58 protein-coding genes and 2 riboswitches (1 of these 60 running past the window's edge) are annotated in these 54593 nt (G+C 67.6%); of the genes, 25 read left to right on the forward strand and 33 right to left on the reverse strand.

Going from position 1 to position 54593, the window contains the following annotated elements:
- Positions 1-45 precede the first annotated feature (45 nt).
- Positions 46-1347 carry a type VI secretion protein ImpB gene (locus tag ACP7BH_RS10485; protein ID WP_425984943.1) on the forward strand — a complete coding sequence of 434 codons (1302 nt, stop codon included), beginning with the start codon at positions 46-48 and terminating at the stop codon, positions 1345-1347.
- A 6-nt stretch (positions 1348-1353) separates the two neighbouring features.
- Here the strand turns inward: ACP7BH_RS10485 and pncA are convergent, their stop codons facing one another.
- Together pncA and ACP7BH_RS10495 are read right to left on the reverse strand one after the other, a co-directional pair.
- Entirely contained in the window at positions 1354-1986 is a 633-nt protein-coding gene (gene pncA / locus ACP7BH_RS10490) for a bifunctional nicotinamidase/pyrazinamidase (protein WP_425984945.1), read from the reverse strand.
- Positions 1986-2957, reverse strand: a complete 972-nt coding sequence (locus ACP7BH_RS10495; protein WP_425984947.1) for a class 1 fructose-bisphosphatase — start codon at positions 2955-2957, stop codon at positions 1986-1988. Before ACP7BH_RS10495 ends, pncA begins: the two co-directional genes overlap by 1 nt.
- A 170-nt stretch (positions 2958-3127) precedes the next feature.
- Positions 3128-3225: riboswitch (glycine riboswitch) on the forward strand.
- 4 nt (positions 3226-3229) lie between these two features.
- Positions 3230-3315: riboswitch (glycine riboswitch) on the forward strand.
- A 55-nt stretch (positions 3316-3370) separates the two neighbouring features.
- Here ACP7BH_RS10495 and gcvT point away from each other — a divergent pair.
- The 4 genes from gcvT to gcvPB all read left to right on the forward strand — a co-directional run bounded on the left by gcvT (position 3371) and on the right by gcvPB (position 7855).
- Entirely contained in the window at positions 3371-4486 is a 1116-nt protein-coding gene (gcvT, locus tag ACP7BH_RS10500; RefSeq protein WP_425984950.1) for a glycine cleavage system aminomethyltransferase GcvT, read from the forward strand.
- Positions 4487-4496: 10 nt separating this feature from the next.
- A complete protein-coding gene (gene gcvH, locus ACP7BH_RS10505) occupies positions 4497-4862 on the forward strand; it encodes a glycine cleavage system protein GcvH (RefSeq protein ID WP_425984952.1) in 366 nt (121 codons plus the stop codon).
- A gap of 65 nt (positions 4863-4927) precedes the next feature.
- Positions 4928-6274, forward strand: a complete 1347-nt coding sequence (gene gcvPA, locus ACP7BH_RS10510; protein WP_425984955.1) for an aminomethyl-transferring glycine dehydrogenase subunit GcvPA — start codon at positions 4928-4930, stop codon at positions 6272-6274.
- A gap of 12 nt (positions 6275-6286) precedes the next feature.
- Entirely contained in the window at positions 6287-7855 is a 1569-nt protein-coding gene (gcvPB, locus tag ACP7BH_RS10515; protein ID WP_425984957.1) for an aminomethyl-transferring glycine dehydrogenase subunit GcvPB, read from the forward strand.
- A 91-nt stretch (positions 7856-7946) separates the two neighbouring features.
- Here gcvPB and ACP7BH_RS10520 read toward each other — a convergent pair whose 3' ends face one another.
- Positions 7947-8552 carry a TetR family transcriptional regulator gene (locus ACP7BH_RS10520; protein WP_425984959.1) on the reverse strand — a complete coding sequence of 202 codons (606 nt, stop codon included), beginning with the start codon at positions 8550-8552 and terminating at the stop codon, positions 7947-7949.
- A 70-nt stretch (positions 8553-8622) separates the two neighbouring features.
- On the opposite strand from ACP7BH_RS10520, the gene ACP7BH_RS10525 reads away from it, so the two are divergent.
- The 3 genes from ACP7BH_RS10525 to ACP7BH_RS10535 all read left to right on the forward strand — a co-directional run bounded on the left by ACP7BH_RS10525 (position 8623) and on the right by ACP7BH_RS10535 (position 10778).
- Positions 8623-9567, forward strand: coding sequence for an oxidoreductase (locus ACP7BH_RS10525; RefSeq protein ID WP_425984961.1), 945 nt, complete (start codon positions 8623-8625; stop codon positions 9565-9567).
- A 254-nt stretch (positions 9568-9821) separates the two neighbouring features.
- The gene (locus ACP7BH_RS10530) at positions 9822-10175 is read left to right on the forward strand and encodes a hypothetical protein (RefSeq protein WP_425984962.1); all 354 of its coding nucleotides are present in this window, start codon (positions 9822-9824) and stop codon (positions 10173-10175) included.
- Between the two features lie 132 nt (positions 10176-10307).
- Positions 10308-10778 (forward strand): DUF6789 family protein, encoded by a 471-nt coding sequence (locus ACP7BH_RS10535; RefSeq protein ID WP_425984964.1) that lies wholly within the window; start codon positions 10308-10310, stop codon positions 10776-10778.
- Positions 10779-10853: 75 nt separating this feature from the next.
- On the opposite strand, the gene ACP7BH_RS10540 is transcribed toward ACP7BH_RS10535, so the two are convergent.
- The 5 genes from ACP7BH_RS10540 to ACP7BH_RS10560 all read right to left on the reverse strand — a co-directional run bounded on the left by ACP7BH_RS10540 (position 10854) and on the right by ACP7BH_RS10560 (position 13444).
- Positions 10854-11369: a F0F1 ATP synthase subunit B gene (locus ACP7BH_RS10540; protein WP_425984967.1), complete on the reverse strand. Its 516-nt coding sequence runs from the start codon at positions 11367-11369 to the stop codon at positions 10854-10856.
- Positions 11369-11941, reverse strand: coding sequence for a hypothetical protein (locus ACP7BH_RS10545; RefSeq protein ID WP_425984969.1), 573 nt, complete (start codon positions 11939-11941; stop codon positions 11369-11371). Before ACP7BH_RS10545 ends, ACP7BH_RS10540 begins: the two co-directional genes overlap by 1 nt.
- A gap of 68 nt (positions 11942-12009) precedes the next feature.
- Positions 12010-12234, reverse strand: a complete 225-nt coding sequence (locus ACP7BH_RS10550) for a F0F1 ATP synthase subunit C (protein WP_008261286.1) — start codon at positions 12232-12234, stop codon at positions 12010-12012.
- A gap of 58 nt (positions 12235-12292) precedes the next feature.
- Positions 12293-13078: a F0F1 ATP synthase subunit A gene (locus tag ACP7BH_RS10555; RefSeq protein ID WP_425984971.1), complete on the reverse strand. Its 786-nt coding sequence runs from the start codon at positions 13076-13078 to the stop codon at positions 12293-12295.
- 6 nt (positions 13079-13084) lie between these two features.
- On the reverse strand, positions 13085-13444 hold the full coding sequence (locus tag ACP7BH_RS10560) for an AtpZ/AtpI family protein (RefSeq protein WP_425984973.1): 360 nt from the start codon (positions 13442-13444) through the stop codon (positions 13085-13087).
- A 250-nt stretch (positions 13445-13694) separates the two neighbouring features.
- On the opposite strand from ACP7BH_RS10560, the gene ispH reads away from it, so the two are divergent.
- Complete coding sequence (ispH, locus tag ACP7BH_RS10565) at positions 13695-14666, forward strand: 4-hydroxy-3-methylbut-2-enyl diphosphate reductase (RefSeq protein ID WP_425984975.1); 972 nt, start codon at positions 13695-13697, stop codon at positions 14664-14666.
- A 201-nt stretch (positions 14667-14867) separates the two neighbouring features.
- Here ispH and ACP7BH_RS10570 read toward each other — a convergent pair whose 3' ends face one another.
- From ACP7BH_RS10570 to ACP7BH_RS10595, 6 genes are all read right to left on the reverse strand, one after another.
- Positions 14868-16406, reverse strand: coding sequence for an ATP-binding protein (locus ACP7BH_RS10570; protein WP_425984977.1), 1539 nt, complete (start codon positions 16404-16406; stop codon positions 14868-14870).
- A gap of 117 nt (positions 16407-16523) precedes the next feature.
- Entirely contained in the window at positions 16524-17195 is a 672-nt protein-coding gene (gene scpB, locus ACP7BH_RS10575; protein ID WP_346496263.1) for an SMC-Scp complex subunit ScpB, read from the reverse strand.
- Positions 17192-18013: a segregation and condensation protein A gene (locus ACP7BH_RS10580; protein ID WP_425984979.1), complete on the reverse strand. Its 822-nt coding sequence runs from the start codon at positions 18011-18013 to the stop codon at positions 17192-17194. Before ACP7BH_RS10580 ends, scpB begins: the two co-directional genes overlap by 4 nt.
- Before the next feature lie 55 nt (positions 18014-18068).
- Positions 18069-19118: a beta-N-acetylhexosaminidase gene (gene nagZ / locus ACP7BH_RS10585; RefSeq protein WP_425984981.1), complete on the reverse strand. Its 1050-nt coding sequence runs from the start codon at positions 19116-19118 to the stop codon at positions 18069-18071.
- Positions 19119-19278: 160 nt separating this feature from the next.
- Positions 19279-20058 carry an SPOR domain-containing protein gene (locus ACP7BH_RS10590; protein WP_425984983.1) on the reverse strand — a complete coding sequence of 260 codons (780 nt, stop codon included), beginning with the start codon at positions 20056-20058 and terminating at the stop codon, positions 19279-19281.
- A 77-nt stretch (positions 20059-20135) separates the two neighbouring features.
- Positions 20136-21341, reverse strand: a complete 1206-nt coding sequence (locus ACP7BH_RS10595) for a deoxyguanosinetriphosphate triphosphohydrolase (protein WP_425984985.1) — start codon at positions 21339-21341, stop codon at positions 20136-20138.
- Positions 21342-21482: 141 nt separating this feature from the next.
- On the opposite strand from ACP7BH_RS10595, the gene erpA reads away from it, so the two are divergent.
- Positions 21483-21800, forward strand: a complete 318-nt coding sequence (gene erpA, locus ACP7BH_RS10600) for an iron-sulfur cluster insertion protein ErpA (RefSeq protein WP_425987061.1) — start codon at positions 21483-21485, stop codon at positions 21798-21800.
- A 6-nt stretch (positions 21801-21806) separates the two neighbouring features.
- Here erpA and ACP7BH_RS10605 read toward each other — a convergent pair whose 3' ends face one another.
- The 3 genes from ACP7BH_RS10605 to ACP7BH_RS10615 are packed head-to-tail and all read right to left on the reverse strand — an operon-like array spanning position 21807 to position 25269.
- Complete coding sequence (locus ACP7BH_RS10605; protein WP_425984987.1) at positions 21807-21989, reverse strand: hypothetical protein; 183 nt, start codon at positions 21987-21989, stop codon at positions 21807-21809.
- Positions 21986-23074 (reverse strand): PepSY-associated TM helix domain-containing protein, encoded by a 1089-nt coding sequence (locus ACP7BH_RS10610; protein WP_425984989.1) that lies wholly within the window; start codon positions 23072-23074, stop codon positions 21986-21988. The genes ACP7BH_RS10605 and ACP7BH_RS10610 overlap by 4 nt, the downstream gene beginning before the upstream one ends.
- A 5-nt stretch (positions 23075-23079) precedes the next feature.
- Positions 23080-25269, reverse strand: coding sequence for a TonB-dependent receptor (locus ACP7BH_RS10615; protein WP_425984991.1), 2190 nt, complete (start codon positions 25267-25269; stop codon positions 23080-23082).
- Between the two features lie 137 nt (positions 25270-25406).
- On the opposite strand from ACP7BH_RS10615, the gene ACP7BH_RS10620 reads away from it, so the two are divergent.
- Positions 25407-26384, forward strand: a complete 978-nt coding sequence (locus ACP7BH_RS10620; protein WP_425984993.1) for an alpha/beta hydrolase — start codon at positions 25407-25409, stop codon at positions 26382-26384.
- 42 nt (positions 26385-26426) lie between these two features.
- Here the strand turns inward: ACP7BH_RS10620 and ACP7BH_RS10625 are convergent, their stop codons facing one another.
- The 4 genes from ACP7BH_RS10625 to ACP7BH_RS10640 all read right to left on the reverse strand — a co-directional run bounded on the left by ACP7BH_RS10625 (position 26427) and on the right by ACP7BH_RS10640 (position 30501).
- Positions 26427-26996 carry a hypothetical protein gene (locus ACP7BH_RS10625; protein ID WP_425984995.1) on the reverse strand — a complete coding sequence of 190 codons (570 nt, stop codon included), beginning with the start codon at positions 26994-26996 and terminating at the stop codon, positions 26427-26429.
- A gap of 105 nt (positions 26997-27101) precedes the next feature.
- Entirely contained in the window at positions 27102-27836 is a 735-nt protein-coding gene (locus ACP7BH_RS10630; RefSeq protein WP_425984997.1) for a prephenate dehydrogenase/arogenate dehydrogenase family protein, read from the reverse strand.
- 145 nt (positions 27837-27981) lie between these two features.
- Complete coding sequence (locus tag ACP7BH_RS10635; RefSeq protein WP_425984999.1) at positions 27982-29313, reverse strand: dihydroorotase; 1332 nt, start codon at positions 29311-29313, stop codon at positions 27982-27984.
- A gap of 222 nt (positions 29314-29535) precedes the next feature.
- Positions 29536-30501, reverse strand: a complete 966-nt coding sequence (locus ACP7BH_RS10640) for a glycosyltransferase family 9 protein (RefSeq protein WP_425985002.1) — start codon at positions 30499-30501, stop codon at positions 29536-29538.
- Between the two features lie 87 nt (positions 30502-30588).
- On the opposite strand from ACP7BH_RS10640, the gene ACP7BH_RS10645 reads away from it, so the two are divergent.
- From ACP7BH_RS10645 to ACP7BH_RS10675, 7 genes are all read left to right on the forward strand, one after another.
- Complete coding sequence (locus tag ACP7BH_RS10645) at positions 30589-30807, forward strand: hypothetical protein (RefSeq protein ID WP_346496237.1); 219 nt, start codon at positions 30589-30591, stop codon at positions 30805-30807.
- Entirely contained in the window at positions 30804-31370 is a 567-nt protein-coding gene (locus tag ACP7BH_RS10650; RefSeq protein WP_425985004.1) for a hypothetical protein, read from the forward strand. Before ACP7BH_RS10645 ends, ACP7BH_RS10650 begins: the two co-directional genes overlap by 4 nt.
- 66 nt (positions 31371-31436) lie before the next feature.
- A complete protein-coding gene (locus tag ACP7BH_RS10655) occupies positions 31437-32816 on the forward strand; it encodes a response regulator (RefSeq protein WP_425985006.1) in 1380 nt (459 codons plus the stop codon).
- Positions 32817-32866: 50 nt separating this feature from the next.
- On the forward strand, positions 32867-33670 hold the full coding sequence (locus ACP7BH_RS10660; RefSeq protein ID WP_425985008.1) for a YgfZ/GcvT domain-containing protein: 804 nt from the start codon (positions 32867-32869) through the stop codon (positions 33668-33670).
- A 7-nt stretch (positions 33671-33677) separates the two neighbouring features.
- The gene (locus ACP7BH_RS10665) at positions 33678-34436 is read left to right on the forward strand and encodes a 3-oxoacyl-ACP reductase (protein ID WP_425985010.1); all 759 of its coding nucleotides are present in this window, start codon (positions 33678-33680) and stop codon (positions 34434-34436) included.
- A 198-nt stretch (positions 34437-34634) separates the two neighbouring features.
- Positions 34635-35234: a DNA-3-methyladenine glycosylase I gene (locus ACP7BH_RS10670; RefSeq protein WP_425985012.1), complete on the forward strand. Its 600-nt coding sequence runs from the start codon at positions 34635-34637 to the stop codon at positions 35232-35234.
- Entirely contained in the window at positions 35227-35868 is a 642-nt protein-coding gene (locus tag ACP7BH_RS10675) for a ribonuclease HII (protein ID WP_425985014.1), read from the forward strand. The genes ACP7BH_RS10670 and ACP7BH_RS10675 overlap by 8 nt, the downstream gene beginning before the upstream one ends.
- A 7-nt stretch (positions 35869-35875) precedes the next feature.
- Here the strand turns inward: ACP7BH_RS10675 and ACP7BH_RS10680 are convergent, their stop codons facing one another.
- The 9 genes from ACP7BH_RS10680 to ACP7BH_RS10720 form a co-directional block, all read right to left on the reverse strand.
- Positions 35876-36193, reverse strand: coding sequence for a hypothetical protein (locus tag ACP7BH_RS10680; RefSeq protein ID WP_425985016.1), 318 nt, complete (start codon positions 36191-36193; stop codon positions 35876-35878).
- A 62-nt stretch (positions 36194-36255) separates the two neighbouring features.
- On the reverse strand, positions 36256-37296 hold the full coding sequence (locus ACP7BH_RS10685; protein WP_425985019.1) for a DNA adenine methylase: 1041 nt from the start codon (positions 37294-37296) through the stop codon (positions 36256-36258).
- A gap of 132 nt (positions 37297-37428) precedes the next feature.
- Positions 37429-39636: a glycine--tRNA ligase subunit beta gene (glyS, locus tag ACP7BH_RS10690; protein WP_425985021.1), complete on the reverse strand. Its 2208-nt coding sequence runs from the start codon at positions 39634-39636 to the stop codon at positions 37429-37431.
- The gene (locus ACP7BH_RS10695) at positions 39636-40016 is read right to left on the reverse strand and encodes a hypothetical protein (RefSeq protein WP_425985023.1); all 381 of its coding nucleotides are present in this window, start codon (positions 40014-40016) and stop codon (positions 39636-39638) included. The genes glyS and ACP7BH_RS10695 overlap by 1 nt, the downstream gene beginning before the upstream one ends.
- Positions 40013-40906, reverse strand: a complete 894-nt coding sequence (locus ACP7BH_RS10700; RefSeq protein ID WP_346494041.1) for a glycine--tRNA ligase subunit alpha — start codon at positions 40904-40906, stop codon at positions 40013-40015. The genes ACP7BH_RS10695 and ACP7BH_RS10700 overlap by 4 nt, the downstream gene beginning before the upstream one ends.
- A 99-nt stretch (positions 40907-41005) precedes the next feature.
- The gene (locus tag ACP7BH_RS10705; protein ID WP_425985025.1) at positions 41006-41926 is read right to left on the reverse strand and encodes a fasciclin domain-containing protein; all 921 of its coding nucleotides are present in this window, start codon (positions 41924-41926) and stop codon (positions 41006-41008) included.
- Between the two features lie 208 nt (positions 41927-42134).
- Positions 42135-43007, reverse strand: coding sequence for a 4-(cytidine 5'-diphospho)-2-C-methyl-D-erythritol kinase (locus ACP7BH_RS10710; protein ID WP_425985027.1), 873 nt, complete (start codon positions 43005-43007; stop codon positions 42135-42137).
- 5 nt (positions 43008-43012) lie between these two features.
- The gene (locus ACP7BH_RS10715; RefSeq protein WP_425985029.1) at positions 43013-44896 is read right to left on the reverse strand and encodes a tetratricopeptide repeat protein; all 1884 of its coding nucleotides are present in this window, start codon (positions 44894-44896) and stop codon (positions 43013-43015) included.
- A gap of 207 nt (positions 44897-45103) precedes the next feature.
- The gene (locus tag ACP7BH_RS10720; RefSeq protein WP_425987062.1) at positions 45104-46759 is read right to left on the reverse strand and encodes an electron transfer flavoprotein-ubiquinone oxidoreductase; all 1656 of its coding nucleotides are present in this window, start codon (positions 46757-46759) and stop codon (positions 45104-45106) included.
- A 195-nt stretch (positions 46760-46954) separates the two neighbouring features.
- On the opposite strand from ACP7BH_RS10720, the gene ACP7BH_RS10725 reads away from it, so the two are divergent.
- Positions 46955-47767: a uracil-DNA glycosylase gene (locus ACP7BH_RS10725; protein ID WP_425985031.1), complete on the forward strand. Its 813-nt coding sequence runs from the start codon at positions 46955-46957 to the stop codon at positions 47765-47767.
- An 84-nt stretch (positions 47768-47851) separates the two neighbouring features.
- Positions 47852-49537, forward strand: a complete 1686-nt coding sequence (locus ACP7BH_RS10730) for a lytic transglycosylase domain-containing protein (protein ID WP_425985033.1) — start codon at positions 47852-47854, stop codon at positions 49535-49537.
- Here the strand turns inward: ACP7BH_RS10730 and ACP7BH_RS10735 are convergent.
- Genes ACP7BH_RS10735 through ACP7BH_RS10745 form a run of 3 tightly spaced genes read right to left on the reverse strand, consistent with a single transcriptional unit; the run spans position 49534 to position 50731 of the window.
- Positions 49534-49665, reverse strand: coding sequence for a hypothetical protein (locus ACP7BH_RS10735; RefSeq protein WP_425985036.1), 132 nt, complete (start codon positions 49663-49665; stop codon positions 49534-49536). The two genes, ACP7BH_RS10730 and ACP7BH_RS10735, sit on opposite strands and share 4 nt — an antisense overlap.
- 34 nt (positions 49666-49699) lie before the next feature.
- Complete coding sequence (locus ACP7BH_RS10740; protein ID WP_425985038.1) at positions 49700-50380, reverse strand: glutathione S-transferase family protein; 681 nt, start codon at positions 50378-50380, stop codon at positions 49700-49702.
- Between the two features lie 30 nt (positions 50381-50410).
- Complete coding sequence (locus ACP7BH_RS10745; RefSeq protein ID WP_425985041.1) at positions 50411-50731, reverse strand: DMT family transporter; 321 nt, start codon at positions 50729-50731, stop codon at positions 50411-50413.
- Positions 50732-50884: 153 nt separating this feature from the next.
- Between ACP7BH_RS10745 and purB the strand changes: the two genes are divergently transcribed.
- The 5 genes in view from purB to purU are tightly spaced (at most 12 nt apart) and all read left to right on the forward strand, a layout consistent with a single transcriptional unit that may run on beyond the window.
- Positions 50885-52186 (forward strand): adenylosuccinate lyase, encoded by a 1302-nt coding sequence (gene purB / locus ACP7BH_RS10750; protein ID WP_425985043.1) that lies wholly within the window; start codon positions 50885-50887, stop codon positions 52184-52186.
- Complete coding sequence (locus tag ACP7BH_RS10755; protein WP_425985045.1) at positions 52183-52518, forward strand: hypothetical protein; 336 nt, start codon at positions 52183-52185, stop codon at positions 52516-52518. The genes purB and ACP7BH_RS10755 overlap by 4 nt, the downstream gene beginning before the upstream one ends.
- Positions 52515-53243, forward strand: coding sequence for a 2OG-Fe(II) oxygenase (locus ACP7BH_RS10760; RefSeq protein ID WP_425985047.1), 729 nt, complete (start codon positions 52515-52517; stop codon positions 53241-53243). The genes ACP7BH_RS10755 and ACP7BH_RS10760 overlap by 4 nt, the downstream gene beginning before the upstream one ends.
- Positions 53240-53752 carry a DNA-deoxyinosine glycosylase gene (locus ACP7BH_RS10765; protein WP_425985049.1) on the forward strand — a complete coding sequence of 171 codons (513 nt, stop codon included), beginning with the start codon at positions 53240-53242 and terminating at the stop codon, positions 53750-53752. Before ACP7BH_RS10760 ends, ACP7BH_RS10765 begins: the two co-directional genes overlap by 4 nt.
- 12 nt (positions 53753-53764) lie before the next feature.
- Positions 53765-54593: the 5' portion of a formyltetrahydrofolate deformylase gene (gene purU, locus ACP7BH_RS10770; RefSeq protein WP_425985051.1), read on the forward strand. Its footprint extends 14 nt past the window's final position; 829 of the gene's 843 nt are visible here — the first part of the coding sequence; it begins with the start codon at positions 53765-53767; its stop codon lies off the right edge, out of view.

A 54593-nucleotide genomic window follows, 5' to 3' on the forward strand; every position in this document is an offset into this window, starting at 1 on the left:
TAACCTTGCCTTTCGCCGCCAGAATGTTCCTGTTATGTTCCGACAATGGAACAGGACGGCGAAGATGATGCAAACCTACGCTGGCTGTTCGTCGATCTGAACGCCTTCTTCGCCAGCGTTGAGCAGCAGATGAACCCGGCCTGGCGGGGCAAACCCGTCATCGTCCGGCCGGCGATGAGCGAATACACCGGCGCCATCGCCGCCAGCTATGAAAGCAAGGCCTGGGGCGTCCACACCGGGATGCGGGTGTCGGAGGCGCGCAAACTGTGCCCCGGCCTGATCGTCGCCGAGGCTCGGCCGGACCTCTATGTCGCGGTCCACAAGAAGATCATGGCGGAGATCGACCGCCATGTGCCGGTGTGGAAGGTCGGCTCCATCGACGAATGTTCGTGCGAACTGCTCGGCCCGGAGCGTCTGGAAGCGAACGCCGTGGCCCTGGCCCGGCGGATTCAGGCGGGCATTCTGGAGAATGTCGGCGATTGTCTGCGTTCGTCCGTCGGGCTGGCGCCGTCCCGGTTCCTGGCCAAGACCGCTTGCGGCATGAAGAAGCCGGCCGGGCTGACGATCCTGAGGGCGAACGAACTACCCGGCCCGCTGCTGGACCTGCCGCTGTCGAAATATCCGGGCATAGGGTCGCGGATGCGACTGCGGCTGGAGGCGGCGGGCGTCACGGACACCGCCGGCCTGTGGGCCATGAGCGGCAAACAGGCGCGGGCGGTCTGGAACAGTATCGAGGGCGAACGGATCTGGCGCGGCCTGCACGGACTGGACAGCGAGCCGACGCCGGAAAAACCGCCCGCCTCCATCAGCCACAGCCACGTCCTGGCCCAGGCCATGCGGACCCCGGACAAGGCGCGCGCCGTGGCGAGGCGGCTGGTGGTCAAATGCGGAGCGCGGCTGCGGCGGATGGGTCTGACCGGGGCCAGCCTGACCCTGCATCTGGACATGGGGCCGAAGACGGCGCCAAGAAGCGCCCGGCGGGGCTGGGAGACGGCGGCCATGAGTTGCGCCGTCGCGCCGACGCAGGACACCTTCGCCCTTCTGACCGCGCTGGACAGCCTGTGGCGCAAGGTGGAGCCTGAGCTGGAGGCTGGACGGCTGAGCTATGTCGGGGTCGGGGTTCACGGGCTGAAACCCCGCGACGCCTTCGAGACGGATCTGTTCGATTCCGGCCCGGATCAGGGCGGCGAGGCCCCGTCCCTGCGCCTGTCCCAGGCGCTGGATGCGCTGAACCGTCGCTATGGCAAGGACACCGTCAGCATCGGCCCCAAGGCGGGCCTGCCCGAATTCATCGGCGCCAAGATCGCCTTCACCCGCATCCCGGAGGCGGAGGATTTCTGGGAGTGAGCCGCTCTATCCCAGCAGGGTTTCGGCCTCGATCTCCGTCACCCCCAGCGTCCAGAAACTGTCCCGCGCCGCCGCCGCAGTTTCGGGCGCGATCGCGCGGCTGGCGTCAGTGATGACCACGGCCTCGAACCCTTGCCGCACCGCGTCCTCGGCGGTGAAGCGCACACAGTAGTCAAAGGCCAAGCCCGCCAGGAAGACGCGGGTCACGCCCAGGTCGCGCAGAAGGCCGGCCAGGCCCGTCGGGGTGCGATGGTCGTTCTCGAAGAAGCCGGAATAGGAATCGACTGCGGGATTATAGCCCTTGCGGATCACGGCCAGGGCCTTTTCCACCGTTGACGCGACGTCGGGATGGAAGTCGGCGCCCGGCGAACCCTGGAGGCAGTGGTCCGGCCACAGCATCTGGGGGCCGTAGGCGACCTTGATCTCGGTGAAGGGGGCTGCGCCGGGGTGGTTGGAGGCGAACGAAATCTGGTCCGGCGTGTGCCAGTCCTGGGTCAGGATCACCTTGTCGAACCGATCCGCCAGCCGGTTGATCAGCGGCATGATCCCCGCCCCGCCTGCGACAGCCAGATTGCCGCCCTCGCAGAAGTCGTTCTGCGGGTCGATGACCAGAAGTGCGTCGGTCCCGGAAACCTTCATCAGACGCCCGCGTAGGCGTCGATCTCGTTCGCCGACCCCAGGGCGACGGGGATACGCTGGTGCAGATGCTCGGGCTGGATGTCCAGGATGGGCTGCACGCCGTCCGTCGTCGCCTTGCCCCCAGCCTGTTCGACCAGGAAGGCCATGGGATTGCCCTCGTACATCAGGCGCAGCTTGCCGGGCTTGGTCGGCTCGCGGCTGTCCCACGGGTACAGGAAGACGCCGCCGCGCATCAGGATGCGGTGGACGTCCGCCACCATGGCCGCGACCCAGCGCATGTTGAAGTTCTTGCCGCGCGGGCCTTCATCGCCCTTCAGCAGGTCGCCGATGTAGGTCTGCACCGGCTCGGACCAGTGGCGCAGGTTGGACATGTTGATCGCGAACTCCTTGGTGTCCGGCGATATGGCGATGGCGTCGTGGGTCAGGATCCAGTCGCCGTCGTTCGACAGGGTGAAGCCCTTCACCCCCGCGCCGGTGGTCAGGACCAGCATGGTCTGGGGACCGTAGAGGGCATAGAGGGCCGCGACCTGATTGCGGCCCGGCTGCATGAAGTCAGCCTCGGTCGGCGAAGGCGTCGCGGACTTCAGCACCGAAACGATGGTCCCGACCATGGCGTTGATGTCGATGTTGGACGAGCCGTCCAGCGGGTCGAACAGGACCAGATAATCGCCGGTGGAATGGGCCGCCGGCTGGACCTCGTCCATTTCCTCGGACGCGACCCCGGCGACGACGGGGCTGGCCAGAAGCGCATCGGTCAGCATGTCGTTGGTCATGACGTCGAGCTTCTTCTGCTCCTCGTCCTGAACATTGATCTGACCCGATGCGCCGAGGGCGCCGGCCAGGGCGCCGCCGGCGACGAGCTTGCTGATTTCAGCGCAGGTGGCGGCGACGACGGTCAGGACCGTTTTCAGCCCCTCGGGCGCGTCCAAAGCGGCGATATGGGCGTCGAGGCGGGTGCGGTCGGCGGTCATGCGGTCGGTCCGGGTGCGGCTGGGAGCGTCGCACCGTTCTTGGCGGGCCGACGGCTTGAGAGCAAGAGCGACGCGTCAACCGGCGAGGCCACCGCTGATAATGAAGACGCCAAACCGCCTCCAAAAGCCGACGGCGCTTGACTTGGAGCCGGAGTCGGTGGCTTAGGTCGAGTGCTCTCGCGGGAGAGTTCTTGACTGGGAAACCAGGCTCGACGCCGAAGGCGCAACCGCCCCGGAAACGCTCAGGCAAACGGACCGCGATAGCATACGGACGCTGGAAAGTCGCTCTTGATGGGCGCGCCGACGGAGCAAGGCGACATGATTTGGTCGCCGGAATCTCTCAGGCTTCAGGACAGCGGGGGCGCGAAGACGGCGGAGCTCCGCCACCAAACGCGACCGTGAAAGCCTGAACCATGACCGATCAAGCCCTGAAGACCACGCCCCTGAACGCCGCGCACCGCGCCCTCGGGGCCCGGATGGTGGGCTTCGGCGGCTATGACATGCCGGTCCAGTATGAGGGCGTCCTGGCCGAGCACCGCTGGACACGCGAACACGCCGGCCTGTTCGACGTGTCGCACATGGGCCAGTGCAAGATCACCGGCGAGAACGCCACCGCCCAGTTCGAGCGTTTCGTGCCCGGCGACTATGAAATCCTGAAGGCCGGCAAACAGAAGTATTCGCTGCTGCTGAACAAGGACGGCGGGATCATCGACGACCTGATGGCCGGCCGCCCCGACCATGACGGCCTGTTCGTCGTCGTCAACGCCGGCAACAAGGACGAGGACTTCGCCTTCTGGGACGCGAACCTGGAAGGCGACGCCAAGCTGACCGTGCTGGACCGCGCCCTGATCGCCATCCAGGGACCGGAAGCCGCCGAAGTCATGGCCGCGCATGAGCCGATCCTGGCCGAGATGGGCTTCATGGAATGCGCCCGGCTGATGCTGTTCGGCTGCGACTGCTATGTCTCGCGTTCGGGCTATACCGGCGAGGATGGCTATGAGATTTCGGTGCCTGCGGATCAGGCCGAGCGGGTGTGGAACACCATCCTGGAGGACGCCCGCGTCAAACCGATCGGCCTGGGCGCCCGCGACAGCCTGCGCCTGGAAGCCGGCCTGCCGCTGCACGGCCACGACATCGACCCGACGACCAGCCCGGTCGAAGGGGCGCTGATCTTCGCCCTGTCCAAGTCCCGCAAGGAGCGCGCGGACTTCAACGGCGCCGACCGCATCCTGAAGGAACTGGCCGACGGTCCGTCGCGCGTCCGCGTGGGCCTGATCGTCAAGGAAGGCGCCCCGGCCCGCGAAGGCGCCGAGATCGCCGACATGGACGGTAGCGTCATCGGCAAGGTCACCTCGGGCGGCCCCTCCCCCACCCTGGGCAAGAACATCGCCATGGGCTTCGTGCCGCCGGCCTATGCCGCGCTGGGCACGGACCTGAAGGTCATCGTGCGCGGCAAGACCGCCGCCGCCGAAGTCGTCGCCATGCCCTTCGTGGCGCAACGCTATTACCGCAAACCGAAGACCGTCTGAGGATCAGATCATGAAGTTCACCAAGGATCACGAGTGGGTCAGCCTGGACGGCGACATCGCCACTGCGGGCATTTCCAAACACGCCGCCGACGCCCTGGGCGACGTGGTGTTCGTGGAAGTGCCTGAGGTCGGCAAGACTGTCTCCAAGGGAAGCAGCTTCGCCGTGGTCGAGAGCGTCAAGGCCGCCTCGGACGTCTACGCCCCCGTTTCGGGCGAAGTGGTCGAAGCCAACGACGCCCTGTCGACCGCGCCGGAAACGGTCAACGCCGCCCCGGAAGGCGACGGCTGGTTCGCCAAGATCAAGGTGTCGGACGCTGCTGAACTGGACGCCCTGATGGACCAGGCCGCCTACGACGCCTTCCTCGCCACCCTCTAAGCCCCATCGGACCCGCTGATTAAGAGTCGGCGGGTCTTCGGCCTTTCACGACCCAGGACAAGACCATGCGTTATCTCCCCCTGACGCCCGACGACCGCACGGCGATGCTCGCCGCCATCGGCGCGAAATCGATCGACGACCTGTTCGTGGACGTGCCCGACGCGGCGCGGCTGGACGGGCCGGTGGACCTGCCGCGCGTGGCGGGCGAGATGGAGGTCGAACGCGCCCTGTCCGCCATGGCCGCCAAGAACGCCACGGCCGGCGCCGTGCCCTTCTTCTGCGGCGCGGGGGCTTACAAGCACCACGTCCCGGCGACTGTGGATCACGTGATCCAGCGGTCCGAGTTCCTGACCAGCTACACTCCCTACCAGCCGGAAATCGCCCAGGGCACGCTACAGTACCTGTACGAGTTCCAGACCCAGGTCGCGAACCTGACCGGCATGCCGGTGGCCAACGCCTCGCTCTATGACGGGTCCACCGCCATGGCCGAGGGCGTGCTGATGGCGACCCGCGTGACCCGCCGCAACAAGGCGGTGATCAGCGGCGGCGTCCACCCCCACTACGTCAAGGCGACCGAGACCGTGGTCCACGCCGTCGGCGTCGAGACCCAGGTCCTGGCCCCGGCCTTCGACGCCGAGGCCGCCGTGATCGACCAGATCGGTCCGGACACCGCCTGCGTCGTCGTCCAGACCCCGAACGTCTTCGGCACGGCGACGGATGTGACCAAGATCGCCGAGGCCGCCCGTGCCGCCGGCGCCCTGCTGATCGTCGTGGTCACCGAGGCCGTGTCCATGGGCCTGCTGAAGTCGCCCGGCGAAATGGGCGCCGACATCGTCGCGGCCGAGGGCCAGTCGATCGGCAACGCCCTGAACTTCGGCGGTCCCTATGTCGGCCTGTTCGCCACGCGCGAGAAGCTGATCCGCCAGATGCCCGGCCGCCTGACCGGCGAGACGGTGGACGCCGACGGCGAGCGCGGGTTCGTCCTGACCCTCTCCACGCGCGAGCAGCACATCCGCCGCGACAAGGCGACGTCGAACATCTGCACCAACTCGGGCCTCTGCACCCTGGCCTTCACCATCCACATGAGCCTGTTGGGCGAGACGGGCCTGCGCAAACTGGCCCTGCTGAACCACGAAAAGGCCGTCGCCACGCGCGACGCCCTGGCCGCCATCCCCGGCGTCGAAATCCTGACCTCGCGCTTCTTCAACGAGTTCGCGGTGCGCCTGCCCAAAAACGCGGCCGAGGTCGTCTCGACCCTGGCCGACCACCATGTGCTGGCCGGCGTGCCCTACAGCCGCCTGGCCCCCGACGCCGGCATGGACGACGTCCTGCTGGTCGCCGCGACGGAGACCACCCTGGATGCGGACATCCAGATCCTCGCCAAGTCGCTCTCCAAAGTCCTCGGCGCGTAAGGGATACTGACCATGAGCACCATGAACACCGTCGGCCGCCCGACAGCTCCGAACCAAGTCCAGTCCAAGCCCGCCACCCTGACCGGCGGCCGGGGCCTGTTTCAGAACGAAGCCCTGATCTTCGAGGGCGACGGCTGGGGCAAGACCGGCGTCGATCTGGCTGAGCCCAAGACCGATGGCTCGGACCTGGGCGACCTGGTTCGCAAGGACCCGATCGGCCTGCCCGGCCTGTCCGAGCCCGAGGCCATGCGCCACTATGTGCGCCTGTCGCAAAAGAACCACGCCATCGACCTGGCCATTTATCCGCTGGGCTCGTGCACGATGAAGCACAACCCGCGCCTGAACGAGAAGATGGCCCGCCTGGCCGGTTTCTCGGACATCCATCCGCTGCAGCCGATCTCGACGGTTCAGGGCGCGCTGGAACTGATGGATACGCTGGCCCACTGGCTGAAGACCCTGACCGGCATGCCCGCCGTCGCCCTGTCGCCCAAGGCGGGCGCGCACGGCGAACTGTGCGGTCTGATGGCCATCCGCGCCGCGCACGAGGCCTCGGGCCAGCATGAGAAGCGCCGCAAGGTCCTGGTGCCGACCAGCGCCCACGGCACCAACCCGGCCACGGCCGCCTTCGTCGGCTACACCGTCGTCGAGGTCGCCCAGACCGAAGACGGCCGCGTGGACGTGGCCGATCTGGCGTCCAAGCTGGGCGACGACGTGGCCGCCATCATGGTGACCAACCCCAACACCTGCGGCCTGTTTGAGCGCGACATCCTGGAGATCAGCCGCCTGACTCATGAGGCGGGCGCCTATTTCTACTGCGACGGCGCCAACTTCAACGCCATCGTCGGCCGGGTGCGGCCGGGCGACCTCGGCGTGGATGCGATGCACATCAACCTGCACAAGACCTTCTCGACGCCGCACGGCGGCGGCGGTCCGGGCGCGGGTCCGGTCGTGCTGTCCGAAGCCCTGGCGCCCTTCGCCCCGGCTCCCTGGGTCGTGCATGACAACAACGGCTATCGCCTGATCGAGCGTGAGGAAGACGAGGCCGTTCAGGCCTTTGGTCGTCTGTGCGCCTTCCAGGGCCAGATGGGCATGTATGTGCGCGCCCTGTCCTACATGATGAGCCACGGCACCGACGGCCTGCGTCAGGTCGCCGAAGACGCGGTGCTGAACGCCAACTACATCAAGGCCCGCCTGTCGGACCTGATGTCGGCCGCCTTCCCCGACGGACCCTGCATGCACGAGGCCCTGTTCGACGACGAATGGCTGAAGGGCACGGACATCACCACGCTCGACTTCGCCAAGGCGATGATCGACGAGGGCTTCCACCCGATGACCATGTATTTCCCGCTGGTCGTCCACGGGGCCATGCTGATCGAGCCGACGGAAACCGAATCCAAGGCCGAACTGGACCGCTTCATCCACGCCATGCGCCTGTTGGCCGAGGCGGCGAAGGCCGGCGACGTCGACCGCTTCAAGGGCGCGCCCTTCCACGCCCCGCTGAAACGACTGGACGAAACCCGCGCCGCCCGCTCGCCGGTCCTGCGCTGGTCGGCGCCCGCTGGGTCGAACCAGGCGGCGTAAAGCCGACACCCCTAAGTCCCGTCATTCTAGGGCTTGTCCCTAGGATGACGGCCATAGGAAGAATGATGGGGCTTTCGTAGCCCCGAAATCCCTAGCCCGCCGCCCGTCTCAGCGCCGCAAAGGCCGCGCGCCCGAACGTCTCCGGCGGCGCGTCGGGATGGGCCAGCCAGACGTCCAGCGACAGCTTCATGATGCTGACCGCCGTCCCGGCGACGACGCGGCAGGCGATGTCGTCGGACGCCAGGCCCTTGCGCGCCGCCAGGGCCTCGGCCAGCAGCCGCTCGACCTGTTCGTATTTCGCCTGGTCGCCTGCCCTCAGCGAGGGTGTGCTGTGGATCAGGACGGCCACCGCCTTCGTCTCTTCCGACTGAGGCTGCCGAGCCAGGTCGATCAGGGCGTTTTCCACCATGTCCAACAGGGGCTCGTCCGCCGGCCGCGCGGCGATGGCGTCCGCGACCATCTGCGGGAACCCAGCCTTGGCCGAAAAGACGATCTCCTCCTTGGAGCCGAAATAGTTCAGCAGGGTTCGTCGCGATACGTCCGCCGCCTGCGCCACATCGTCCAGGGTCGTCGCCTCGAACCCCCTGTCGAGGAACAGGCGCATGCCCTCGGCCTGGATACGCGCGTGCGTTTCCAGCCGTTTGCGCTCCCGCAGCCCTTGATCGGCGGTAAGAATCTTTTCTTGCACTTCTTGCATATTTGCACCGGATGCAGATATGCAAGCCGGAACCCTTCGAGACAACATGTTTCAGCGACAGGATAGCGAAATGAAGACCTGGACCACAGACGATATTCCCGACCAGAGCGGCAAGCTTGTCATGATTACAGGCGCGACCGGCGGTCTGGGCCTGGAGACCGCCCTCGTACTCGCCGCAAAAGGCGCCGAAGTGGTGCTGGCCGCCCGCAATCCAACCAAGGGGGCCGAGGCCGAGCGGCTGATCCGCGCACGACATCCCGGCGCCGACGTGAGGTTCGACCTGCTGGACCTGGGCGACCTGTCGTCCATCTCCGCCTTCGCAGACCGTCATCTGACGGCGGGACGGCCCATCGACATCCTGATCAACAACGCCGGCGTCATGGCCCTGCCGACGCGTCAGGTCACGACCGATGGCTTCGAGATGCAGTTCGGCACCAACTACCTGTCCCACTTCGCCCTGACGGGGCGGCTGCTGCCACTGCTCAGCGCAACCCATTCCAGGCATGAGGGGGCGCGCGTGGTGCAACTTTCCAGCATCGCCCACAGAGGCGGGCGCATCCGCCTCGACGACCTGAACTACGAAAAGACGGCCTACAAGCCATGGCCGGTTTATCAGCAGTCCAAGCTGGCCATGCTGATGTTCGCCATCGAGCTGGACCGGCGCAGCCAGGCGCAGGGCTGGAAGCTGACCAGCGCGGCGGCCCACCCCGGCTTCGCCCGGACCGACCTGATCGCCAATGGTCCGGCCCAGTCGGGCGCGGGTGGATTTATGATGGCGGCGGGGCGACTGCTTCAACCCTTCATCAGCCATTCCGCCGCAGACGGCGCCCTGCCGACGCTGCTGGCCGCCACAGGGCCCACCGTGAAGGGGGGCGACTACTATGGACCGCAACGCGTCATGGAGATGAAGGGACCGCCGGGCTCCGCCGAGATCAAGCCCCAGGCCCGCGACGCCGAGATCGCACAACGGCTCTGGGCGGAATCCGAGCGGTTGACCGGCGTCCGCTACGGCTGATCCGTGTCGCGTCGGCAACAGGCGGCGAACGACTGCGGTTCATGACCAAAGCGTCATTCGCCGGACACCGATCCGCCATCGACGCAGGGTCTTAAGAAGTTTGTGGCAAGGTCGTCACGGTCGTCGTTTCCTTTCCCGACGAGGGATCGCGCGGCCGTGGCGACCGTTGTCATAACGACCTCCCCTCCCCATCTGGCGTATTCGTGACCTCCCTCTCTGTTCTCCTCGCTCAGCCTTCGAAACCGCGCAGCCGCATGCTGCGCCTGGTGAAACGCTGGGCGCTGATGATCGGCGGCCTGTTCGTGGTGCTGCTGGGGATTCTGATCGCGCCCCTGCCGGGTCCTGGCGGGATTCCGGTCATCGCCGTGGGCCTGATGCTGATCCTGAAGAGCTCGTTCTGGGCCAAGCGCCAGTTCATCCGCGCCCAGTACGCCCGCCCCAAATGGGTCTATCCTTTCCGTCGCCTGATGCGGAAGAAGCCGGAGTTCGCGCCGGTCTTCTGGCAGCAGGCCCTGCGCGCCGAAAAGGTCGTGGTGAAGCGGTCTGGTCGTCGCCTGTCGCGCGGTCGCAAACAGGTGCGACGCTATTTCCGCAAGCTGTTCCGCTAGTTAGCGGATATTGTTGCGGTTGCGTTGCTGCAACCGCTAACCACGGCAACGTGAACGCAGTCCTCCCCAGTCAGGCGTATCCTGTCTGTGCGTTATCAGAGAACCACTCATGCGTTGGGAGGCGCTAAGGTCATGATGTCACGCGTACAAAAGGGTCTGATCGCCGGGTTTGCGGCGACCATGGCCGTATCCTTGCTCGAAATACCCAATCTGTTCCTCAACTGGTTCGATCCCTTCCAGGGGGTCATCGCCAGCATGATGGGCATGCCTGGAAATCTGGCCGCCGGGTGGGTGGTCCACGTCATCAGCGGCGTTTTCATCCTGGGGCCGCTGTTCGCCATCCTGTGTCCCCGACTGCCGACCGATACGCCCGAGACCAAGGGCATCGCCTTCGCCGTCGGCGCCTGGGTGCTGATGATGGCGGTGATCGTCATGTTCGGAAACTACCGGACCTTCACGGCCGGCTCCGGCTTCGGCACCTTCGCCTGGCTGCTGATCACCCACGCTGTGTTCGGCATTGTGCTGGGCAATGTCTATGCCCGGCTGGTGGCGCGCGACAAACGTCTGGGCGCCACGATCATCGGCGGCGCACACGCTCACTGATCGCGGCTCGACCGCCCAAGAAAAAGGCCCCCGACGGCGACGTCGGGGGCCTTGTTCATTCGGCGTGAGTGCCGATCAGTTCAGGCGATCGCCGATCTGGGCGATGGCGCTGTCCAGCAGCGGATCCTTGGCGCCGCTGGCGATGCGGGCGGTCAGGATCTGTTCGGCGGCCTTGGCTGCCAGGTCGGCGGCGGCGGCCTTGACCTCGGCGGAGGCCTGGGCTTCGGCCTGGGCGATGCGGGTCTCGGCCATCTTCTGACGACGGGCCAGGGTCTCTTCCAGCTTGGCCTTGGTCTCGACTTCCAGACGACGGGCGTCGGCTTCAGCCTGGGCCATCATCTCGGCGGCCTGGGCCTCGGCCTCGGCCTTTTCCTTGCGGATCTGGACCAGCAGGGCTTCGGCCTCGGCGCGCAGGCGGGCGGCCTCTTCCAGGTCCGCCTGGATCTTGGCGGCCTTGGCGTCCAGGGCCTTGGCGGCGATCTTGGGAACGCCGGCGGCGACCAGGATGCCGAAGAACAGGATCAGGCCGATCCCGACCCAGATCTCCGCATTGGCGAAGCTCCAGATGCCGTGTTCGAAGATCAGGTTCATCAGGCGGCTCCCTTGACGGCGGCCAGCTCGACTGCGGTCGCGGCCTTGCCGGTCAGACGCTCGACCATGGCGGCGGTCGTGTCGGAGGCGATGGTGGAGACATTGGCCATGGCGGCGTCGCGCGTCTTGCCTATGGAAGCTTCGGCCTCGGCGATGCGGGCGTTGACGATCGCTTCTTCCGCGGCCTGGCCGGCGTTGGCGTCCTCGGTCACGCGGGCCTTGGCGGCGGCGGCCATCGAACGGGCGTCGGCGCGGGCCTTGGCGACTTCGGCCTGAGCGAGAGCGGCCTGTTCGGCGGCCTCGGCCTGGACCTGACGCGCGGTGGCGACCGCGGTGGAAATGGTGTCGGCCCGTTCGTCCATCACCTTGCGAAGGCGCGGCGCGAAGACCTTGGAAACCAGCAGATACAGGACGACGAACAGGATCAGCAGATAGCCGATCTGGCCCGCCCAGTGCTCGAACTGGAATTGCGGCAGGCCGCCCGAGCCGTGCTCGGCGGCGGTCGCCGTCTCGGCGTGCAGGTCCGCTTCGACCGAAGCCGGGACTGCATGGTTGGATTGGGTGCTGGCCATGAACCGTCTACTGCAGGATCAGATGAAGCGGCGCGCGGGCGAACCCCGCGCGCCGTAATCGGCTGATATCAGCCGAAGATCATCAGGATGCCGAGCACGAAGGCCAGGATGCCCAGGGCTTCGGCCAGGGCGGCGCCCACGAACAGGTTGCCGACTTGGCCGGCGGCGGCCGACGGGTTGCGCAGGGCGCCGGCCAGGAACTGACCGAAGATGTTGCCCACGCCCAGGGCCGAACCGATCATGCCGAGGGTGGCGAGACCGGCGCCGATGTATTTCGCGGCTTCAGCGTCCATGATTGTATTCCTAGATTAAAGTCGTTGGTGGTTGGGGTGAAGAGACTGGTCCGGCCCTTTAGTGGGCGTGGTCCAGGTTGACCACATCATTCAGATAGATGCAGGCCAGAACGGCGAAGACGAAGGCCTGGAGGAAGGCCACGAGGAACTCCAGCGCGGTCAGGGCGACGACCATGCCCAGCGACAGGGCCGCGACCGGGAAGGCCAGCAGACCGATGCCGCCGCTCAGGCCCAGCATGCCCAAGGACACGACGAAGCCGGCGAAGATCTTCAGCGCCACGTGACCGCCCAGCATGTTGCCGAACAGACGAAGCGCCAGGGTGACCGGACGCAGCAGGAAGGAGACGAACTCGATCAGGCCGACGACCGGGCGCAGCGCCAGCGGCGCGCCCATCGGCCAGAACAGCTTGAAGAAGCCCAGGCCGTTCTTGGCGAAGCCGACCACCAGCACCAGACCGAAGGTGATCAGGGCGAAGGTGATCGTGATGGCCAGCTGCGAGGTCGCCGTGAAGGTCAGGAACAGACCCAGGATGTTCATGCCCAGGATCAGGGTGAACAGGGTGAAGACGAACGGGAAATATTTGCGGCCTTCGTGACCGATGATGGAATCGGCCAGGTTGTCGATCAGGCCGAACATGCCCTCGCCCGCCGACTGCAGGCGGCCCGGCACGATCTTGGCGTTCGACGTCACGGCGGCCAGGAAGCCGACGATCACCACGAAGGCGGCCGTCATGGCGATGTGCGAATTGGTGATCGCCAGATCGACCACGCCCAGAACAGGCAAGGCCACGTCAGGAAGGTCGATGACCTTCTGAATCTGAAACTGATGAATCGGATCGGCCATGAAGCCCTATCGTTCCCCGTCTTCGTCGGCCTCGACGTAGGGTTCGGCCGGAGCCGACGTTCCCAACGCCTTTGCCTGCGCCATCAGCCGGTTGGCTGTGCGACGCGCCATGTAAATCGACAAGGCGAAGCCCAGAAGGACCCCGCCGATCAAACCCCACGGACGGATCCCAAGGGCCCAATCCGCGATCGCCCCGAACGCCAGACCCACCAGGACCCCGCCGAGAAGCTCGGCGATGATCTTGTAGGCCTGACCCGACACCTGATGGCCGGTCAGCTCGGCGGATTTCTCCGCCGTCGTCCGCGCCTCCAATGCGGATGCGCTGTCTTGGAGGCGTTTGATCGCCTCTTCGCGCGATTCCGGCATGGGGGATAGGACCTGTGCGCTCAGCGTCCGGACAGTGCGTCCGAACGGGTCTGAATTCGGCGCGGAAACTAATCGTGAGCGGCCCATAGGTCAAGGCGTCGTGATCACGCTCTAAACCGTTGTAGAATTTCGACTTTCGCCGCCTGTGGACAAGCCGTGACGATGCGCCGCTGTTCACGGCGACAGAATCCCGCCCGTCGCGACGCGGGTCCGATGGCGATCAGCGCCGCAAACGACTAGGTTCACGGCCATGAATGCGCATGTTCCTCCCCCCGCCGCTCCGCTTCGCCCCATTTTGGTGCGCTTGGCCACGCCGCGCGGTTTCTGCGCGGGGGTTGATCGGGCGATCCAGATCGTCGAGCGGGCCATCGAGAAGTTCGGCGCACCCGTCTATGTGCGCCACGAGATCGTTCACAACCGCCACGTCGTAGAGCGGCTGAAGGCCATGGGCGCGGTCTTCGTCAAGGAACTGGACGAATGCCCGGACGACCGCCCGGTCGTCTTTTCGGCCCACGGGGTGCCCAAGTCTGTGCCCGCCACCGCCCGGGCGCGCGAGCTGGTGTTCCTGGACGCCACCTGCCCCCTGGTGTCCAAGGTCCATGTCGAGGCCGAGCGCCATCACGCCGCCGGCAAGCACATCATCCTGATCGGCCATGCGGGCCATCCCGAGGTGGTCGGCACCCTGGGCCAGTTGCCGCAGGGCGCGATCAGCCTGGTCGAGACCGAGGCCGACGCCGAATCGTTCGAACGCCCCGGCGACGCCCCCCTGGCCTATGCGACCCAGACCACCCTGTCGGTCGATGACACGGCGGGCATCCTGAAGGTGCTGAAGCGCCGCTTCCCCGAACTTCCCGACCCGCACAAGGAAGACATCTGCTACGCCACCACAAACCGTCAGGACGCGGTCAAGGCGCTGGGCGAGGGCTGCGAGCTGGTGCTGGTGGTGGGGTCCAAGAACTCGTCCAACTCGGTGCGGCTGGTCGAGGTGGCGATGCGCGCCGGCGCCGGCGCCGCCTATCTGGTGGACGATGCGTCCCAGGTGGACTGGACCTGGTTCGACGGGGTCCAGACCGTCGGCGTCACCGCCGGGGCTTCTGCACCCGAGCCGCTGATCGAGGGCCTTGTGGACGCCATCCGCGCCCGGTTCGACACCACGGTGACCGAGGACGACGGCGCCCGCGAGACCGTGACCTTCAAACTCCCACGTCTGCTGACGGCCTAAATCGCTAACCCAATGGGCGCGATGAAGTCCACATCTCGTTTCAAATCCCGTCACCCTCGGGCTTGTCCCGAGGGCCCACCGTTGGTCGCGCTCGACTGCAGACGTTGCAAGCCGTCGCCTGAACCCGTCCGCAAACTAGTTCGCATTCACCGTAGGCCCTCGGGACGAGCCCGAGGGTGACGGAAGTGGTTGGTGCAGGATCTACTCGACAGCCTTCAAGGGCAGGGCGACGCGGAAGGTGCTGCCCACGCCGGGCGCGGTCACGACCTCGATCTTGCCGCCCATCAGCGCGGCCAGGCCATGCGCCGCCGTCAATCCGAGCCCAAGGCCCTCTGCGGTGCGCGTGCTGCTCTCGTCGCCCTGGGTGAAGGCGTCGAACAGGCGCGTCGCCGCCTCCGGCTCCATGCCGGGGCCGGTGTCCTCGACCTCCAGCACCAGTTGATCGCCGGCGACGGCCCGCAGGGTGATCTGGCCCGTCCGGGTGAAGCGCACGGCGTTGTCGCTCAGCGCCGCCATCAGTTTCTCGACATGGACCGGATCGCCCAGCCATTCGCCCTCGGCGGCCTCCACCGTCATCTTCAGGCCCTTGGCCTCAGCCGCGCCACGAAGGTCGTTGGCGACACGGCCGAGCAAGTTGTTAGGGCGGAACGGTCGCGTCTCCAGCGTCACCGCCCCGTCACGCAACCGCACCACATCCAGCAACTCCTCGACCAGCCGCAGTTGCTGACGACCCGACGCCTTCAGGATTTCCAGCCTGTCTCGCTGCTGGGGCGTGACCAAATCCGCCCCGATCACCTCGGCCATGCCCAGCACCCCGTTTAGCGGCGTGCGCAGTTCGTGGCTGACGTTCGACAGGAACCGGGTCTTGGCCTGGTTCGCCGCCTCGGCCCGCTCCAGCGCCGCCGACAGTGCGACCTCGGACGCCCGCAGACGGCGCACATCGGCGGTCGTGTTCCAGAACAGGGACGCCGCGCCCACGATCAGAACCACGACCAACACCAGCAGCAGAGGCCCGGCCTTCGTCAGGATCTGATAGCCCGGCCGTTCCGGCGTCCAGACGACGCGGCCCAACAGGGCGCCGCCGGCGTCGCGCACATCGACGCCGATCATGCCCTGGGGCGGCGCGGCGTCACCGGGCTGGAAGTGAATGCGATCCAGCGCCAGTCGCGTCCTCAACAGATCCAACTCGGCCAGGAAGGGCTTGAACGAGGCGACGACCGGATCGGACGCCGGCGTCGCACCCAGGGCCGTATGTCGCACGACGGTCGAGGCGCCCAGCACATAGACGGCGTCGCCCACCCGCACGAAGGCGGCCTTCAGACGAACGCCTGCGTCCGCCGTCACCGAATGGTCGCGACCAGCGGCTTGTGCGCGCAATCGATCGACCAAGGGTCGGGCAGCGCGCGCGAATGGATCGCCGGCTTGGGCGCTGGCCGGTCGGGCCTCGGTGCTGATGCGGAACAGCCGACCCGTCGCGTCATAACCCAGGGTGAAATGGTGCTTATGCTGGACGGCGTAGAAGGCGCCCATGGTGCGATCGTACCAGGGCACGTCGCCCGTCGTCATGTGATCGACCGCCTCGTCCCAGACCGAAGCCGTGGTCAGGTTCTCGCCGATGATTTCCAGCGCCCGCGTCAGGCGCAGTTGCACCAGCGCCTCTTCCTTGCGGGCCTGGTGGGCATCGATGCCCTGGCTGACCGTGCCCAGAACGCCAGCCATGCCGATGATGGACGACAGCATCAGGATCACCGCGATCCTGAACGTGCTCCATGCCCGCCAACCCGATTTCGATGTCACGCCACTCATAAAGTTCAGCTTAGCCGGCGCTGACTAAAACTGCGTGAACGTGACTGAGCGTCAGCGTTCCTCGCCGACGAAATCCTGGGCGAACTCGGGCGCCTCGTCGTCGAGGGGCAGGCTGCCGTCCTCGTCGTCGGCCTCCGACGCGCGGCTGGGGTCCGGCACCTCGAACCCGACCGGCAGCGACAGGTCCAGCAGGCCCGCGGCCTTCATCTCCTGAACACCCGGCAGGTCGTACAGGGTCGCCAGGCCGAAATGCTCAAGGAACCGATCCGTGGTCGCATAGGTGACGGGCCGCCCGGGCGTGCGCCTGCGCCCCCGCAACCGCACGAACCCCATCTCCAGCAGCAGGTCCAGCGTCCCCTTGGAGATGCTGACGCCGCGCACGCTCTCGATTTCGGCGCGGGTGACGGGCTGGTGGTAGGCGATGATGGCCAGGGTCTCCAGCGCGGCCTTGGACAGGCGGCGCGGCTCCTCGCGCTCCTGCGTCATCATAAAGGCCAGGTCCGGCGCGGTGCGGAACCGCCAGCGGTCGGCGACACACTCCAGCTCCACCCCCCGCCCCTCATAACGCGCGCGCAGGCCGGCGATGGCGCGCGCCACATTGCAGTTCTCGGGCAGCCGCGCGGCGATCTCGGCGGCCGTCAGCGGCCCGGCGGCCGCGAACAGCAGGGCCTCGACCCGCCGCTCGATCTCGGCTTCGTCGGGTTGGAACGAGAGGTCGCTCACGGCGTCAGCTCCAGCGGCTGGCCCTGCCCGCGCCGTTTCAGGAACAGCTCGGCGAACGCCTGCGTCTGTCGAATGTCCATCGCCCCCTCCTTCACCAGCTCCAGACTGGCCGACAGGGTCGAAGCCGTAAAGCTGGCCTGACTGGGGCCTTCCTCGCCCTCCCGGTGCGGCGCCACCTGATCCAGCGGGGTCCAGTCCGCCAGTTTCGGCATGATCTCGCGCAGCCAGTCGCGCGCCGCCTCCAGCGGAAAGGCCTCGACCCGCTGGCCCGGCGAATACTGCCGCGCGCCCTCGCGCCGACGTTGGGTCACATAGGCGCTCATCAGCTCGTACAGGCTGGCGTCGATCCTGTCCGACGGCACGATCACCGTCGCCTCGGGGTCGCCGCGCGTGAAGACGTCGCGTTTCAGCTGGGGCCGCGCCATCAGCTGTTCGACCGAGCGCCGCATGGCCTCCAGCTTCTGCAGGCGGAAGGCCAGGGCGGCGGCCATCTGCTCGGCCGGCGGCTCCTCACCCTTGTCTTTCTCTGTGCGCGGCAGCAGCAGCCGCGACTTCAGATAGGCCAGCCACGAGGCCATCACGAGGTAGTCCGCCGCCAGGGCGAAGTTGCGCCGCCGCGCTTCGTGCACGAAGGCCAGATACTGTTCCGCCAACTGGGTGATCGACAGCTTCAGCAGATCGACCTTCTGGTTCCGCGCCAGGGCCAGCAGGACATGCAGCGGCCCTTCATAGCCGTCCAGATCGACCACGAAGGCCTCGCGATCCTCGACCTCCGCGACGGCGGTGAAGTCCAGATTGGGCTGAAACGCTTCGGACATTTTCCCTTGGCCTACCGCGCTTCGCGCTGCTTGAGGCCGGGAGGGTCCAGGCGGCTCATGCCTGCGCCTCGCCCACGTCTGGTCCCTTGGCCACGTCCATCCGACCGCCCATGGCCTTGAAGAAACGGTCATGCCCTGCGACAGGATCCAGCGGCTCCGGCGTCCGCACGATCCGCGCCATCGCCGCCTCGGCCCGTCGGCGCGCCCCGCCCTTCAGCGACCCGACGCCTTCGGCGACCTGACGCATTTCGTCCATGTCGCCGTTCCAATGCACGACGATGTCGCATCCGGCCTTCAGGGCCTTGTGCGCGCGCTGGGTCAGCGAGCCCGACAGTGCGTTCATCACCAGATCGTCGGACAGCAGCAGACCGCCGAACCCCAACCGCTCGCGGATCATGCGAATGGCCTTTTTCGACTGCGTCGCCGGATGCTTGCGGTCGATCGCGGTGAAAACGATGTGCGCCGTCATACCGATCGGCATGTCCGACAGGGCCTTGAACGGCGCGAAATCCCAAGCGTCCAGCGTGTCCAGATCGGCGTGAACGGTCGGCAGGTCCTTATGCGTGTCCGCAAAGGCGCGGCCATGGCCAGGCATATGTTTGATGCAGGGCAGAACCCCGCCTGCCAGCAGCCCTTCCGCCGCCGCCCGCCCGAGCACGGCCACCGTCTCGGGATCGACGCCATAGGCCCGGTCGCCGATGATGTCGTGGGCGCCGGGCACCGGCACGTCCAGCACCGGCAGCAGATCGACGGTCACGCCAACCTCGCGCAGATCGTGCGCCATCAGACGTGCGCCCAGCCGCGTCAGCTCGCGCGCCTGGGGCAGATCGTTCGTCGCCTTCAGATAGGCGTTCCCTGGCGGATATTTGGGCCAGTGAGGCGGTCCCATCCGCTGGACCCGGCCGCCCTCCTGATCGATCAGGATTGGCGCGTCGGGGTCGCCGATGCAGGCGCGAAGTTCGTCGGTCAGCGCCCGCACCTGTTCCGGCGTGTCGATATTGCGCCGGAACAGGATGAAGCCCCACGGACGCGTCTGCGCGAAGAAGGCCCGTTCGTCCTCCGTCAGCCGATGACCGGCGCAGCCGTAGATGGCGGCAGAGGTCATATCTCCCCCCCCGTCACCCTCGGGCTTGTCCCGAGGGCCCACGATTCACATCGCAGAGCGGTTGACTGAAATGCACATACCTGGACCCCGCCCCGCCGACCGAAATGCGGACGGGTGGGCCCTCGGGACAAGCCCGAGGGTGACGGAAGGTGAAATGGCGTCACCGAACGATGCAGTCTCGGCCCGCCGCCTTCAGCGCGTTGCAGAAGGCGACCGCCCGTTCGCGCGACAGGCCCGAGAAGGTGGTGCGGTACAGGGTCGAACCGCTGGACGAGGTCACTTCGGTCACTCGCTTCTGGGCGCCCGATGCATATTGACCGAACCGGCCGGCGACGGCGGCGTATTCGCGATCCGCGATCTCGGTCGAGGAGAAGGCGCCGATCTGCACCGCGGCCGAGCCCGTCGCAGCGGCCGGTGCCGTCGGCGCCGGCGCCGGCGCCGGCGCGGCCGGAGCAGGCGTCGTCGGACGCGGCGCGGGGGCTGCTGGTCTCGTGGCGGCGGGCGGCAGGCCCTGACCGGTCGGGGCGGCGGTCGGCGGCGCGGCGGGTCGCGGCTGGGGCGCTTCCGGCGGCGGGGTGAAGGTCACGGGGGCGTCGGTCGTCTCGCCTTCGTCGCGATAAACGCGCACGCCCTCGGCCGGATCGATCGGCTGGGCGTCGACGGGCGGCGCCGTCTTCATCTCGCCGACGGGCTGGCCCACCGCAGGCGGCGCGTCGGTCGAGGCGCGCATGCCCGAGCGATAGAAGAAGATCACGGCCACGATCAACAGCAGCAGGACCACCGCGCTGATGATCAGGGTGACCGGCGGCGCCTTGCCCCCGCCCGACCCGACATTGCGGCCGCTGCGCGGGTCATAGCTGTTGCGACGGAACGGCAGGTCATCATCGGTCGGGGGCGTATACGCGCCCCGGCCCGGCTTGTTGTCGTCATCAAAGGACATGGTCGCGCTCCGCCGTCTGTCAGGCGCGAATCGGCGCGCCGAACGATCACTCTACGCCCCCGCGCAAATCTTTCGAATCACAGATCGAGGGCGAGGTCGAGGCTGAACAGTTTCTGGTGCACTTCTATGGCGTAGCGGTCGGTCATGCCGGCGATATAGTCGCAGACGGCCCGCGCCCGCTGCGTCCCGTCGCTGGTCAGGGCGGGCGTGCTCCATTCCGGCGGCATCACCTCCGGCTCGGCCATGAACAACTCAAACAGTTGCGACAGCACCCGCCGCGCCTGGCTGCGCGTGCGGTTGACGCGGTAATGGCGATACATCCTCTCGAACAGGAACTTGCGCAGCACCGCCAGATCCCCGTGCATGGCGTGCGAGAAATCGACCATGGTCCGCCTGGCCAGACGCACGTCCTCGGTCGTGACGATCCGGTCGTCTTCCAGCCGACGCGCCGTCTCGGCCAACACGTCCTCGACCATGACGCCGATCATCCGCCGCACGGCCTCGATCCTCAACATCCGGTCGTCGATGGCGGGATAGTCGCGACGCACCTGGGCCAGCATCGGCCCGATCAGCGGCACCTGATCCAGGTCCTGCAGGGTGATCAGCCCCGCCTGAACCCCGTCGTCCACGTCATGGTTGTTGTAGGCGATGTCGTCGGCGACGGCCGCGCACTGGGCCTCCAGCGACGCGAACGTCCCGAGACGCAGGTCCCACCCCGCCTCACCGCCCGTCCGGTAGGGCCGCACCACCGACCAGGCCGGTTCGTCCAGCCGATGCGACACCGGGCCGTTGTGCTTGATGACCCCCTCGACCGTCTCCCAGCTCAGGTTCAGCCCGTCGAACTGCGGATAGCGGTTCTCCAGCTCGGTCACGACACGGAAGCTCTGGACGTTGTGGTCGAAGCCGCCGTGCCCGGCCATCTGCACCACCAGTTCGTCCTCGCCGGCATGGGCGAAGGGCGGGTGGCCCAGGTCGTGCGCCAGGGCGATGGTCTCGGCCAAGTCGTCATCCAGCCTCAGCGCATGGGCCAGGGACCGCGCGATCTGGGCCACCTCCAGCGAATGGGTCAGGCGGGTGCGATAATGATCGCCCTCGTGCGCCACGAAGACCTGGGTCTTCTCCTTCAGTCGCCGAAACGCCGTCGCATGGATGATCCGGTCGCGGTCGCGCGCAAAGGCCGTGCGGGTCCGGCTACCCGGCTCGGGAACGCGGCGCCCCAGGGTCAGGTCGGCCCGTTCGGCGTAGGTCGCGAGGCCCATCTGGCTGAAGTCTGTCTGGCTCAAGTCATCAACTTTGAAGCTGCTTTGATGCGGGGGCCCTTTGCGAACGCCCTTGCGCGCCTCATATAGACAGCCGTGAGCACCGTCCAATCCACAGAACCGTCCACACCCGCCTTCAGCGTCGCCACGCGCGCGCCGGAAGGCATCGTCCTGGCCGCCAGCGCCGCAAAGCGCCTGGCCAAGCTGGGCGCGGCCGAGGGCAAAACCCTAATGCTGCGGGTCGCGGTGGACGGCGGCGGCTGTTCGGGCTTCCAATACCGGTTCGAACTGATCGAGACGGCCGAGGACGACGACCTGCGCATCCAGGCCGACGGCCAGGCGGCGGTGATCGACCCCGTCTCGGTCCCCTTCCTGAAGAATTCCGAGATCGCCTATGTCGACGAACTGGCCGGCGCCCAGTTCGTGGTCCGCAACCCCAACGCCGCCTCCAGCTGCGGCTGCGGCGTCAGCTTCTCGATCTGACGCCGGTCAGCGTCGACGCCGGATCAGGGCCCAGACGGTCACGACCACGGTCGAGGCCAACAGGGCCGAAAACACCCCGTCCCACATCCCCTCTTCCAGCAGCGCGCCGATCAGGCCCGTCAGGCTGAGCGCGAACACCAGGATCGGCGCCCCGAAGATGGCCCACAGGCTGAGGTCCTTGCGGCTCACGGCTTTCGCCTGCCCTTGGCCAGCAACAGATACAGGCCCGAGATCAGGATGACGATGGTGGCGATGTCCAGCAGCGCCCACAGGATTTTCAGCGCCAGCCCGCCGTAGTCGCCGAAATGCAGCGGCTGCGACAGCGACAACGCCTTCACATACCAGGGCGTCGGGGCCACCGCCGCCAGCTCTCCGGTCCGCGCATCGATCAGGGCCGGCGTCGTCAGATGGGTGGTCAGGGGCGTGTCGCCGTGGAAGAAGACGGCGTAGTGGTGATCGGTCGAATAGTCGGTCCCCGGAAACGCCACGAACTGCAGCTTCATGCCCGGCAGCGCCTGTTTCGCTCGCTCCACCGCGGCATCCAGCGAGGCACGCTCGCCCGCAGGCGCCGGGGCGTCGTAGGCGACGGTCAGGTCCTTCAGCGCCGTGTTCTTCCAATAGGCTAGGATCGGCGTGGCCAAGGTGTTGACCACCCCCGTCGCCCCGACCACCAGCACCCACCCGGCCGTCACCACGCCCAGCAGGTTGTGATAGTCGAGCCAGCGGGTCCGCGCGGCCTTCCGGGCCCGCACCGTGCCGAACGGCAGCCGGCGCATGAACGGCGCATACAGCACCACCCCCGACACCACCTCCGCGATCAGCATCAGGCCCATCAGGCCCAGGAACAGCATGCCCGGCAGGCCCAGGAACATGTCGGTGTGGAGCTGAAGCAGGAACTCCATCACCGGATGGCCGGCGACCGGCGGCGCTACCTCGCCGCTGGTGCGGTCGATGGGCTCGAAACTGTATTTCCCCGCCGGCCCGTTCGGATCGACGCTGGTGACGTTCACCACCGGCCGGTCCTCGTCGAAGCTCATGAAGGCCGGGACCTCGCCCGGATGCAGGGCCAGCCCCGCCGCCAGCACCTGGTCCAGGCTTAGCGGCGGCGCCTCCGGGTTCGCCGGGGCCCAGGCCTGCGGCAGCAGCACCTCCTCGATCTCGTGCGTGAACACCAGCGGCAGGCCGGTCACGCACAGCATCAGCAGGAACAGGGTCGAGACCAGGCTCGACCACCTGTGCACCCAGGTCCAGGCGCGGATGGTCCGCGTCTTCATCCGGCTCAGAACTCGGCCGAGACCGACAGGCGGAACGTGCGGGGCGCGCCGAGCGTCAGATAGCTGGAGGTCGGGGCATAGCCGCCCACGGCCACCCACTGATCCTCGTCGGCGAGGTTCTCGACCCGCGCGCGAACCGTCAGCGGCTTGCCGCCGGCCTCGAAGGCGTAGCGCACGCCCGCATCGAACCGGGTCCAGGCGTCCAGCTCGACCGTATTGTCGGTGCTGACCGGCTGTTCGCCCGTGTAGACGACCCGGCCCTCAAGCGTCAGGCCAGCGACCATCGGCACGTCCCACTCTGCGTTCAGATTGGCCTGGAACTCAGGCGAGCCGGTGGGGCGCAGGCCCGTGAGGTCGTCGGCTATGCCCGTGCCCGGCGTTTCCGTGATCTCCGCATCAAGCCAGGTCGCGCCGCCGATCAGGCGCAGGCCCGCGATCGGCTCCCCATACACACCCAGTTCCACGCCGGTGTTTTCCTGCTCGCCGTCAGCGCTGTAGATGCCGGTCCCCTCGTCAAAGAAGGCCTGGGGCTTGTTGGCCCGGAAGACGGCCAGAGTTCCGCCGAACGATCCTGCATCATACTTCACCCCGGCCTCGATCTGCTCGGACCGGAACGCGGCAAGCACCTCATTGGGATTTTCGACCGGCAGTCCAAGCACCTGCGTCGGCGTGATGCCACCGGGCTGCAACGCCTCGGCGTAGTTGGCGTAAAGCGAGAGGCGTTCGCTGGGCTTGAACACGACCGCGAAGGTCGGGGTCCAGGCGTCATCTGTGTAGTCCGACAGCGCGGCCCCGGTGTTGTAGTCGAACGACTGCGTCTCGATCTCCTGATAGCGCACGCCGACCGTGGCCAGCAGGCGACCGTCCAGCAAGGACATCATGTCCGCAAAGGCGATCGAACGGTTGTTCACCCGTTCCGTCACCAGCGGGTCGGACAGGTCGCCTCCGACGAAGAAGTCGGGCGTCGGCGCCGTCACGTCGATCGGATCGTACAGATCGCTGGCGAAACCGGCGAAGTCCGAGAAGGCATAGGCGTTCCTGGACTTGGATCGCACCTGCGACGCCGAGGCGACCAGACGGTGTCCGACCGGTCCGGTCGTCACGTCCGCGCGCAGGCCGACGTCGCCCGCCCACAACGTGTCTTCGCGCACATTGTCGAAGCGATAGGCGCTCAGCGACCCGTCCGCATTGGCGTTCGGATTAGCCAGGACGTTGTCCTCCTCGCCCCGACGCCCGCCCACGGCCGCCCAGGCGGTGACGCGGTCGGTCAGGTCGAACTCGCCGCGCGCGGCGCCGAACAGCTGTTCGTCGTCGGTATAGGTCCAGGGCTGGGCGAAGTTGGCGTCGGCAGAGGGCGCCTCGGGAACGGCGCCGTTCGGCGTCACCTGCGGACGCGGCGCGTCGATGCGGTGGTCCTGCCAGCCCAGGTCGGCCGAGAAGCGGGCGCGTTCGCCGCGACGATCAACGCCCAGGCCCAGGACGCGCAGTTCGCTGTGCTGATCCTCGACCGCGCCCTCGCCCGCTCGGCTGACCAGATTCAGGCGCGCGCCCCAGGCGGCGTCGGCGCCGAAGCGGCGCGCCAGATCGGCGGCGGCGTAAATCTCGTCGCCGCCTTCCCATCCGGCCGTCAGACGGTTCAGGTCCGCGCCCGTCGCGCGCTTGGGCACCAGGTTGAAGGCGCCGCCCACCCCGCTGCCGCCCGGCGCGGCGCCGTTCAGGAAAGCCGTGGCCCCGTGGAAGACCTCGACCCGCTCAAGCAGTTCCGGCGCCACATACTGGCGCGGCAGCACACCGTACAGGCCGTTGTAGGTCATGTCGTCCGAGTAAACCGGGAAGCCCCGGATCAGATAGACTTCCTGGAAATTGCCGAACCCCTTGGTCACCCGCACGGCCGGGTCGTTCTGCAGCACGTCGCCGACGCTGCGCGCCTGCTGGTCGCGGATCAGGGTCTCGGTATAGCTGGTCACGTTGAACGGCGTGTCCATCGTGTCCAGCGCGCCGAACAGGCCGACACGACCGCCCTTCGCCACCTGACCGCCGGCGTAGGCGCCGGGCAAGCCGACCTGCGACCCGCCGGTGACGACGATCTCGCCCAGTTCCGCCACGCTCGGCTGGTCCTGCTGCGCCAGGGCGGGCGTGGCGGCGGCCAGGGCCAGGCTGCTGACGACGCAGGCGAGACGGGAAAAACGGATCATGGATTGCAACGCATTATCAACGCAGGGAGGAAGGCGCTCCCATACGCCTCGTTGCGACTGGCTTGCAATGCCAGAGGCCTGGGTTGCGACATTTTGCGGTCGGACGACCTTGCTTTTCGCCCTCGCCCAACGGCCTCATGACGCCGACACTTCTGAAGGCGCCCGCCATGCCGATGCTGACCCCCGCCCTTCTCACCGCCAGCCTGCTCGCCGGCGCGGTCTCGACCGAGATCGCCCTGCCGTCACAGCCCGCGCCGCTTCACGGAACCCTGCTGACGCCCGACGCCCCCACGGCCGTCGCCGTCATCCTGCCCGGCTCCGGCCCGACGGATCGGGATGGGAACAGCCCGCTGGGCGTCTCGGCCTCGACCTATCGTCTGCTGGCCGAGGATCTGGCGGAACAGGGGATCGCCACCGTCCGCATCGACAAGCGCGGCATTGCCGCCAGCACGGCGGCGGGTCCGGCCGAGGCCGATCTGCGGTTCGACGCCTATGCCGCCGACGCCCGCGCCTGGGCGACCCAGGCCGCCGCACGCGCGGGCCTGCCCTGCGCCTGGCTGATCGGCCACAGCGAGGGCGCCCTGGTCGCCCTGAAGGCGGTCGAAAACGATGACAAGATTTGCGGCCTGGTCCTGCTGTCCGGCGCCGGCCGCCCGGCGGGCGCGGTGCTGCGCGAACAGCTGGCGACCCTGCCCGAGCCGATGAAGACCCAGGCCTTCGCCGCCCTGACCGAACTTGAGGCCGGCCGCACCGTCGCCGACACGCCGCCCGCGCTCGCGGCCCTGTTCCGCCCCTCGGTCCAGCCGTATCTGATCTCGTGGCTGCCGCTTGACCCCGCCGCCCTGCTCGCCGCCTACGACGGCCCGGTCTTCATCGGCCAGGGAACCACCGACCTCCAGATCACCGTCACAGACGCCCAAGCCTTGGCCGCCGCCGACCCCAATGCCACGCTGAAACTCTGGGACGGCGTCAACCACGTCCTCAAGACGGCCCCCGCCGAACTCGCGGCCAACATGGCGACATACGCCGATCCGGCCTTACCGCTTGCGCCGGGCGTGACGGAGGATGTGGGCGCGTTCATTCGGGCAAATAGGGGCGGCGAGCTAGGCTTCTGACACGGACACACCGAACTTCCGTTAGGAGGTGAAATGCAAACATCACGCAGAAGGCGCTGGCGTTTCCGCACGGACTTCATTGGTCGCCGCAACCGGTGCGGGGTTCAGCCCGATTTGCGCGAGACCGCCGACAACCACGGATGCTGCGCCCAACAGGAATAGGCAGACCCAGAATGGATCGCCGTCTGGGTCACTACCCGCACTCACTCCCGCGATACCCGCGATCACCCAGCAAGAAAGCATGAAAAGAACGGCAAAGATCCACGTGGAATTACCGTAGACTGCGGCTGTCAGGCCGCATGCAGCGAAAAGAAGACTCATAACAAGACTGAAAGCAGCGTGAACAGGCCTCGCCGCGCCCAATCCTCTAAAAACAGCTGCAAGCAGAATAGCCACGCCAATCAGCACCAGAGAAAGAAGAACCGACAGTGCAAGAATGAGCAGGAATACTTTGATGAAGCCCTGCGCGCCGTCGAATTCAGCTGGAAGGCCTTGCCCAGCGCTGAGACTGGATAGGGCATTCAAAGCTGGTGCTGAATTTGTGACCGTAAAGTACAAGCCTACCAAGCCAATAATGACCTGAAGCCAGCCCGATATTTCAGCGCGTGTCATGGTGCCCTTTTGTCATCAATCGGCCTTCTGTAGCAGCGATTCGAGCAGCCCCTGCAGGCTGATTCCTACGGACCGATTCAGTCATAGACTGAGTTTCGTGAATCGCTACGTCCCCGCACTCCCCCGCGCCTCATCCGCCAAGGCGAAGAACCGCTCCCGCACCTCGGCTGCGAACGGGTTGTCGCGTTCGATGGCGCGGAAGACGGCGGGGCTGTCGTGGCGGACCATGTCGACGGCCTGCATCAGCCGGTCGAAGCTGGCGGTGGTCATGCGCGTCGGCAGGGGCTCCATGGCCATCAGGACGCGGGCGATCAGGTGGGTCAGGCCCTGGACCGTGGCGGCCTCGCGGTCGTGATCCTCGGGACTGACTGAAAAGACCTTCAGCCCCAGCGCCCGGCGGCAGAAGGCGGCGACGCGGCGGGCGTCCTTTCCGCCCCGCACCCCGCAAATGGCGATGCGCAGGCCCGCGATGCCGTCCTTGCCGCTCTGGGGGCCGAACAGCGGGTGGGTGCCGACGATCCGCACGCCGGGCGGCAGCAGGGCGTCCATCGCCTGCGCCGGCTTCACCTTCACCGAGCCCACGTCGACGGCGAGGGCGTCGGGCGCCAGATGCGGGCGGATGGCGATCAGCGTCGCCTCCAGCGCCTCGACCGGCACGGCCAGCACCACCGTCGGACAGGCGGCGGCGGTCGCCAGGTCGGTCAGGGTCGCGACGCCCTCGCCGTCGGTCGCCGCCGGATCATGGGCGAAGATGTCGAACCAGGGCGACAGATGCCGCGCTGTCAGCCGCCCGAAGGCGCCGAAGCCGATCAGGCCGAGCTTTTCCCTAACGACCGTCACCCTCGGGCTTGTCCCGAGGGCCTACGGCGGATGTCCCCCGAACCGCGACGCGGACGCGACGGCGCGTCATCCCCCGTCACCTTTTGCGCGGAACGGTGGGCCCTCGGGACGAGCCCGAGGGTGACGGATCGTGTGGAGGGCTGCCTCACAGCGTCTCCATAAACCGCACCGGCCGACCGTGGGCCGATCCGATCAGTTCGCCGTCCTGCATCACCACCCGCCCACGCACGATGGTCGCCATCGGCCAGCCGGTCGCCTCGACGCCGTCGAACGGGGTCCAGCCGCAGCGCGTGGCCTGCTGGTCGTGGGTGATCGTCCGCTTCGCCTTCAGATCGACGATGGTCAGGTCGGCGTCATAGCTGACGGCCATCCGCCCCTTGTTGGCCGTGCCGAACACCCGCTGGGCGCCGGCCGAGGTCAGGTCGATGAACCGTTCCAGGCTGAGCCGCCCATTGGCCACATGCGTCAGCATCAGCGGCACCAGGGTCTGCACCCCCGGCATGCCCGACGGCGAGGCCGGATAGGGTTTGGCCTTCTCTTCCTTGGTGTGCGGCGCGTGGTCGGACCCCAGCACGTCGGCGACGCCTTGCTGCATGCCCCACAGCCAAAGGGCGTCCACATGTTCCTGCGACCGGATCGGCGGGTTCATCTGGGCGTAGCTGCCCAGCCGCTCATAGGCCTCGGGCGCGACCAGGGTCAGGTGCTGGGGGGTGATCTCGACGGTGGCGACATCCTTGTGGAAGCGCAGATATTCCATCTCGTCCCTGGTCGTGACGTGCAGGACGTGGATACGGGCGCCCGTCTCCTGGGCCAGGCCGACCAGGCGGCGGGTCGAGCGGATGGCGCTTTCGGCGTCGCGGACCTCGGGGTGGCTGGTCCAGTCGCCAGTGCGGGCCAGGCCGCGCCGCTCGACCAGCCGGTATTCGTCCTCGGAGTGGAAGGTGGCGCGGCGGCGCACGTTCGACAGAACCTTGCGCACCCCCTCGTCGTCGGCGATCAGCAGGTCGCCGGTCGAGGCGCCCATGAAGACCTTGACCCCGCAGCAGCCCGGCAGCCGCTCCAGCTCGCCCAGATAGTCGGCGTTCTCGTGCGTGCCGCCGACATAGAAGGCGTGGTCGGTCCACATCCGGTCCTTCGCCCTTGCCAGCTTGTCGGCCATGGTGTCCGGGTCGGTGGTGTTGGGATTGGTGTTCGGCATCTCGAACACGGCGACGACCCCGCCCAGGGCCGCCGCGCGCGACCCGGTCTCCAGGTCTTCCTTCCACTCCAGGCCCGGTTCGCGAAAATGGACCTGGGTGTCGATGACGCCGGGCAGGACGGTCAGGCCCGTCGCGTCGAAAGTCTCCCCGGCCGAGGCCTGGGACAGGTCGCCGATGAAGGCGATCTTGCCGTCGATCACCCCGACGTCGGCCAGGCCGCGCCCCGCGTGATTGGCCACCTCGCCGCCACGGACGATCAGGTCATAGGTCTGGGTCATGGGCGGGCTCCTGCGGCTGGTCGCGCAGGTTCTAGCGGATGCCGCGCCGATCATGAAGGCCGCTAAACACTCTCCCTCCCCGTTCGGGGAGGGTGGTCGAGCCGCAGGCGAGACCGGGTGGGGAGGGCCAGGCGAAACGGCACAGGTCTGTCGCAAGGTTGCTCGCCGCCCCCACCCGGCCGCTTCGCGGCCACCCTCCCCGAACGGGGAGGGAGATCGGGTTCAGCCCCGCGCCTTCAACATCCGCGTCGCCGTCTTCAGCACCCGCTCCCACGGCAGGTCCATCATATGCTGGATCGCCTGGTTCAGGCGCGGATCCAGCGTCTTGAACTCGTCATAGCTGCGCGGGCCCCGCACGGCCTCGCCCTTCCACGGCCCGCGCGTCGTCTCGTCCGACGGGCCGAACACCGCCACCACAGGCGCGCCCGAAGCCGTCGCCAGATGGGTCCAGATCGAATCCGCACCCACGTACAGCGCCGATTTCGACAGGGCGGCTGCCGTCTGCAACCGCGTCAGCTTGCCCTGCAGCTCGATCACCCGCGCGCGCGGCACGGCATAGCGGATGGTGTGCGCCGCCTCGCGATCGATCTCCTCGCCCACGATCATCAACCGCCCGCCCGCCAGCGGCCCGTCGTCGGCCAGCAGCTTGGCCGCCACCTTGGCGTAGCGTTCGGCCGGCCAGCGCTTGCCCATCCACTCCACGCCCGGCCCGACCGCCAGGATCGGGCCATCCCCGCCGGTCATGGGGGTCAGCGCCTCGACCTGGGCCCGCGTCTCGTCCGACACATAAAGCCTCGGCCCCGGAACTTCCTCCGGCTCCAGTTTCAGCACCGCCGCCGCCGCCTCTACGGCATGCAGACCCGGCTGGTCTTTGCCCCGCACCGCCCGCTTGTGCCGCCTCAGCTTGCCGGACAGGTCCGAGCCGCGCATGTCCACGACCAGGCCCCATTTGGTCCCGCGCACCTGGTTCCACAGGGCGATCCATTCGAAATGGCCCTCGCGCTCCAGCACGATCAGCTTGGTCAGGCGTGGCGTGTCGGCGAACAGCGGCGCGCTGGCGGCCGATCCGACGATGGTGAAGGTCGCATGCGGCAGGCTTTCGACGAGATGCGCCAGCACGCCCGAGGACAGCACGGCGTCCTCGGCGTCCGCCTCGGCGATATACAGGATGGGAAACCGCCCGATCATCCGTTGACGGATACAGGGATTCTATCGGGGGTTCAGCGTCAAACGCAGGTTTCCACAGGCAGGCGCCATGGGTTAGAACCCGCGCCCATGATCCAGACGCCCGATCCCGCCGCCGCCGCCGCCCTCGAACGCTTCAAGGCCCAGCGCGTCACGGCCATCTATCGGCTGGACCTGATCGCCAAGGGCGCGACCATTTCCTACGAGGACGGAACGCCCATCGACATGGCGTCCGAAAAGGCCCGGCTCGAAGCCGTCGTCGCCGACATGGACCGCCGCATCGCCCAGCTGGAACGCACAGCCGGGTGAGCCTTCCACTCCTCCCCGGCCGGACCTGCGGCGGTTGCGTCGAATGCTGCCGGGTCATTCCGCTGGACCTGCCAGAGCTGGCCAAGCCGACCGGCGAGCTGTGCGCCTATTGCGTCGACGGCGCCGGCTGTTCGGTCCACGCCATCCGGCCCCAGACCTGTCGCATCTGGTTCTGCCTGTGGCGCGTGGTCGAACTGTCGGACGACTGGCGGCCGGACCACAGCGGCGTCATCGTCCGCCCCGACGGGGTCGAGGACGGGATCATCACCCTGTATGTCCTGCGCCGTTCGGACTTCCTGGCCTCGCCCCAGTTCTTCATGACCGTCGCCGGCTGGATCGCCGAGGGGATCGAGGTCGCCCTCAGCATTCCTGGCCCGGTCGGAACCTATCCCGCGCGCGCCGTCGTCACCGACTGGCTGCGCCCGGCGATCGAGGACGGCGATCCGGCCGCCTTCCTGGCCCGCGTCCTGCGCTCGCTGGACACCCTGGCCGAGCATGAGTTCCAGCCCGATGGCGTCGTGGCGCGATACGCCGTGACAACCCAGGATGCCCCGCCCGCTTAGCCGAAGCTTAAGTCCTTGCCGTTATTCTGAGATCTGTAACGTCGCCGCTTGAGAGATACGCCGGAAATGCAGGCCTGGGACGCGCTGCGACGCCCGATCTGGATGTTCGATCCGTCCGCCCTGCGCGGCGTCTATGCGAACGCCGCCGCCCTGGATCTCTGGGGCTCCGACAGCCTCGACGCCCTACTGGCCCGTGACTTCAGCCAGCTATCGCCCGCCGTCCTGGCGCGCACCGAACGTCTGGCGCGCGAGACGGCGAACGGCGAGACCCTGTCCGAACACTGGACCTTCTATCCGAACGGCCGGCCGCTGACGGTGACGGCGATCATCTCGACCCATTGGCTGGACGATGGCACGCCGGTCCTGCTGTTCGAGGCCGCCCCCATCGAGGTCGAGAGCGAGGAACGTCGCGCGGTCGAGGCCCTGCGTCACACCTCCACCCTGATCTCCCTGTTCGACAGCGAAGGCCGCCCGCTGTTCTCCAATCCGGCGGCGTTCGCGGCCTATGGATCGACCACCCATCCCTTCGAGGCCCGGTTCGCCGAGCCGGAGCGCGCCCAGCCCATGCTGGCGGCGGCCCTGTCCGGCGACCTGGCGGCCGACGTGTGCGAGATCGTCACGCGCGAGGGGCCACGCTGGCATCATCTGGACATCCGCCCGGCCATCGATCCCGTCACCGGCCACCTCGGCCTCATCCTGACCGAGATCGACGTGACCGAACGGGTCCAGGCCGAGCAGGCCCGCGTCGCCGCTGAACAGAAAACCGCCATGGCCGAGGCCCGTCAGCGGTTCCTGACCGACATGTCGCACGAACTGCGCACGCCGCTGAATTCGGTCATCGGCTTCTCGGACCTGTTGTCCAAGGCCGGCCTGGCACAGGAACACGCCGACCACGCCGACCGGATCAATGGCGCGGGCCAGCGCCTGTTGTCCGTCGTCAACGACATGATCGACCTGTCGTCCGACAAGGTCGTTCCTCTGCCGACGCTCGACGCCGTCATCGAGGAACCCGCAGCCGCCAATGAAGACGCCGCCGCCCTGCGCGTCCTCTATGTCGACGATCACGACAGCAACCGCGCCCTGGTCATGGCCGTCATGTCCGCCCAGGGCATCGTCTGCGCCACCGCCAACGACGGCGCGCAAGGGGTCGAGGCGGCCCGCGACGGCAACTGGGACGTGATCCTGATGGATATCCAGATGCCGGTGATGGACGGCGTCGATGCGACCCGCGCCATCCGCGCCCTGCCGGGTCTGGTCGGCCGTACGCCGATCCTGGCCCTGACCGCCAACACCCTCCCGGAACAGCTGATCCAGTACGAAGAGGCCGGCATGGACGACTGCATCGCCAAGCCGATGAACATCGTCGATCTGGTCACCCGCGTCACGGCCTGGGGCGCCAGCGACTGGCGCAACTTCGACCCTCAAGCCGCGGCAGCCGTCGCCTAATTTCGAACCGGCGCCTTTAGGACCCGCATCCCGCGCCCTATCTTGCGCCCATGCCCATCGCCCGTCTCGACAGCCGCGCCCTGATCTCCGTTACGGGCGAGGACGCGAAACCCTTCCTGCACAATCTGCTAACCCAGGATGTGGAGACGCTGGCGGAGGGCGAGCTGCGTTTCGGCGGCTTGCTGTCACCGCCCGGCCGGCTGCTGTTCGACCTGTTCATCCTGGGCCAGGCCGACGGCGTCCTGCTGGATGTCGCGACTGAGCGCCGCGACGCCCTGCTTCAGCGCCTGTCGATGTACAAGCTCCGCGCCAAGGTCCAGGTCGCCGCCGACGACGGTCCGATTTTCGCCGCCTGGCCGGAGACACCCGTCGGCTTCATCTCCGACCCGCGCACGCCGCTGATGGGCGGCCGTCTCTATGGCGAGGCGACGCCAGACGCCAGTGAGGCCGACTACGACGCCCACCGCCTGTCCATCGGCCTGCCCGACCCTGCCGCCGACGCGCCACAGGACAAGACCTATCCGATCGAGGCCGACTTCGACCTGCTGAACGGCATCGACTTCCAGAAGGGCTGTTTCGTCGGACAGGAGACCACCTCGCGCATGAAACGCCGGGGAACGATCAAGAACCGGATGCTGCCGCTGGACTTCGACGGTCCGTCCCCCGCCTTCGGCACCGAGGTGCTGAAGGGCGAACTGCGCGCGGGCGAGGTGTTGTCGGGTCGTGAAGGCTCGGCCATGGCCCTGCTGCGGATCGACCGGCTCGACGGCGACCTGACCGTGGACGGCCGCCCTGTGCGCTTGCGCAAACCCGCCTGGATGGGCGAGGACGTCCCTCCCTCCTCCAACGCTTGAGTCTCCCATGAAGATCGCCGACCAGATCGTCCTCGTCACCGGCGGCGCACGCGGCGTCGGCGCGGCGTGCGTCCGCGCCTTCGCCAACGAAGGCGCCCGCGTGATCATCAACTGGCGCGCCAGCGAGGACGCCGCGACCGCCCTGGCCGCCGAGATCGGCGACCGCGCTATCGCCCTCCAGGCCGACGTGACCGACCGCGCCGCCGTCGACGCCATGGTCGCCGCCGCCCAAGGCCATTTCGGCGCCCCCGTCACCACCGTCGTCAACAACGCCCTGGACTACAGTTTCAACGGCGACGCCCGGTCGCAGATGACCGACATCGGCTGGGACGAACTGGCGGCCCAGTTCTCGACCGTCGTGCGCGGCGCGCTGAACGTCATCCAGGCGACCGCCCCCGGCATGGCGGCGGCCCGGTTCGGCCGCGTCGTCAACATTGGCACCAATCTGTTCCAGAACCCGGTCGTGCCCTATCACGACTACACCGCCGCCAAGGCCGCCCTGCTGAGCCTGACCCGCACCGCCGCCGGCGACCTCGGCCCCGACGGCATAACCGTCAACATGGTCTCGGGCGGCCTTCTGCGCACCACCGACGCCAGCGCCGCAACGCCCGAAGCCGTCTTCGACTTCATCGCCGGCATGACGCCCCTGCGCTCGGTGACCACCCCCGAAGAATTCGCCGACGCCGTCCTGTTCTTCGCCTCGCCGTGGAGCCGCGCGGTGACGGGTCAGAACCTGGTGGTGGACGGGGGATTGGTCAGGGACTGAACCAACGTGATCTTCCCTTCTCCCAGTGGGAGAAGGTGGCCCGAAGGGCCGGATGAGGGTCGGCCGGTGGGCCAGTTCGCAAAGTCCCGACCCTCACCCTTTCGCGCAAGACCGATCGCTGACGCTCCCGGGCGCTCAAGCCCTCTCCCGGCGGGAGAGGGAACTGGACACACTCGAACAAACCGGCAACCTCCCGCCATGACCGACTCACACGCCTCGGGCCGTTGCGGCTGGTGCGGGACCACCGACCCGCTCTACATCGCCTATCACGACACCGAATGGGGCGTGCCGGAGCGTGACCCGCGCGCCCTGTGGGAGAAGCTGGTCCTCGACGGCTTCCAGGCCGGGCTGGCCTGGATCACCATCCTGCGCAAACGCGAGGGCATCCGCGACGCCTTCGATAATTTCGATCCCGAGATCGTCGCCCGCTACGGCGAGGACGACATTCAGCGCCTGCTGAATGATCCCCGCATCATCCGCTCGCGCGCCAAGATCAACGCCGCCATCCGGGGCGCCCAGATCTGGCTGGAGATGCGCGATAACAACGAAGACTTCTCCGCCTGGCTCTGGTCCTTCGTCGACGGCGAACCGATCCAGACCCCCTACACCGACTTCCACCAGGCCCCGACCCAGACCGAACAATCCGTCGCCATGGCCAAGGCCCTGAAGAAACGCGGCTTCAACTTCTGCGGCCCGGTGATCGTCTATGCCTTCATGCAGGCCGTGGGCATGGTCAACGATCACCAGACGACCTGCTTCCGTCACGCCCAGGTTCGTGCGATGGCGGGCCATGGCTAGAGCCCCCGCAAACCCCAAGGCCTTCCCGACCCTCGCGCTGGAGACCGTGCTGATCCAGCGCGTCAACGGCCCGGTCTGCGGCGTGGACGAGGCCGGGCGCGGTCCCTGGGCCGGTCCCGTCTCGGCGGCGGCGGTGATCCTGAACCCCGACGACCTGCCGCCCGGCATCGACGATTCCAAGGCCCTGACCGAAAAGCGCCGCGCTGCGCTGGAGCCCGAGATCAAGGCCCGCGCCGTCGCCTGGGGCGTCGGCTTCGCCTCTGTGGAGGAGATCGAGGAGCTGAACATCCTGCACGCCACCGGCCTGGCCATGTGTCGCGCCATCGAGGCGCTGCAGGTCCAGCCGGTCGCGGCCCTGGTGGACGGCAACTATCGTTTCAAACTGCCGTGCGACGTGCAGACAGTGGTCGGCGGCGACGGCCTGTCGCTATCCATCGCGGCGGCGTCGATCCTGGCCAAGACGGCGCGGGATCGGCTGATGATCGATCTGGACGCCCAATATCCCGGCTACGGCTTCGCCAGCCACAAGGGTTACAACGCCCCGATCCACCAGAACGCCTTGAAAACCTTGGGCCCCTGCCCCGCCCATCGGCGCAGCTGGTCCCCGATCAAGGCCCTGCTTCAGGACGCCTGAAACCGGCTCAGATGTGCATGAAGCCGCCCAGCAGCGCGCCCATCAGGGCGGCCACGGCGGCGCCGGCGATCGCCATCATCCAGCGCGGCGGGGCGCTCAGCTCGGGCTCGACATCCGCCTGCTCCATCGACGCTGTCGCCTCGGCCGGGCGGCTGTAGCGGGCGGCATTGTGGGTGAAGGTGGGCCGTGCGTCGCCAGCGGATGCGCCCCACGCCAGGTCGCCCTGCGCTGCACGCGGCGCCCACGAATGCGGCTCCGCCGCCGGCCGGATGCGGTAGTCGTCGGCGCGGTCGGGGTTCGGAGAGCTGTGCGTGTGCGGTTGCATCCATCCACAACGACACGCCGCGATTCGCGTTCCTCAACTGGCGACTGTTGTTTTCGCTGCGCTTATGCGGCCACAGGCAGCTCGACCGGCCGGTCCGTGACCACGAACAGGTGTTCGACGTTTCTCAGCCGCCCGACCGTCCCGACCTTCTCGCCCTTGGGATTATGGATGCCGATCCGGGCGCCGACGTAACGCGGGTGCGCCACCTCCAGCACCTGAACATGGCCCCGCGCCGACAGCATCTCGACCAGTTCGGCCCGGCTCAGATAGCCCTCGTCGTTGAAGCTGACGATCAGATTGGGGGCCTTGACCCGTTCGATCACGCTGCGCAGCGCCGGCCCGATGCCAGGCCGGCTGTTGAAGGCGCTCTTGCGCGTCCTCACGTCCACCCGCTTGTTGGCGATCCCATAGGTCTCGGGCCGGTCCCACAGCACCAGGCTCTCCCAGCAGTGATAGTTGGCCAGATAGGAATGCTGGTTATAGGGCGGGTCCAGATAGACGAGGTCCGCCTCGACCTGTTCGGCGATCTCGATCGCATCGCCCTGGGTCGCCCGGCACGGCCCGCCGTCCACCGCCGCCACCATGTCCGGCGTGCGCAGCTCCAGCGTCTTCAGCGCCCGAGGCGCCCACTGTTTCATATAGGCCATCTGGACCCCGGCGGTGGAATCCACCCGATCCGCCGCCTCCATCAGGCTGACCAGGACGATGGCCTTCAGCTCGGGCTCCAGCCCCATCGCCTCGATCCGGTCGCGCATGGCGTCGATACGCGCGCCGTTTTCGGGGTGGAAGTAGCGGGCGTCCTGGCAAAAGGCCTGGGTGAACCATCCCGCCTGCGGCGTCACCGTACGCAACTCGGCCAGCACGGTCTCGACCCGGTCGATCCACCGCTCCCGATCCGCCTGGACATAGGCGGTCGCCAGGGCGTGGGCATAGGCGTTGTAGTCGTTCGACCACACCTGAAACCCCTGCTTCTTCAGCGCATGGCCGACCCGCGCCGTGCCCGAGAACAGGTCGCAGACCCGCCCGCCCTGGGGCAGGACGCCGGCGACGGCGCCCGTCACATGGCCCAGCAAGGCGCGCTTGGAGCCGATGTATTTGATCATGACGCGGCCCGACTCATCGCCCCACCATAGCCGCTTACCGCGCGGCGCGAGAGGGGGCGGGGACCGAGCGCATCATCGGGTCGCACTCGGCCCGGTCGGGATCGGCGGCGACCACCCCACGAAGGCTCTCCCCTACCCCGCGATCTGACCGAAGTCCGCGACCTGGCCCATCACGTCGCGCACCTGGCCCAGCAGCTTCAGGCGGTTGTCGCGTTCGGCGGGGACGTCGGAGTTGACCAGCACGTCCTCGAAGAACCGGTCCACCGGGGCGCGCAGGCGCGCCAGGGCCGTCATGGCGGCGGCGAAATCCTCGGTCTCCAGCGCGGCTTCGACGGCGGTGCGGGCGGCGCCGACGGCGAAGGCCAGGGTGGTTTCGGCCTCGGGCTGGTTCGGCAGGCCGGTCTGGACCATGCCGGTTGGGACAGGCCCCTTCTTCTCTTCGGCGCGCAGGATGTTGGAGGCGCGCTTGTAGCCGGCCAGCAGATTGGCCCCGTCGTCCGTGGCGAGGAAGGCGGCCAGGGCCTCGACCCGACGCACGATGCGGACGAGGTCGTCGTCGCCCAAAGCGAAGACGGCAGACACGAGGTCGTGGCGCTGGCCCCGGTCGCGCAGAAGGACCGTCAGGCGGTCGGCGAAGAAGGCCGCAAGTTCAGACGACAAAGACAGCTTGTCGACTTGCCGTTCCACCTTGCCCTGACTTGTGATCAGCGCAATCGCAGGAGCGAAAGCGTCGTCGGTTAGAGCAAGCCGGATCTCATTGTTCAGAATCAGACGCAGCACGCCCAGGGCGGCACGGCGCAGCGCAAACGGATCCTTCGACCCCGTGGGCTTTTCGTCGATGGCGAAGAAACCGACCAGGGTGTCCAGCTTGTCGGCCAGGGCGACGGCGACCGTGACCGGCGCGGTTGGGACCGTGTCGGCGGGGCCTTGCGGCTTGTAGTGGTCGCGGACGGCGTCGGCGATGCGGTCGCGCTGGTCACGGCCCCACCCGCGGTCGGCTTCGCCTCCCGGTCCCTCCCCATGAAGGGGAGGGAGAGGATCGGGCACGGCTTCTCCCTCCCCTTTATGGGGAGGGACGGCGGAGCGGAGCGAAGCCCGGGTGGGGAAGTTCGTTGCGGTGCGGGCGTAATAGCCGCCCATGATCCCCTGCAGTTCCGGGAATTCGCTGACCATGCCCGACAGCAGGTCGGCCTTGGACAGGCTGGCGGCCATCTCGGCTTCATCCGCGTCGGCGCCGACCAGGGGCGCGATCTCGCGGGCGAGCGCCGCGATGCGCTCGACGCGCTCGGCCAATGTGCCCAGTTTGGCGTGGAAGGTGACGCCGGACAGTTTGGCGTTCCAGGCGTCGAAGCCGACCTTCTGGTCCTCGTCCCAGAAGAAGCGGGCGTCGTTCAGGCGGGCGGACAGGACGCGGCTGTTTCCGGCGGCCAGGGCCTTGCCGCCGTCGGTCGCCTCGACATTTGCGACGACGAGGAAGTTGGGGGCCAGGCCATCCTTCGACGGATCGCGGACGGCAAAATACTTCTGGTGCACCTTCATCGACAGCCGCACGACCTCGGGCGGCAGGGCCAGGAACTGCGGGTCCATGTCGCCCAGGATCGGGGTCGGCCATTCGGCCAGGCCCGCCACCTCATCCAGCAGGCCGTCGTCATCGACCAGGGCCAGGCCGCGCGCGGCGCAAGCGGCCTTGGCCTGTTCCAGAATGCGCAGCTTGCGGTCGGCTGCGTCGATCAGGACGAAGTTCTTTTCCAGTTGGGTGCGGTAGTCGACGAAGTCGCTGACCTTCAGCGGCTGGCCCGAGCCCATGAAGCGGTGGCCCTCGGTGATCGCATCGGATGGGATGTCATCGATCTCGAACGGCACGACCTTGCCGTCAAAAATGCAGAGGATGCGCTTGATTGGACGGACCCAGCGCAGGGTTCCGGAGCCCCAGCGCATCGACTTGGGCCAGGGGAAGGTGCGGATGACCTGGTCCACCGTCTCGGCGACCAGATCAGTGGTCGCCCTGCCCTTGGACGACAGGACGGCGAACAGGACGCCATCGCGCTCGGTCAGTTGATCGCGGGTCAGGCCGGTCTTGCGCAGGAAGCCTTCCAGCGCCTGTTCCGGGGCCGAGGCGCGCGGGCCTTTCAGCTCTTCCTCGCGGTCGGGCGTGGCGACGGGCAGGCCGTCGATGACCAGGGTCAGGCGGCGCGGGCCGGCATAGGTCGTCAGCGCGTCCCAGGTCAGGCCGGCGGCCTTCAGCCGGTCGGAGACCATGCGGTCGAGGTCGCGCGCGGCGCCCTGCTGCATGCGGGCGGGGATTTCTTCGGAGAAGATTTCGAGAAGAAGTTGGGGCATCAGTCGGCGGACTCTTCGGTCGTGGCGGCAGACCGCATCAGGGTAAGGGCGACGTCCCGCAGGGCCAGCGGCGCATCGGCCGCACCCGGCTCTGCGCTGAAGGCGATGTTCAGCAGGAAGGGGCGCGGGGCCAAAAAGGCGGTCTGCAAGATGCCGAACCACTCGTCGCTGACCACGACGACGCCGCGCCAGCCGCCGGGCTGTGCCGTCAGTTGGCCGCTCAGATCACCGGCGGGGCGGACGATGCGGACCTCGGCCCAAGATTCCTGGCCCTCAATTTCCACGCGGCCGCTGGAGAACAGCGAGATCGCCTCGCCGGGGTGCTGCTCCAGATTGATGTCGGCCAGATCGAAGGAGAGAATTCCGGAAACAGTGCTCACGACGCGGCCTTTTCATTTTCGACATAGGCCAGGGCGCAGGCTTTGCAGAGGTCGCGGATGCGGCCGATGTAGCTCTGGCGTTCGGCGACGGCGATGGCGCCGCGGGCGTCCATCAGGTTGAACAGGTGGCTGGCCTTCAGCACCTGGTCGTAGGCGGGCAGGACCAGGGGCTGGTTCTGCGGGCCGCGCATGTCCAGCAGGCGCTGAACCTCCGAAACCATATCCTCGAACCGGCGCTTCAGCCCGTCCACGTCATAGCCGTGGAAATTGGCTTCCGACTGCTGGCGCTCGTTCTCCAGGAAGACCTCGCCGTATGTGAGCCCCTCCTTGGTGAACTTGAGGTCGTAGACATTGTCCACGCCCTGCACATACATGGCCAGACGCTCCAGCCCGTAGGTCAGCTCACCCGAGACCACGTCCACCTCGATGCCGCCGACTCCCTGGAAATAGGTGAACTGCGTCACCTCCATCCCGTCGCACCAGACCTCCCAGCCCAGGCCCCAGGCCCCGACGGTCGGGTTCTCCCAGTCGTCCTCGACGAAGCGGATGTCGTGCAGCTTCGGATCGATGCCGATGGCGGCCAGCGACCCCAGATACAGCTCCTGCAGGTTGTCTGGGTTCGGTTTCAGGATGACCTGGTATTGGTAATAGTGTTGGAGGCGGTTGGGGTTCTCGCCATAGCGACCGTCGCCGGGGCGGCGGCTGGGCTGGACATAGGCGGCCTTCCACGGCTTGGGGCCGAGCGCGCGCAGGACCGTGGCGGGGTGCAGGGTGCCGGCCCCGACCTCGATGTCATAGGGCTGGAGAATGGCGCAGCCCTGCTCGCCCCAATAGCGGTGGAGCGTCAGGATCAGGTCCTGAAACGCGAGCGGCTCGGTCGAGGTGGTCAAATCGGGCTCGTGGGGAGGGGTGCAAAAAAGACGGCGGACCATAGGGCCCGCCGCCTTCCGCTTCAACACGCTACCAAGCGAGCGCGTGGGTGACCCGTGTTATTGAGGGGTCGGGTTGGCTTCGTCGCCACCGTCAGCGGCGGGATCGGCCGCATCGACCGGGGGCGTGGCCGAAGGATCGACCTGACCATCGGTCGGATTGGCGACCGGGGGCGAGGCCGTGGTGGTGGTCGCAGCAGCCGGTTCACCAGTCGGGGCCGTCGCCGGAGCGGCCGGGGCGGCCTCTTCAGCCGGGGCGGCGGCTTCTGCAGGTGCAGCCTCTTCAGCCGGAGCAGTGGCTTCGGCAGGGGCGGCGGCTTCTTCATCGCCCATGGCGGCCATGGAGTTCGCCGGGTTCAGGACCTGGTCGATCGGGAAGATGGCGCCGTTCGAGGCGTCCAGCTCAGCGCTGACCACGGTGGCGCCGTCAGCCTTGATGGCCGAGCCGGTGCCGTCCAGCAGGACCTGGCTCTCGGCTGCGGTCGGCACGCCGCCCTTCTTGCCCATGATCTGGTCGGGCGTCACGTCGGCGACGATGACGTGATAGAGCAGCAGCTGACGCAGTTCGGCGGCGTTGGCCGGATCCATCAGACGCGTGCGATCCGCCTCAGGCAATGCGGCGAAGGCCGCGTCGGTCGGGGCGAAGATCGAGATTGCCGGGCGCGTCGCCAGGGTGTCGGTCAGTTGCGCCGCATCCAGGGCCGCCAGAAGGGTGGTGAACTGGCCGCTCGCCTTCAGCTTGTCCACGACGGTCTCGCCGGCGGCCGGCGTAGCGGCCTGGGCGACATCCGTTGCAGCCGGCGCTGCGGCTTCAGCGGCCGGCGCCGATGACGCAGGCGCGGCAGGCATGGACGGATCACTCTGCGGCACGGGGGCCCCGGCCGGGGCGGGCGAGGTTGGCGGGGTGACGTCCTGCGCGAAGGCGGGAGCGGCCATCAGGGTGACCACGGCGGTTGCGGCAAGCAGTTTTTCACGAAGCATGACGGTATCCTTTTTCTGTTTGAGGATCGCCATGAGGGGAGCGGCGACCCGTTCCAGTCATCGGAACTGCGGACTCAAATCAGAACACCGTGATCTGGTTCCGCAGCGTCGAAACAATTCGTAACGATTGTGATGATCAAGGCGAGACCTTGGCGATATCGGCGTTCAACAGGACGAATGGCCAGTATTCGGCCACAAAGCTCGAACGCTACTGAACGGCCAACCGCGTTGCTGTGACCCAGGCGTGGGGATGAGCGGCGGCGAGCGTTCGCGCCGCCGCCTGGGCCGCCGCCTCGGTGAGATACAGGCCGAACACCGTCGCGCCCGAACCAGACATGCGGGTCAGGGCCACATCCGGCGTGGCGGAGACGGCGGCGAGGGCGTCCGCGATGGCGGGCGTCAGGGCCAGGGCGGGCGGCTGGAGGTCGTTGCGCTGAACCGACAGCCAGTCGATGACGGCGGCGACGGACCAGTCGTGCGGCGGATCCGGTCGGTCGGCCGAACGCATCGGCCCGGCATCATAGGCGCGATAGACGGCGCCGGTCGGCGACGAAACGCCGGGGTTGAACAGGACGGCCGGCAGCGGCGGCAGGCGCGGCTCGTCGGTCAGCACATCTCCCCTGCCCTCGGCCCAGGCGGTGCGCATGCGCAGGCACATGGGGCCGTCCGCGCCCACGACGCCGGCGACCGCCTCCAGCGCCGCATCGTCGATGTCCAGCGACAGGGCTTGCCGCGCCAGCTTCAGCGCCGCGCCCGCGTCCGACGAGCCGCCGCCTAGCCCGGCCGCGATGGGCAGGCGCTTGTCCAGGGTCACCTTCAGCTTCGGCTCGCCCGTTCCCGCGACTTCGCCCAGGCGCCAAAGGGCGCGCAGGATTAGGTTGTCGGGCGTAGCCCCCAGCGCCTCGCCGAACGGCCCGGTCACATCAAGAGACAGGCTGTCGGCCGGCTCGACCGAGACCTGGTCGCCCACATCTGCGAAGGCGACCAGACTGGACAGGGGGTGATAGCCGTCGGCGTCCACCGCCCCGACATGCAGGAACAGATTGATCTTGGCCGGAGCCAGGGTGGTCAACACGGGCATGCAAACTATTGAGAGACGCCCAGCGCAGGCGCGGCGCCATCCAGCCCATTGGCGATCTTGCGCTCGACATCGGCGCGGCGCTCGGGTTCGGGCTCCAGCACCAGGACGCGGTTCCACAGCCAGACCGCCTCGCGCTCGCGGCCAACCCGCCAGTAGGCGTCGCCGAGGTGATCGTTGATCTCGGCGTTGGACGGCTCCTTGTCGACGGCCTGCTCCAGGGTGTCGACGGCGGTTTCGAACTGGCCCTGTTTGAACTGGGCCCAGCCCAGCGAATCCTGGATATTGCCGTTTTCGGGCTCCAGCGCATGGGCGCGGGCGATCATCTCGGCGCCCTCCTGGACCCGCAGGCCCTTATCGACCCACAGATAGCCCAGGTAGTTCAGCATGTCGGCGTCATTAGGCGCGGTCTGGAGCGCGGCCCACAGTTCGGCCTCAGCCTCGGACGTGCGGCCCAGCGCCTCATAGGCGGCGCCGCGCAGGAAGTGGACGCTGGCGCCCTGATCGGCGGTGTTCAGCACCGGGCCGTCCAGCAGGGTCAGCGCCTCGTCATGCTGTTTCAACTGCATCAACTGGCCCGCCAGGACCAGGGCGATACGGCGGTCGTCGGGGCTGGCGGCGGCGGCGCGACGCAGTTCGGCCAGGGCGTTGTCCGACTGGCCATCCTCTTCCAGCGCAATGGCAAGCTGGGCGCGGGCGGCGGCGTAGAGCTGGGGATCGTCGGTTCCGACGCGCGACAGGGCGTTGCGGGCGGCCGACTTCAGACCGGCGCGCGACAGCACCTGGGCCAGCTGGAACTCGGTCTCGTCATCGTCGTGCAGGTTCTGCGCGAGCCGCAGATAGACGGCGGCGAACTCATTGCCGCGCTCGGCCGAGGCCTGGGCGGCGGCGGTGATCAGGCCCTGGGCCGCGCCTTCGCGGAAGTCGGGCAGGACCGGGGGCCGACCGCCGTCGCGCACCCGCTGCAACGCGCGGACGACGCCGGGATCGACGGGCTGAACCGCGATCGCGGCCTCATACAGGGCGACGGCGTCGTCGCGACGGCCGCGCCGTTCCATGAACTCGCCATAGGGGCGTTTGAACAGGGCGCCGACCCCGGCCACGTCGGCGGCGGCCTTCAACTCGACCTCGGCCTCGGCATAGTCGCGACGCTTTTCCAGCAAGGCGGCGCGGTTCATCCGGGCGAAGGCCAGGGTCAGGGGATCGCCGCTGATCGGGGCGGGCTGAAGCGCGCGGGTCCAGTCCCCGGCCGCCGCCGCAATCCACGGCGCGACCAGCAGGCCGGCGCGTGCATGGGGGGCGCCGATGGGTTGCTGAGCCAAGGCGGCGTTGGACGTCCTGGCGTCCCCGCGCACGAAGTCCTGAACCAGCCGGACCAGGCGTCCGCCCTCGACGAAGGCAGGCGAGGCCGTCGCATCGGTGGGCGCCAGCGCGGCCGCCACGTCCAGATCGCCGGTCAGCAGAGCCGAGGTGAAGGCCTGTTCGCGCACGCGCGGTTGCTCGGGAACCAGTTGCTCGGCCTGGGCCAGATAGTCCGAGCCGGCCGCGCCCTCGCCCTGCATCAGGGCCAGCTTGCCCGCCAGATACAGACCATAGGCGCTGCGGCCCTCGGCGTTCGTGGGGATCGGCGCCCAGACCGCAGGGATGGGCGGCGTGACCGGGGTGTCGGTGATGATGATGAAGGGATCGGGCGCGGCGTCCTGGCTGGACGGCGCCTGATCCGAAGGCGCCTGGCCCGGCGTCGGCTCGCCTGGCTTGAGGATGATCGCCGGCGGATGGGTTTCCGGCGTCGGCGCGGCAGGCGGGGTTTCCTGTGCGCCGGCCTGTCCGGCCATGGCCAGGGCAAGAACGGTCAGGGAGGCGGCGAAGAGGCGCGAACGGGAGGCGATCATGCCTCGACCCTTCACGCTTTCACCCGCCCCCGCAAGAGGACAGATGATTGCTCCCCCCACTCCGCTCATCCCGGCGAAAGCCGGGACCCAGGTCTTTGGGCGAAAGGCACCTGATGTCGGAGGCCGGTGGTCATCCGACGCACGGACGATGCGAAAGCACTGGGTCCCGGCTTTCGCCGGGATGAGCGGGTTGAAGGGGTTATTCCGTCACATGTTCGGATAGTTCGGACCGCCGCCGCCCTCGGGCGTGGTCCAGACGATGTTCTGCGACGGATCCTTGATGTCGCAGGTTTTGCAGTGGACGCAGTTCTGGGCGTTGATGACGAAACGCGGATCGGTCTTGGCGACCTCGTCCGCATAGACGACCTCGTACACGCCCGCCGGGCAATACAGCCGGGCCGGTTCGCCGTATTTGGGCAGGTTGACCTGGATCGGCTTGGACGGGTCCAGCAGCTTCAGGTGGGCGGGCTGATCCTCGGCGTGGTTGGTGTTGGAGATGAACACCGACGACAGTTTGTCGAACGACAGCTTCCCGTCCGGCTTGGGATAGCGGATTTCCTTGTGCTTGGCGGCCAGCTCGGTCGAGGCGGCGTCGGTCTTTTCGTGGCTCAGTGTCGGGATCGGTGACCAGCCGCCCAGCAGGGTGCGGCACCACATGTCGAACATGCCGAACGCCCCGCCCAGGGTCGTGCCGAACTTGCTCAGCAGGGGCTTGGCGTTCTTGACGACCGACAGCTCCTTGTAGACCCAGCTCTTTTCGAAGGCGGTCTGGTATTCGACCAATTCGTCGCCGCCGCGCCCGGCCTGAACCGCGTCATAGGCGGCGTCGGCGGCCAGCATGCCGGTCTTCATCGCATTATGGCTGCCCTTGATGCGGGGCACGTTCACGAAACCGGCCGAACAGCCGATCAGGACGCCGCCGGGGAAGCTCAGCTTCGGTATCGACTGCAACCCACCCTCGGTGATGGCCCGCGCCCCGTACGAGATGCGCGTGCCGCCTTCCAGGTGCGGGGCGATGGACGGGTGGTGTTTGAAGCGCTGGAACTCGTCGAACGGCGACAGGAAGGGGTTCTTGTAGTTCAGGTGAACGACATAGCCGACGGCGACGTAGCGGTCGCCGAAATGATACAGGAAGCTGCCGCCGCCGGTGTGTTCGTCCAGCGGCCAGCCGGTCGTGTGCTGTGCCAGGCCCGGCTGGTGCTGTTCGGCAGGCACCTGCCACAGCTCCTTCAGGCCGATGCCGTATTTCTGGGGCGACTTGCCGTCCTGGAGCTTGTGTTTGGCGATGATGGTCTTGGCCAGGGAGCCGCGCACGCCCTCGGCGATGAAGACATATTTGCCGTGCAGTTCGATGCCGGGCTGGAAGTCGTCGGTCGGCTTGCCCTCGCGGTCGATGCCGAAGACGCCGGCGACGACGCCCTTGACCCGCCCCGTCTCTTCTTCCCAGACGACGTGGCTGGCGGCCATGCCGGGATAGACCTCGACGCCCAGGGCCTCGGCCTGCTCGCCCAGCCAGCGTGTGACATTGCCCAGCGAGGCGATGTAGCAGCCGTGATTGTGCATGAAGGGCGGCAGCAGGGGCATGGGCAGAGACGCCTCGCCCTGCGGCCCCAGCAGCAGGAATTTGTCCTTTGTGACCGGCGTCTCCAGCGGCGCGCCGCGTTCCTTCCAGTCGGGGAAAAGCTCGTTCAGCGCCTTGGGATCGATGACCGCGCCCGACAGGATATGGCCGCCGACCTCGGCCGCCTTTTCCAGCACCGCGACGGTGATCTCCTTGCCGTCCTTTTCCGCGCGCTGCTTCAGGCGGATGGCCGCCGACAGGCCGGCCGGGCCGCCGCCGACGATCACGACATCATATTCCATGACCTCGCGTTCGACGCCGTCCAGCGCCTCCAGCGGCGGCAGATTGTCGATGATCGCTTCCTCACGGGCGTTCTCTGCGCCGCCTTCGATGGCTTCTTCGGCCATGATTTCCCCTGAATCCCGGTTGTCTGTGTGGTTATGCCGCTTATCGGAAGGTGACGCGAGGGCGGTCAAGGCCTATCGGTAGCCCGAGACATGAACGCGCAACCCCATGACATCGCTGAAGTCGAAAGCCTGCTCGCCTTCTGGCGGGATGCGGGGGTGGACGCCTGCTATGGCGATGCGCCCGTCGACCACACCCATGTGGCCCCGCCGCCGGCCGTGAAAGCCGTGCATAAAGCGACCGCCTCGGTCGTCATGCCGCTGGTCGGCGCCAACGCCGAGGACGCCATCGCCGAGGCGCGAAGACTGGCCGCAGGCGCGGCGACGCTTCAGGATTTGGCGGCGGCCGTCGCGGCGTTCGAGGGCTGTCCCCTGCGCGGCATGGGCGCGACCCAGTCGGTATTCGGGCGCGGCAATCCCAACGCCTCGGTCCTGATCATCGGCGAAGGCCCCGGCGGGGACGAGGACCGGATGGGTCAGCCCTTTGTCGGCAAGGCCGGGCAACTGCTTGACCGGATGCTGGCGGCGGCGGGCCTGACCGACAAGGTCTTCATCACCAACACCGTCTTCTGGCGCCCGCCCGGCAATCGCACGCCCAGCCCGCAGGAGCAGGCGGTCTGCGCCCCCTTCGTGGAGCGCGCCTTCGCCCTGTTGCAGCCCAGGGCCGTACTGCTGCTGGGCGCGGCCTCGGCCAAGTCCGTGCTCCAGGCCGAAGAGGGGATCATGAAGCTGCGCGGCAATTGGAAGGAATGGCGTCTGGCGGAGGGCGCGGTGTCCGCCCCCGTCATGCCGACCCTGCATCCGGCCTTTCTGCTGCGTCAGCCCCAGGCCAAGCGTCAGGTGTGGAGCGACCTGCTGTCGCTGGCCGTTCGCCTTGAAACGGACTCGGTTGAAGAACAAGGCTAATCGCGGCATGCTGGCATGCTGACGACCGATCGCCATACACGCGCACGTATTTTACGCGCGTCGCCAACGAGGGGGCCGCCGCTTATGTTTCTTTTCCGCCGCGCGTTCCTCGCGCCGACGCTTGCTGTTGCTTTCAGCGCCTTGGCGGGCGCGGCCATCGCCGAAACGCCTTACGCATCAACCGCCGAATCGAGCGCCGGTTCCAATCGCCTCTCGGCGCTCAGCTCTGCGGACCGCCTCTCCTACACCACCGCCTTCGACGCCCTGCGGCGCGGCGACATCGAGACCGCCCGCGCCTCGGCGCGCCAGGCGCAGGACCGGGTCCTGCTGGGTCAGGTCGAGTTCGAAAGCCTGTTCCACCCCGACCACGTCGCCACCTACGAAGAGCTGACGGCCTGGCTGGAGACCTATTCCGACCTGCCCTGCGCGGACCGCGTCTACACGCTGGCCCTGCGTCGTCGCCCCGACGGCGCGCCCGAGCCGGTGCGGCCCGGCGGCGTGATCGGACGCACCTGGAACAGTCTGTTGACGGCTGTCTCGGGCGGCGGCGGGGTCGACGATCCGGCGAAGGCGGCGCGCGTCGCCTACAACAACGACGACCTGACCGGCGCCTCGGCCGTGGGCCGCCAGATCGGCGACTGGTGGACCGTCGGCCTGGCGGAATGGCGGTTGGGCCAGTTCCACGAATCCTTCGCCGCCTTCGAGCGCGTCGCCAACGATCCGACCGAAGACCCCTGGGTTCGCGCCGGCGCCGCCTACTGGACCGCGCGCGCAGCAGGCCAGTCGGGCCGTCAGGATCGGGTGACCGACTATCTGCGCCTGTCGGCCCAGTGGCCAGCCACCTTCTATGGTCAGATCGCCCTGCGTCAGCTGGGCGAGGAGCCGACCATCGAGAACATGGGCCCGCGCGCCTATGAGGCCGAGCCGCGCCTGCGCCGCGCCGCCTATGTGCCCCAGAGCGCCGCCGTCGAGCCGACCGCGCTGGAAGCCTTCGTCCAGGCCGACGCCCGCGCCAAACGCACCGTCGCCTTCTATGAGGTCGGACGCCGGGCCGACGCCGAGACCGAGCTGCGTTCCGGCTTGCGCACCGCCGTCGGCGATGCGGCCAAGATGTGGACGGCCCTGGCGCGCGCCATCATGCCCGTCGGCAATGCGGACGCGACGCGCATCGACGCCACGCGCTATCCGATGCCGGACCTAGCGCCCGAGGGCGGCTTCGTCATCGAGAAGGCGCTGGTCTATGCGCTGGCGCTGAAGGAAACCGACTTCAATCCCAACGCCCGGTCCAGCGTCGGCGCCTATGGGTTGATGCAGGTGATGCCGACGACGGCGGCCGAGATGACGGGGGATCGCACCTTCGTTTCCGATCCGTCCAAGCTGCTGGTCCCGGCGGTGAACATGCGTCTGGGCCAGACCTACATCAACCGGATGCTGGCCTTGCCGGCTTTCCAGGGCGACCTGCTGCGGGCCGTGGCCTCATACAACGCCGGGCCGGGGCCGATGCTGTCGGCGGTGCGCAAGCTGGGGCCGGACGCCGATCCCCTGCTGCTGATCGAGACCATCGACGTGCCCCAGGCGCGCGATTACGTCGAGAAGGTCATGGCCAGCTACTGGATCTACCAGCGCCTGTTCGGCGGCCCGCTGAAGACGCTGGACGCCCTGGCCTCGGGCGCCCGGTCCGTGCCCATGGCTCTGGACTATGTCGCCCCGCCACCCCAGGCCCAGCCGGTGCTGATCGCCGAAGCGACCACCGTCGCCGGCGCGCGCTAGAAGACCGTGAACAGCAGGCTGGCCCAGAAGGCCGCGCCGATCAGGGCCGCCAGACCATAGCCCATGACCGGATGAATGCCGCGCGAGGCGGGTTCGGCCGTATCGGTGCGCTGGGTCGGGCTCTTCATTCCCCACAGATAACGGCGTCCGCTTAACGCAGCGTCAGCCGGGATGGTTGTCGCCCGTTAAAGCCCCCGCCGAAGCCAGGGCGTCGGCCTCCCATTGGCGAAAGTCCGGATGGGCCAGCAGGGTGTCAGCATAGGCCTGGGCCGTCCCGTCATCGCCGTGGGCCGCCAGGTCCAGCTGGAAATGGCGAATGCGGGCGGCGACCGGCGTGAAGAAGGCGTCCGGCACGGACCATTCTCCGAACAGATAGGGCCCGCCGTCCCCAAACCGGTCGCGCATGCCCCGCCACAGTTCGACGATGCGGCGCAGATCCTTGTCCAATCCCGGATGGTGCGGCGCAGGAACACGGCTGGGGCCGACCATCCAGTGGTCCGGCCCCGTCGAACAGGCGGTTCGCAAGGCGTTGAACCCACCGTGCATCTCGCAGGTCGCAGACCGCGCCAGCCAGCGCGCATGGGCGTCGGCGGGCCAGAGCCGCGCCTCGGGGTAGCGTTCCGCCGCCCAGACGGCGATGGCCATCGAGTCCCAGATCACCTCGCCGTCGACCTTCAACACCGGGACTTGGCCGGTGGGCGAATGCTCGCGAATCCGACGATCGGTGTCCGGCTGGTTCAGCGGCACGACGATCTCGTCGAACGACGCGCCGCAGTGTTTCAGCACCAGCCAGGGTCGCAGCGACCATGTCGAATAGGCCTTGTCGCCGATCACCAGTTCCATGTCGTCCTCACCTTGGAAACGTGGCGACCATCAATGGCTGGACGCCAGCTTCAGCACAACCAGTCCCGAGGCCACCAGGACCACGCCTGCGATCCTGAGCGGCGTCAGCGGCTCGCCCAGGAAGACCGCACCGACGACGAAGGCGCCCACCGCCCCGATGCCGGTCCAGATGGCGTAGGCCGTGCCCAGCGGCAGGGTTTTCATCGCCATAGACAGCAGGCCGAACGATCCGATCATGAAGACCAGCATGCCGACGGTCGGCCACGGCTTGGTGAAACCGGCCGACGCCTTCATCAGAAAGGCCCAGACGACTTCGAGCAGGCCGGCGAAAAGAAGGAATACCCAGGCCATGACGGTCTCCCTTGCATGGCGAGCCGGGTCGTCCCGGCGGTCATGCCCAATGAAGGGAGAGGTCGTCCTCTGAACGGATATCTGGGACAGCCAGGCGCTAAGTCAAGCGACCAACCTTGACTCGAGGCCCCTTGCGACCGACACGACCCGCCTATGATCACGCGCTATTCCCGCCCCGTCGCCGCCGCCATCTGGTCGCAAGAGACCAAATACAAGATCTGGTTCGAGATCGAGGCCCACGCCGCCACCAAGATGGCCGAGCTGGGCGTCATCCCCCAGGACGCGGCGGACGCCATCTGGGCCAAGGGCAAGGACGCGACCTTCGACGCCGACCGCATCGACGAGATCGAACGCACCACCAAGCACGACGTCATCGCCTTCCTGACCCATGTGTCGGAAATCGTGGGCGAGGAAGCCCGTTTCCTGCACCAGGGCATGACCTCGTCGGACGTGCTGGACACCTGTTTCGCGGTCCAGCTGGCCCGGTCGTCGGACCTGCTGATCGACGGCGTCGACCGCGTCCTGGCCGCGCTGGAGACCCGCGCCAAGGAGCATAAATACACCCCCACCGTCGGCCGTAGCCACGGCATCCATGCCGAGCCCGTGACCTTCGGCCTGAAGCTGGCCAGCTATCACGCCGAGTTCCAGCGCGCCAAACGCCGCCTGATCACGGCCAAGGAAGAGATCGCCACCTGCGCCATCTCCGGCGCCGTCGGCACCTTCGCCAACGTCGATCCGGCCGTCGAACAATACGTCGCCGACAAGATGGGGCTGCAGGTCGAGCCGGTCTCGACCCAGGTCATCCCGCGCGACCGCCACGCCGCCTTCTTCGCCGCCCTGGGCGTCGTCGCCAGCTCCGTCGAGCGTCTGGCCGTCGAGATCCGCCACCTGCAGCGCACCGAGGTGCTGGAGGCTGAGGAATTCTTCGACAAGGGCCAGAAGGGCTCTTCGGCCATGCCGCACAAGCGCAACCCTATCCTGACCGAGAACCTGACCGGCCTGGCCCGTCTGGTCCGCTCGGCCGTGACCCCCGCAATGGAAAATGTTGCGCTGTGGCATGAGCGGGACATCAGCCACTCGTCGGTCGAGCGCGGCATCGGCCCCGACGCCACCATCCACCTGGACTTCGCCCTGCAACGTCTGGCCAATGTGGTCGAGCGGCTGAACGTCTATCCTGAGAACATGCAGAAGAACATCGACCGCTTGGGCGGTCTGGTTCACTCGCAACGGGTCATGTTGGCCCTGACCCAGGCCGGCATCTCGCGCGAGGACGCCTATGCCGCGGTTCAGGAGAACGCCATGAAGGTCTGGCGCGGCGAAGGGGTCTTCATCGACTTCCTTAAGGAGGACGACCGCGTCACCCTGCCCGCCGAACAACTGGAAGCCCTGTTCGACCTCGACTACCACACCAAGAACGTGGACGTGGTGTTCAAGCGGGTGTTCAATGAAGCATGATCGCCGCGCTGCTCGCTCTATTCATTCAGGCCAACACGCCTGAGATCAGCTATATTGGCTGGTCAGTGTATGCGCCGACCACCTTACTGTCCGACAACGCCCGGGCAGAGGTGTGCCTGAGGCGTCACAAGGGCTCACGCTCCATCAAGACGGACATGCGATGCGTAGTAAGTCCGGGTAGACAACTGAGCGGCTGCGATTTGAATGACGATAGCCAGATGAGCGTTCGCGATCTGGAAACCCTTCGCTGTATTGCCCAAACACAATCCGCTCCATCCGCCGCTTCTATCGGCAGGACGATGATCGTCACGATCACGGTTAACGCCCGTTGAACAGGACGATCCAGCTCAATCCCCGGCTCGATCCCCGCGACTATGCGGCGGCCTATGCGCGCGACGGCATGGTGCAGGTGCCAGATCTGCTGGAAGAGGCCAGCGCCGAATGGCTGGAGCTCGCGTTGGAACATGACACGGCCTGGCGCCTGTCGCTGAAGACCCCCGAAGGCGGCAAGCTGCTGTCGCCCCAGGAGATGCAGACCCTGGGGCGGGACGCCATCGGCGCCAAGATGCAGAAGGCCTTGGCCGAGGGGCGTGACGGCTTCTCCTTCCTCTACCTGGCCTATCCGATCATCACGACCTTGTTGACCGGCGAGGACGAGGGCCACGCCACCCATGCCCTGCTGCAGTTCTTTAACGACATTCCCTTCACCACCTTCGCCAAGGCGGTGACAGGCGAGACTAGCGTAACCAAGATCGACGCCCAGGCGACCTGGTTCCGGCCCGGCGACTTCCTGACCCAGCATGACGACACCGGCGTGGGCGAACGGCGCGCGGCCTATACGCTGGGCCTGTCGCGCGACTGGCGGCCTGACTGGGGCGGTCAACTGATGTTCCACGACGCGAACGGGGACATCGAGCGCGGCTTCAAGCCGGGCTTCAACGTCTGGACCGTGTTCAAGACGCCACGAATGCACTCCGTCGCCCCGGTCGCCGCCTATGCCGGCGGCAAGCGTCGCTCGATCACCGGCTGGCTGCGCGACGATCCGCCGGTCAAGTGACCGACCGCTCGACCGGCGACCGCAGACAGGGCTTCGCCCCCGTCGTTGATGGGGAGACCCGCCTGCTGATCCTCGGCAGCCTGCCCGGCGACGCGTCGCTGAAGGCGGCCCAGTATTACGCCCATCCCCGCAATGGCTTCTGGCCCCTGATCGGCGGCGCGCTGAGCGAAGACCTGGCCGCCATGCCCTATGAGCAGCGCCTCGAACGGCTGAAGGCGCGCGGTGTGGGTCTGTGGGACGTGATCGCCTCGGCGGAACGGTCTGGCAGTCTGGACGCGGCGATCCGCTCGCCCGAGGCGGCCGATCTGCGGGGTCTGGTCGAAAGCCTGCCGAACCTGCGGGCCGTGGCCTTCAACGGCGGGTTGGCGGCCAAGCTGGGGCGGCGAATCTTACGCGATCTGGAGGGCGTCGCCCTAGTCGATCTGCCGTCGTCCAGCCCCGCCCATGCAATATCCTTGTCGGCAAAGGCGGACAGCTGGGCCATACTGGGGCAGTTTCTCCCCGGATAAGCCTGTCGCCTGATGATCCTGACCCTATCCTGCCCAGACCGCCACGGCATCGTCGCGGCCGTTTCCGCCTTCCTGCTGGAGCGGAACGCCAACATCTCCGACGCGCAACAGTTCGGGGACGCCTCCAGCGCCACCTTCTTCATGAGGGTGGTGTTCGAACCGGCGGAAGGCGACCCGGAGGCGGCGATCCGGGCAGCCTTCGCACCGTTAGCCAAGCGGTTCGCCATGGACTCGACCCTGCGCGGTTCCGCGCCGCGCCGGGTGATGATCCTGACCTCCAAGTTCGATCACTGTCTGGCGGACCTGCTTTACCGGTGGCGCATCGACGAACTGCCGATGCAGGTAACGGCGGTCGTGTCGAACCATCCCCGCGAGCAGATCGGCCATGTCGATCTGGGCGACCTGCCCTTCCACCACCTGCCGGTCAGCGCCGCCGACAAGGCGGCGCAGGAGGCCGAACTGCTGCGGCTGATCGAGGAGACGGGGACCGAACTGGTCGTGCTGGCGCGCTACATGCAGATCCTGTCCGACGACCTCAGTCGCAGGCTGGAGGGGCGTTGCATCAACATCCACCACTCCTTCCTGCCCGGCTTCAAGGGCGCCCGCCCCTATCACCAGGCCCACGCCCGCGGGGTGAAGGTGATCGGCGCCACCGCCCACTACGTCACCCCCGACCTGGACGAAGGCCCCATCATCGAACAGGACGTGGAGCGGATCAGCCACCGCGACACGCCCGAAGATTTGATCCGCAAAGGGAGAGATATCGAACGCCGCGTCCTGGCGCGCGCCGTGCGTCGTCATCTGGAGGACCGCGTTTTGCTGCACGGCACAAAGACGGTGG

Source organism: Brevundimonas sp. TWP2-1, assembly GCF_049897645.1.
Classification (GTDB): Bacteria; Pseudomonadota; Alphaproteobacteria; order Caulobacterales; family Caulobacteraceae; genus Brevundimonas.

Coding starts and splice junctions, on each gene's coding strand:
- ACP7BH_RS10525 (WP_425984961.1), top strand. CDS start 8,623: ATGAAGACCTGGACCACAGACGATATTCCCGACCAGAGCGGCAAGCTT.
- ispH (WP_425984975.1), top strand. CDS start 13,695: ATGAATGCGCATGTTCCTCCCCCCGCCGCTCCGCTTCGCCCCATTTTG.
- ACP7BH_RS10730 (WP_425985033.1), top strand. CDS start 47,852: ATGTTTCTTTTCCGCCGCGCGTTCCTCGCGCCGACGCTTGCTGTTGCT.
- ACP7BH_RS10720 (WP_425987062.1), bottom strand. CDS start 46,759: ATGGAATATGATGTCGTGATCGTCGGCGGCGGCCCGGCCGGCCTGTCG.
- ACP7BH_RS10745 (WP_425985041.1), bottom strand. CDS start 50,731: ATGGCCTGGGTATTCCTTCTTTTCGCCGGCCTGCTCGAAGTCGTCTGG.
- ACP7BH_RS10665 (WP_425985010.1), top strand. CDS start 33,678: ATGAAGATCGCCGACCAGATCGTCCTCGTCACCGGCGGCGCACGCGGC.
- ACP7BH_RS10640 (WP_425985002.1), bottom strand. CDS start 30,501: ATGATCGGGCGGTTTCCCATCCTGTATATCGCCGAGGCGGACGCCGAG.
- glyS (WP_425985021.1), bottom strand. CDS start 39,636: ATGCCCCAACTTCTTCTCGAAATCTTCTCCGAAGAAATCCCCGCCCGC.
- ACP7BH_RS10570 (WP_425984977.1), bottom strand. CDS start 16,406: ATGCTGTCGTCCATCATCGGCATGGCTGGCGTTCTGGGCACGGTCAGC.
- ACP7BH_RS10520 (WP_425984959.1), bottom strand. CDS start 8,552: ATGCAAGAAGTGCAAGAAAAGATTCTTACCGCCGATCAAGGGCTGCGG.
- ACP7BH_RS10670 (WP_425985012.1), top strand. CDS start 34,635: ATGACCGACTCACACGCCTCGGGCCGTTGCGGCTGGTGCGGGACCACC.
- ACP7BH_RS10540 (WP_425984967.1), bottom strand. CDS start 11,369: ATGAACCTGATCTTCGAACACGGCATCTGGAGCTTCGCCAATGCGGAG.
- ACP7BH_RS10660 (WP_425985008.1), top strand. CDS start 32,867: ATGCCCATCGCCCGTCTCGACAGCCGCGCCCTGATCTCCGTTACGGGC.
- gcvPA (WP_425984955.1), top strand. CDS start 4,928: ATGCGTTATCTCCCCCTGACGCCCGACGACCGCACGGCGATGCTCGCC.
- ACP7BH_RS10725 (WP_425985031.1), top strand. CDS start 46,955: ATGAACGCGCAACCCCATGACATCGCTGAAGTCGAAAGCCTGCTCGCC.
- ACP7BH_RS10495 (WP_425984947.1), bottom strand. CDS start 2,957: ATGACCGCCGACCGCACCCGCCTCGACGCCCATATCGCCGCTTTGGAC.
- ACP7BH_RS10560 (WP_425984973.1), bottom strand. CDS start 13,444: ATGCCGGAATCGCGCGAAGAGGCGATCAAACGCCTCCAAGACAGCGCA.
- ACP7BH_RS10530 (WP_425984962.1), top strand. CDS start 9,822: ATGCTGCGCCTGGTGAAACGCTGGGCGCTGATGATCGGCGGCCTGTTC.
- ACP7BH_RS10645 (WP_346496237.1), top strand. CDS start 30,589: ATGATCCAGACGCCCGATCCCGCCGCCGCCGCCGCCCTCGAACGCTTC.
- ACP7BH_RS10610 (WP_425984989.1), bottom strand. CDS start 23,074: ATGAAGACGCGGACCATCCGCGCCTGGACCTGGGTGCACAGGTGGTCG.
- ACP7BH_RS10755 (WP_425985045.1), top strand. CDS start 52,183: ATGATCGCCGCGCTGCTCGCTCTATTCATTCAGGCCAACACGCCTGAG.
- ACP7BH_RS10580 (WP_425984979.1), bottom strand. CDS start 18,013: ATGTCCGAAGCGTTTCAGCCCAATCTGGACTTCACCGCCGTCGCGGAG.
- ACP7BH_RS10680 (WP_425985016.1), bottom strand. CDS start 36,193: ATGCAACCGCACACGCACAGCTCTCCGAACCCCGACCGCGCCGACGAC.
- ACP7BH_RS10590 (WP_425984983.1), bottom strand. CDS start 20,058: ATGTCCTTTGATGACGACAACAAGCCGGGCCGGGGCGCGTATACGCCC.
- ACP7BH_RS10635 (WP_425984999.1), bottom strand. CDS start 29,313: ATGACCCAGACCTATGACCTGATCGTCCGTGGCGGCGAGGTGGCCAAT.
- purB (WP_425985043.1), top strand. CDS start 50,885: ATGATCACGCGCTATTCCCGCCCCGTCGCCGCCGCCATCTGGTCGCAA.
- gcvH (WP_425984952.1), top strand. CDS start 4,497: ATGAAGTTCACCAAGGATCACGAGTGGGTCAGCCTGGACGGCGACATC.
- ACP7BH_RS10705 (WP_425985025.1), bottom strand. CDS start 41,926: ATGCTTCGTGAAAAACTGCTTGCCGCAACCGCCGTGGTCACCCTGATG.
- ACP7BH_RS10485 (WP_425984943.1), top strand. CDS start 46: ATGGAACAGGACGGCGAAGATGATGCAAACCTACGCTGGCTGTTCGTC.
- ACP7BH_RS10710 (WP_425985027.1), bottom strand. CDS start 43,007: ATGCCCGTGTTGACCACCCTGGCTCCGGCCAAGATCAATCTGTTCCTG.
- ACP7BH_RS10740 (WP_425985038.1), bottom strand. CDS start 50,380: ATGGAACTGGTGATCGGCGACAAGGCCTATTCGACATGGTCGCTGCGA.
- ACP7BH_RS10550 (WP_008261286.1), bottom strand. CDS start 12,234: ATGGACGCTGAAGCCGCGAAATACATCGGCGCCGGTCTCGCCACCCTC.
- ACP7BH_RS10555 (WP_425984971.1), bottom strand. CDS start 13,078: ATGGCCGATCCGATTCATCAGTTTCAGATTCAGAAGGTCATCGACCTT.
- ACP7BH_RS10625 (WP_425984995.1), bottom strand. CDS start 26,996: ATGACACGCGCTGAAATATCGGGCTGGCTTCAGGTCATTATTGGCTTG.
- gcvPB (WP_425984957.1), top strand. CDS start 6,287: ATGAGCACCATGAACACCGTCGGCCGCCCGACAGCTCCGAACCAAGTC.
- ACP7BH_RS10615 (WP_425984991.1), bottom strand. CDS start 25,269: ATGATCCGTTTTTCCCGTCTCGCCTGCGTCGTCAGCAGCCTGGCCCTG.
- ACP7BH_RS10620 (WP_425984993.1), top strand. CDS start 25,407: ATGACGCCGACACTTCTGAAGGCGCCCGCCATGCCGATGCTGACCCCC.
- ACP7BH_RS10735 (WP_425985036.1), bottom strand. CDS start 49,665: ATGAAGAGCCCGACCCAGCGCACCGATACGGCCGAACCCGCCTCGCGC.
- ACP7BH_RS10545 (WP_425984969.1), bottom strand. CDS start 11,941: ATGGCCAGCACCCAATCCAACCATGCAGTCCCGGCTTCGGTCGAAGCG.
- nagZ (WP_425984981.1), bottom strand. CDS start 19,118: ATGACCTCTGCCGCCATCTACGGCTGCGCCGGTCATCGGCTGACGGAG.
- ACP7BH_RS10535 (WP_425984964.1), top strand. CDS start 10,308: ATGATGTCACGCGTACAAAAGGGTCTGATCGCCGGGTTTGCGGCGACC.
- ACP7BH_RS10675 (WP_425985014.1), top strand. CDS start 35,227: ATGGCTAGAGCCCCCGCAAACCCCAAGGCCTTCCCGACCCTCGCGCTG.
- pncA (WP_425984945.1), bottom strand. CDS start 1,986: ATGAAGGTTTCCGGGACCGACGCACTTCTGGTCATCGACCCGCAGAAC.
- ACP7BH_RS10685 (WP_425985019.1), bottom strand. CDS start 37,296: ATGATCAAATACATCGGCTCCAAGCGCGCCTTGCTGGGCCATGTGACG.
- ACP7BH_RS10715 (WP_425985029.1), bottom strand. CDS start 44,896: ATGATCGCCTCCCGTTCGCGCCTCTTCGCCGCCTCCCTGACCGTTCTT.
- gcvT (WP_425984950.1), top strand. CDS start 3,371: ATGACCGATCAAGCCCTGAAGACCACGCCCCTGAACGCCGCGCACCGC.
- ACP7BH_RS10655 (WP_425985006.1), top strand. CDS start 31,437: ATGCAGGCCTGGGACGCGCTGCGACGCCCGATCTGGATGTTCGATCCG.